Annotated in this window: 55 protein-coding genes, 4 tRNA genes and 1 pseudogene (1 of these 60 running past the window's edge); 15 read left to right on the forward strand and 45 right to left on the reverse strand. The window is 62.7% G+C overall.

Annotation, left to right across the window (positions count from 1 at the left end; all coding sequences use genetic code 11):
* Window positions 1-155 precede the first annotated feature (155 nt).
* From KUO17_RS02020 to KUO17_RS02075, 12 genes are all read right to left on the reverse strand, one after another.
* Window positions 156-944 (reverse strand): TatD family hydrolase, encoded by a 789-nt coding sequence (locus KUO17_RS02020; protein WP_217973377.1) that lies wholly within the window; start codon window positions 942-944, stop codon window positions 156-158.
* Between the two features lie 42 nt (window positions 945-986).
* Window positions 987-1,973: a DNA polymerase III subunit delta' gene (locus tag KUO17_RS02025; protein WP_217973378.1), complete on the reverse strand. Its 987-nt coding sequence runs from the start codon at window positions 1,971-1,973 to the stop codon at window positions 987-989.
* On the reverse strand, window positions 1,966-2,598 hold the full coding sequence (tmk, locus tag KUO17_RS02030) for a dTMP kinase (protein WP_217973379.1): 633 nt from the start codon (window positions 2,596-2,598) through the stop codon (window positions 1,966-1,968). The genes KUO17_RS02025 and tmk overlap by 8 nt, the downstream gene beginning before the upstream one ends.
* A 19-nt stretch (window positions 2,599-2,617) precedes the next feature.
* Entirely contained in the window at window positions 2,618-3,757 is a 1,140-nt protein-coding gene (gene mltG, locus KUO17_RS02035; RefSeq protein WP_217973380.1) for an endolytic transglycosylase MltG, read from the reverse strand.
* A gap of 3 nt (window positions 3,758-3,760) precedes the next feature.
* Window positions 3,761-4,576 carry an aminodeoxychorismate lyase gene (gene pabC / locus KUO17_RS02040; protein ID WP_217973381.1) on the reverse strand — a complete coding sequence of 272 codons (816 nt, stop codon included), beginning with the start codon at window positions 4,574-4,576 and terminating at the stop codon, window positions 3,761-3,763.
* Window positions 4,576-5,820: a beta-ketoacyl-ACP synthase II gene (gene fabF / locus KUO17_RS02045; RefSeq protein WP_217973382.1), complete on the reverse strand. Its 1,245-nt coding sequence runs from the start codon at window positions 5,818-5,820 to the stop codon at window positions 4,576-4,578. The genes pabC and fabF overlap by 1 nt, the downstream gene beginning before the upstream one ends.
* Window positions 5,821-5,924: 104 nt before the next feature.
* Entirely contained in the window at window positions 5,925-6,161 is a 237-nt protein-coding gene (gene acpP / locus KUO17_RS02050) for an acyl carrier protein (protein ID WP_217973383.1), read from the reverse strand.
* Window positions 6,162-6,356: 195 nt separating this feature from the next.
* On the reverse strand, window positions 6,357-7,097 hold the full coding sequence (gene fabG / locus KUO17_RS02055; protein WP_217973384.1) for a 3-oxoacyl-ACP reductase FabG: 741 nt from the start codon (window positions 7,095-7,097) through the stop codon (window positions 6,357-6,359).
* Window positions 7,098-7,112: 15 nt separating this feature from the next.
* Window positions 7,113-8,051: an ACP S-malonyltransferase gene (fabD, locus tag KUO17_RS02060; RefSeq protein ID WP_217973385.1), complete on the reverse strand. Its 939-nt coding sequence runs from the start codon at window positions 8,049-8,051 to the stop codon at window positions 7,113-7,115.
* A gap of 126 nt (window positions 8,052-8,177) precedes the next feature.
* A complete protein-coding gene (gene plsX, locus KUO17_RS02065) occupies window positions 8,178-9,188 on the reverse strand; it encodes a phosphate acyltransferase PlsX (protein ID WP_255263356.1) in 1,011 nt (336 codons plus the stop codon).
* 3 nt (window positions 9,189-9,191) lie between these two features.
* Complete coding sequence (gene rpmF / locus KUO17_RS02070) at window positions 9,192-9,374, reverse strand: 50S ribosomal protein L32 (protein WP_010223221.1); 183 nt, start codon at window positions 9,372-9,374, stop codon at window positions 9,192-9,194.
* A 13-nt stretch (window positions 9,375-9,387) separates the two neighbouring features.
* Window positions 9,388-9,915, reverse strand: coding sequence for a YceD family protein (locus KUO17_RS02075; protein ID WP_217973386.1), 528 nt, complete (start codon window positions 9,913-9,915; stop codon window positions 9,388-9,390).
* Window positions 9,916-10,010: 95 nt separating this feature from the next.
* Between KUO17_RS02075 and KUO17_RS02080 the strand changes: the two genes are divergently transcribed.
* The gene (locus KUO17_RS02080) at window positions 10,011-10,589 is read left to right on the forward strand and encodes a Maf family protein (protein WP_217973387.1); all 579 of its coding nucleotides are present in this window, start codon (window positions 10,011-10,013) and stop codon (window positions 10,587-10,589) included.
* Between the two features lie 66 nt (window positions 10,590-10,655).
* Here the strand turns inward: KUO17_RS02080 and sppA are convergent, their stop codons facing one another.
* Genes sppA through rluC form a run of 3 tightly spaced genes read right to left on the reverse strand, consistent with a single transcriptional unit; the run spans window position 10,656 to window position 13,269 of the window.
* Window positions 10,656-11,639, reverse strand: coding sequence for a signal peptide peptidase SppA (gene sppA / locus KUO17_RS02085; RefSeq protein ID WP_217973388.1), 984 nt, complete (start codon window positions 11,637-11,639; stop codon window positions 10,656-10,658).
* Window positions 11,640-11,645: 6 nt separating this feature from the next.
* The gene (locus KUO17_RS02090; protein ID WP_217973389.1) at window positions 11,646-12,323 is read right to left on the reverse strand and encodes an HAD-IA family hydrolase; all 678 of its coding nucleotides are present in this window, start codon (window positions 12,321-12,323) and stop codon (window positions 11,646-11,648) included.
* Window positions 12,313-13,269 (reverse strand): 23S rRNA pseudouridine(955/2504/2580) synthase RluC, encoded by a 957-nt coding sequence (gene rluC / locus KUO17_RS02095; RefSeq protein ID WP_217973390.1) that lies wholly within the window; start codon window positions 13,267-13,269, stop codon window positions 12,313-12,315. The genes KUO17_RS02090 and rluC overlap by 11 nt, the downstream gene beginning before the upstream one ends.
* Window positions 13,270-14,014: 745 nt before the next feature.
* Between rluC and rne the strand changes: the two genes are divergently transcribed.
* Window positions 14,015-17,191: a ribonuclease E gene (rne, locus tag KUO17_RS02100; protein ID WP_217973391.1), complete on the forward strand. Its 3,177-nt coding sequence runs from the start codon at window positions 14,015-14,017 to the stop codon at window positions 17,189-17,191.
* 72 nt (window positions 17,192-17,263) lie between these two features.
* Here the strand turns inward: rne and murB are convergent, their stop codons facing one another.
* The 8 genes from murB to KUO17_RS02140 all read right to left on the reverse strand — a co-directional run bounded on the left by murB (window position 17,264) and on the right by KUO17_RS02140 (window position 24,086).
* The gene (gene murB, locus KUO17_RS02105; protein WP_217973392.1) at window positions 17,264-18,283 is read right to left on the reverse strand and encodes a UDP-N-acetylmuramate dehydrogenase; all 1,020 of its coding nucleotides are present in this window, start codon (window positions 18,281-18,283) and stop codon (window positions 17,264-17,266) included.
* Window positions 18,280-18,744 (reverse strand): low molecular weight protein-tyrosine-phosphatase, encoded by a 465-nt coding sequence (locus tag KUO17_RS02110; protein ID WP_217973393.1) that lies wholly within the window; start codon window positions 18,742-18,744, stop codon window positions 18,280-18,282. Before KUO17_RS02110 ends, murB begins: the two co-directional genes overlap by 4 nt.
* A complete protein-coding gene (gene kdsB / locus KUO17_RS02115) occupies window positions 18,744-19,508 on the reverse strand; it encodes a 3-deoxy-manno-octulosonate cytidylyltransferase (protein WP_217973394.1) in 765 nt (254 codons plus the stop codon). Before kdsB ends, KUO17_RS02110 begins: the two co-directional genes overlap by 1 nt.
* Window positions 19,505-19,690, reverse strand: a complete 186-nt coding sequence (locus KUO17_RS02120) for a Trm112 family protein (protein WP_049861532.1) — start codon at window positions 19,688-19,690, stop codon at window positions 19,505-19,507. The genes kdsB and KUO17_RS02120 overlap by 4 nt, the downstream gene beginning before the upstream one ends.
* Window positions 19,691-19,728: 38 nt before the next feature.
* The gene (gene lpxK / locus KUO17_RS02125) at window positions 19,729-20,739 is read right to left on the reverse strand and encodes a tetraacyldisaccharide 4'-kinase (RefSeq protein WP_217973395.1); all 1,011 of its coding nucleotides are present in this window, start codon (window positions 20,737-20,739) and stop codon (window positions 19,729-19,731) included.
* Complete coding sequence (locus KUO17_RS02130) at window positions 20,739-21,170, reverse strand: ExbD/TolR family protein (protein ID WP_217973396.1); 432 nt, start codon at window positions 21,168-21,170, stop codon at window positions 20,739-20,741. The genes lpxK and KUO17_RS02130 overlap by 1 nt, the downstream gene beginning before the upstream one ends.
* On the reverse strand, window positions 21,167-21,802 hold the full coding sequence (locus tag KUO17_RS02135; protein WP_217973397.1) for a MotA/TolQ/ExbB proton channel family protein: 636 nt from the start codon (window positions 21,800-21,802) through the stop codon (window positions 21,167-21,169). The genes KUO17_RS02130 and KUO17_RS02135 overlap by 4 nt, the downstream gene beginning before the upstream one ends.
* A 61-nt stretch (window positions 21,803-21,863) precedes the next feature.
* Window positions 21,864-24,086: a DNA internalization-related competence protein ComEC/Rec2 gene (locus KUO17_RS02140; protein ID WP_217973398.1), complete on the reverse strand. Its 2,223-nt coding sequence runs from the start codon at window positions 24,084-24,086 to the stop codon at window positions 21,864-21,866.
* A gap of 143 nt (window positions 24,087-24,229) precedes the next feature.
* Between KUO17_RS02140 and KUO17_RS02145 the strand changes: the two genes are divergently transcribed.
* Window positions 24,230-24,769 (forward strand): DUF2062 domain-containing protein, encoded by a 540-nt coding sequence (locus tag KUO17_RS02145; protein ID WP_217973399.1) that lies wholly within the window; start codon window positions 24,230-24,232, stop codon window positions 24,767-24,769.
* Here KUO17_RS02145 and KUO17_RS02150 read toward each other — a convergent pair.
* The 3 genes from KUO17_RS02150 to KUO17_RS02160 all read right to left on the reverse strand — a co-directional run bounded on the left by KUO17_RS02150 (window position 24,737) and on the right by KUO17_RS02160 (window position 27,213).
* Entirely contained in the window at window positions 24,737-25,516 is a 780-nt protein-coding gene (locus KUO17_RS02150; RefSeq protein WP_217973400.1) for an ABC transporter permease, read from the reverse strand. The genes KUO17_RS02145 and KUO17_RS02150 overlap by 33 nt on opposite strands.
* Window positions 25,513-26,445, reverse strand: a complete 933-nt coding sequence (locus KUO17_RS02155; protein ID WP_163945620.1) for an ABC transporter ATP-binding protein — start codon at window positions 26,443-26,445, stop codon at window positions 25,513-25,515. Before KUO17_RS02155 ends, KUO17_RS02150 begins: the two co-directional genes overlap by 4 nt.
* Window positions 26,446-26,589: 144 nt before the next feature.
* Window positions 26,590-27,213, reverse strand: a complete 624-nt coding sequence (locus KUO17_RS02160) for a glutathione S-transferase family protein (protein ID WP_217973401.1) — start codon at window positions 27,211-27,213, stop codon at window positions 26,590-26,592.
* 190 nt (window positions 27,214-27,403) lie between these two features.
* Between KUO17_RS02160 and KUO17_RS02165 the strand changes: the two genes are divergently transcribed.
* Together KUO17_RS02165 and KUO17_RS02170 are read left to right on the forward strand one after the other, a co-directional pair.
* Window positions 27,404-29,851, forward strand: coding sequence for an acyl-CoA dehydrogenase (locus tag KUO17_RS02165; protein ID WP_217973402.1), 2,448 nt, complete (start codon window positions 27,404-27,406; stop codon window positions 29,849-29,851).
* Between the two features lie 77 nt (window positions 29,852-29,928).
* Entirely contained in the window at window positions 29,929-30,336 is a 408-nt protein-coding gene (locus KUO17_RS02170) for a PA2817 family protein (RefSeq protein ID WP_217973403.1), read from the forward strand.
* 113 nt (window positions 30,337-30,449) lie between these two features.
* Here the strand turns inward: KUO17_RS02170 and KUO17_RS02175 are convergent, their stop codons facing one another.
* The 9 genes from KUO17_RS02175 to KUO17_RS02215 form a co-directional block, all read right to left on the reverse strand.
* On the reverse strand, window positions 30,450-31,697 hold the full coding sequence (locus KUO17_RS02175) for a glycosyltransferase family protein (RefSeq protein ID WP_217973404.1): 1,248 nt from the start codon (window positions 31,695-31,697) through the stop codon (window positions 30,450-30,452).
* A gap of 99 nt (window positions 31,698-31,796) precedes the next feature.
* On the reverse strand, window positions 31,797-33,551 hold the full coding sequence (gene asnB / locus KUO17_RS02180; protein ID WP_217973405.1) for an asparagine synthase (glutamine-hydrolyzing): 1,755 nt from the start codon (window positions 33,549-33,551) through the stop codon (window positions 31,797-31,799).
* 1 nt (window position 33,552) lies between these two features.
* Window positions 33,553-34,107 (reverse strand): sugar transferase, encoded by a 555-nt coding sequence (locus tag KUO17_RS02185; protein ID WP_217973406.1) that lies wholly within the window; start codon window positions 34,105-34,107, stop codon window positions 33,553-33,555.
* A gap of 1 nt (window position 34,108) precedes the next feature.
* Window positions 34,109-35,572, reverse strand: a complete 1,464-nt coding sequence (murJ, locus tag KUO17_RS02190; RefSeq protein ID WP_255263369.1) for a murein biosynthesis integral membrane protein MurJ — start codon at window positions 35,570-35,572, stop codon at window positions 34,109-34,111.
* Window positions 35,573-35,632: 60 nt separating this feature from the next.
* The gene (locus tag KUO17_RS02195) at window positions 35,633-36,466 is read right to left on the reverse strand and encodes an aldolase/citrate lyase family protein (protein WP_217973408.1); all 834 of its coding nucleotides are present in this window, start codon (window positions 36,464-36,466) and stop codon (window positions 35,633-35,635) included.
* 345 nt (window positions 36,467-36,811) lie between these two features.
* Window positions 36,812-36,887 (reverse strand) — tRNA-Gly (locus KUO17_RS02200).
* A gap of 3 nt (window positions 36,888-36,890) precedes the next feature.
* Window positions 36,891-36,966 (reverse strand) — tRNA-Glu (locus KUO17_RS02205).
* A 102-nt stretch (window positions 36,967-37,068) separates the two neighbouring features.
* Window positions 37,069-37,144 (reverse strand) — tRNA-Gly (locus tag KUO17_RS02210).
* A 2-nt stretch (window positions 37,145-37,146) separates the two neighbouring features.
* A tRNA-Glu gene (locus KUO17_RS02215) sits at window positions 37,147-37,222 on the reverse strand.
* 336 nt (window positions 37,223-37,558) lie between these two features.
* Between KUO17_RS02215 and KUO17_RS02220 the strand changes: the two genes are divergently transcribed.
* A complete protein-coding gene (locus tag KUO17_RS02220) occupies window positions 37,559-38,326 on the forward strand; it encodes a hypothetical protein (protein WP_217973409.1) in 768 nt (255 codons plus the stop codon).
* Between the two features lie 62 nt (window positions 38,327-38,388).
* Here KUO17_RS02220 and KUO17_RS02225 read toward each other — a convergent pair whose 3' ends face one another.
* A complete protein-coding gene (locus KUO17_RS02225) occupies window positions 38,389-38,871 on the reverse strand; it encodes a GAF domain-containing protein (protein ID WP_217973410.1) in 483 nt (160 codons plus the stop codon).
* Window positions 38,868-39,758, reverse strand: coding sequence for an ATP-binding protein (locus tag KUO17_RS02230; RefSeq protein WP_217973411.1), 891 nt, complete (start codon window positions 39,756-39,758; stop codon window positions 38,868-38,870). The genes KUO17_RS02225 and KUO17_RS02230 overlap by 4 nt, the downstream gene beginning before the upstream one ends.
* Before the next feature lie 77 nt (window positions 39,759-39,835).
* Here KUO17_RS02230 and KUO17_RS02235 point away from each other — a divergent pair.
* A pseudogene (locus tag KUO17_RS02235) lies at window positions 39,836-42,188 on the forward strand (ATP-binding protein).
* Window positions 42,189-42,191: 3 nt separating this feature from the next.
* Here KUO17_RS02235 and KUO17_RS02240 read toward each other — a convergent pair.
* Entirely contained in the window at window positions 42,192-42,680 is a 489-nt protein-coding gene (locus KUO17_RS02240; RefSeq protein ID WP_217973412.1) for a glutathione peroxidase, read from the reverse strand.
* Window positions 42,681-42,707: 27 nt separating this feature from the next.
* On the reverse strand, window positions 42,708-43,103 hold the full coding sequence (gene msrB / locus KUO17_RS02245) for a peptide-methionine (R)-S-oxide reductase MsrB (protein ID WP_217973413.1): 396 nt from the start codon (window positions 43,101-43,103) through the stop codon (window positions 42,708-42,710).
* A gap of 165 nt (window positions 43,104-43,268) precedes the next feature.
* Between msrB and KUO17_RS02250 the strand changes: the two genes are divergently transcribed.
* Complete coding sequence (locus KUO17_RS02250) at window positions 43,269-44,480, forward strand: pyridoxal phosphate-dependent aminotransferase (RefSeq protein WP_217973414.1); 1,212 nt, start codon at window positions 43,269-43,271, stop codon at window positions 44,478-44,480.
* 213 nt (window positions 44,481-44,693) lie between these two features.
* Window positions 44,694-45,581, forward strand: a complete 888-nt coding sequence (htpX, locus tag KUO17_RS02255; RefSeq protein WP_217973415.1) for a protease HtpX — start codon at window positions 44,694-44,696, stop codon at window positions 45,579-45,581.
* 45 nt (window positions 45,582-45,626) lie between these two features.
* Here htpX and KUO17_RS02260 read toward each other — a convergent pair whose 3' ends face one another.
* Complete coding sequence (locus tag KUO17_RS02260) at window positions 45,627-46,280, reverse strand: thiopurine S-methyltransferase (protein WP_217973416.1); 654 nt, start codon at window positions 46,278-46,280, stop codon at window positions 45,627-45,629.
* 104 nt (window positions 46,281-46,384) lie between these two features.
* On the opposite strand from KUO17_RS02260, the gene KUO17_RS02265 reads away from it, so the two are divergent.
* Window positions 46,385-47,152, forward strand: a complete 768-nt coding sequence (locus tag KUO17_RS02265; protein WP_217973417.1) for a DODA-type extradiol aromatic ring-opening family dioxygenase — start codon at window positions 46,385-46,387, stop codon at window positions 47,150-47,152.
* 65 nt (window positions 47,153-47,217) lie between these two features.
* Here the strand turns inward: KUO17_RS02265 and KUO17_RS02270 are convergent, their stop codons facing one another.
* Both KUO17_RS02270 and KUO17_RS02275 read right to left on the reverse strand, forming a co-directional pair.
* Window positions 47,218-48,885: a DEAD/DEAH box helicase gene (locus KUO17_RS02270; protein WP_217973418.1), complete on the reverse strand. Its 1,668-nt coding sequence runs from the start codon at window positions 48,883-48,885 to the stop codon at window positions 47,218-47,220.
* A 356-nt stretch (window positions 48,886-49,241) separates the two neighbouring features.
* Window positions 49,242-49,997: a spermidine synthase gene (locus tag KUO17_RS02275; RefSeq protein WP_217973419.1), complete on the reverse strand. Its 756-nt coding sequence runs from the start codon at window positions 49,995-49,997 to the stop codon at window positions 49,242-49,244.
* A gap of 128 nt (window positions 49,998-50,125) precedes the next feature.
* Here KUO17_RS02275 and KUO17_RS02280 point away from each other — a divergent pair, with 128 nt between their 5' ends.
* Together KUO17_RS02280 and KUO17_RS02285 are read left to right on the forward strand one after the other, a co-directional pair.
* The gene (locus tag KUO17_RS02280) at window positions 50,126-51,472 is read left to right on the forward strand and encodes a class II 3-deoxy-7-phosphoheptulonate synthase (protein WP_217973420.1); all 1,347 of its coding nucleotides are present in this window, start codon (window positions 50,126-50,128) and stop codon (window positions 51,470-51,472) included.
* Between the two features lie 246 nt (window positions 51,473-51,718).
* Window positions 51,719-52,054, forward strand: a complete 336-nt coding sequence (locus KUO17_RS02285; protein WP_217973421.1) for a cupin domain-containing protein — start codon at window positions 51,719-51,721, stop codon at window positions 52,052-52,054.
* A gap of 9 nt (window positions 52,055-52,063) precedes the next feature.
* Here the strand turns inward: KUO17_RS02285 and KUO17_RS02290 are convergent, their stop codons facing one another.
* On the reverse strand, window positions 52,064-52,813 hold the full coding sequence (locus tag KUO17_RS02290; protein WP_217973422.1) for a sulfite exporter TauE/SafE family protein: 750 nt from the start codon (window positions 52,811-52,813) through the stop codon (window positions 52,064-52,066).
* Between the two features lie 109 nt (window positions 52,814-52,922).
* Here KUO17_RS02290 and KUO17_RS02295 point away from each other — a divergent pair, with 109 nt between their 5' ends.
* The 3 genes from KUO17_RS02295 to KUO17_RS02305 all read left to right on the forward strand — a co-directional run bounded on the left by KUO17_RS02295 (window position 52,923) and on the right by KUO17_RS02305 (window position 54,973).
* Complete coding sequence (locus tag KUO17_RS02295; protein WP_217973423.1) at window positions 52,923-53,879, forward strand: LysR family transcriptional regulator; 957 nt, start codon at window positions 52,923-52,925, stop codon at window positions 53,877-53,879.
* A 51-nt stretch (window positions 53,880-53,930) separates the two neighbouring features.
* Complete coding sequence (locus KUO17_RS02300; protein WP_217973424.1) at window positions 53,931-54,389, forward strand: MarR family winged helix-turn-helix transcriptional regulator; 459 nt, start codon at window positions 53,931-53,933, stop codon at window positions 54,387-54,389.
* 164 nt (window positions 54,390-54,553) lie between these two features.
* Window positions 54,554-54,973, forward strand: coding sequence for an organic hydroperoxide resistance protein (locus KUO17_RS02305; RefSeq protein WP_217973425.1), 420 nt, complete (start codon window positions 54,554-54,556; stop codon window positions 54,971-54,973).
* Window positions 54,974-55,035: 62 nt separating this feature from the next.
* Here KUO17_RS02305 and KUO17_RS02310 read toward each other — a convergent pair whose 3' ends face one another.
* Window positions 55,036-55,605, reverse strand: coding sequence for an elongation factor P (locus KUO17_RS02310; protein WP_217973426.1), 570 nt, complete (start codon window positions 55,603-55,605; stop codon window positions 55,036-55,038).
* 48 nt (window positions 55,606-55,653) lie between these two features.
* Window positions 55,654-56,246, reverse strand: partial view of an elongation factor P maturation arginine rhamnosyltransferase EarP gene (gene earP / locus KUO17_RS02315; RefSeq protein WP_217973427.1) — the 3' portion only. Its footprint extends 541 nt past the window's final position; the window shows 593 of its 1,134 coding nt (coding positions 542-1,134); the start codon falls outside the window, past its right edge; its stop codon occupies window positions 55,654-55,656.

Genomic DNA, 56,246 nt, shown 5'->3' on the forward strand with positions numbered 1-56,246 from the left:
CAGTCGCTTGCTTCGGCTACCGCCGAAGGGGCTAGCGCCCTGCCCCCTGCACGACACCTACGTTCGGCCTCCTGGGGGACGGAAGATCAAGATCAACAGCAGATCAAGAGCAGATCAAGAGCAGATCAACAGCTGGACGCGGGAGGGCGGCGCAATTAGCTGGCCCGCACCCGCGCCAACGGAAACAACCGCCTGAAATTCTCCGTCGTCTGCATCGCCACCTGCTCGAAACGCTCCCCACGCACCAACGCAATAAACTCCGCCACATCCCGCACATACTCCGGCAAGTTCGGCTTGCCCCGGTGCGGAATCGGCGCCAGGTACGGCGAATCCGTCTCCACCAGCAACCGATCAGCCGGCACCTGCCGCGCCACATCACGCAAGGCATCGGCATTACGGAACGTCACAATGCCCGACAACGAGATGTAATACCCCAGGTCCAACGCCGCCTTGGCCATGTCCCAGTCCTCGGTAAAGCAATGCAGCACCCCCGCCTGCGGCAAGGCCGCCTCGCGCAACAGGGTCAAGGTGTCGGCACGCGCCGCACGGGTGTGGATCACCACCGGCTTGCCAGTGACCTGCGCAGCCTCCAGGTGCAGCCGAAACGAAGCCTGCTGCAACTCGGCCGCCTCAGGCTCATAGTGATAGTCCAGCCCGGTCTCGCCAATCGCCACCACCTGCGGGTGACTCAACTCGCCCAGCAACCAGTCCAGCGCCGGCGCCTCGCCCGGCGCCAGGTCCAGCGGATGGATACCCACTGAACAGTCGACGTCCGGATAACGCTCGGCCAGCGCCTTGACCTGCGCCGCGTTGTCGGCACTCACCCCGATACACAGGAAATGCCCCACGCCACGCGCCCGCGCAGCATCGAGCGCAGCATCCAGTGAACCGCCATGGGCAGCGAGGTCGAGACGATCAAGGTGACAATGGGAATCTACAAGCATGGCGTAATGACAACACTGAAAAGGAATGAACGGTAAGCCAGCTCAACGCTGGCCCGGCAACATGGCCCAGGAGGCCAGCAACGCTTCAAGCAGCAGTACACGGTTAAGGTTGGCCTTGCCCAACACCTTCTGGCGATGCGCGAGGATCCAATCCTGGATCTCCAATACCTTGCCTTGCGCGCTCTTCTGCGCCAGGTACTGCACGACCTTGCGCATATCCGCCAGACCCAGGCCCTCTTCGTCCTGGGTCAACTGGTAACGCAGGATCAGGTTCGACCAGTCGCAGAACCAGTCGAACAGCAACAGCAACGGAATACTGTTCCAACCCTCGGCCAACTGGGTCGGCGACTGCTGCTGCTTGAGCAGCTTCTTGACCCCCTCGACCACCTGCGCACGCTGTTCACGTACGCCCTGGGCCTGCAGCCGCACGGCCAGCAACGGTGAGCCCGCGGCCAGGCTCAGCAGTTCGAGACGCTCGGCCTCGTCGCTGCCCGGCAATGCCGCGGCCAACCAGGCTTCGCTTTGCGCGTGGCTGGGCAATGGACACGCCTGCTGCTGACAACGGCTCTTGATGGTCGGCAACAGGCGGCTGGGCTGATGGCTGACCAACAGCAGCACGGTGTTGCCCGAAGGTTCTTCGAGGCTCTTGAGCAAGGCGTTGGCGGCGTTGACGTTCATCGCCTCCACCGGCTCGATGAGGATTACCTTGCGCCCGCCCAACTGCGCGGTCTGCACCACGAAACTGACCAGATCACGCACCTGGTCGACCTTGATCGGCTTGTCAGCCTCTTCAGGCTCGAGGATGTAATTGTCCGGGTGGCTGCCTGCATTGAGCAGCATGCACGACTTGCACTGGCCGCAGGCCTGCAACCCCTCGGGCCGCTGGCACAGCAGCAAGGCCATCAGGCGCTCGGCCAGGGCGCGCTTGCCGATGCCCTGCGGCCCGTGCAGCAGGTACGCATGGGCATGCTGGGTACGCCCGGCCAACTGCTGCCACAGCGATGCCTGCCACGGGTACGCTTCAGCCACGGCAACGCACCAGGATCCGCGGCAACAGCGCATCCAGAGCCAACTGCACCTGGGCCAGCGGCTGCGCCGCGTCTACCAGTTGATAACGCGCGGGATCAGCCGCCGCACGCGCCAGGTAAGCCTGACGTACGGCCTGGAAGAATGCCTGGCCTTCCTGCTCGAAACGGTCAAGCCGCCCACGCGCGGCGGCACGCGACAAACCGACTTCCACCGGCAGGTCGAACACCAGGGTCAGGTCCGGGCGCAGGTCGCCCTGAACGAAGCGTTCAAGGGTCGCGATACGCTCCACGGACAGGCCACGGCCACCGCCCTGATAGGCGTAGGTCGCATCGGTAAACCGGTCACACAGAATGATGGCGCCGCGCGCCAGTGCCGGGCGGATGACCTCAGCCAGGTGCTGCGCACGGGCGGCGAATACCAGCAACAGCTCGGTGTCGGCATCCATATTTTCGTCGCTGGGCGCCAGCAGCAGCTCGCGGATGCGTTCGGCCAGCGGCGTGCCACCCGGCTCGCGGGTCAGCACCACGTCCAGCCCCTGGGCACGCAGGTGCTCGGCCAGGTACTCGCGATTGGTGCTCTTGCCCGCGCCTTCCGGACCTTCCAGGGTAATAAACAAGCCGCTCACAGGCAGTCCTTAATCTTGGTCATTGCGGGGTAGGTTCGCTGGCCGGCGGTACATCCGGCTGCGGCTCGGGCACCGACTCGGCCGGCGGTACTGCATCGACCGGCGCCCCACTCTCAGGCCTCACGCGCGGTGCGGGGCTTGAGCGGTAATCGGCGCGGCGCTTGATCTGGTACTCGCGCACTGCCGAGTTGTGCGCATCCAGGTCGTCCGAGAACACATGGCTGCCATCGCCCCGAGCGACAAAGTACAGGCTGCTGCCGGCCACCGGGTTGAGCGCGGCGTGTATCGCCTCGCGCCCGACCATGGCAATCGGCGTCGGCGGCAGGCCGGCAATTACATAGGTGTTGTAAGGCGTAGGCTCGCGCAGGTCGGCCCGGGTGATCCGGCCGTTGTAACGCTCGCCCATCCCGTAGATCACGGTAGGGTCAGTCTGCAGCAGCATGCCGATCTGCATGCGCCGCACGAATACGCCAGCAATCTGCCCACGCTCCTGCGGCACACCGGTTTCCTTTTCTACCAGCGATGCCATGATCAGCGCCTGGTAAGGGTCACGATAGGGTAGCCCGGGCGCGCGCGCAGCCCACTCCTTGGCCAGCACCTCTTCAAGGCGCGCATAGGCCTGCTGAAGGAACTCCAGGTCACTCATGCCACGCACGAAACGGTAGGTATCCGGAAAAAAGCGCCCCTCGGGGAACACGCCCGGATGCCCGAGCTTGTCCATCACCTCGCTGTCGCTCAGGCCGTCGAGGGTTTGCCGGACTTTCTCATGTTTGGCCAGGGCCGCACGCACCTGGCGAAAGCTCCACCCCTCCACCAGGGTCATGCTGTACTGCACCACCTCACCCTGGCGCCAGTCCTCGAACAGGTCGCGAACGGTCATGCCGGGGGTCATGCGGTACTCGCCGGTGTGCAACGGGACGCCGGCCATGTTGAAGCGCCAGTACAGGCGCAACCAGAAGGCGTCACTGATAACGCCGTCGCTCTGCATGCGATAGAACATGCGGTTGGGCGTAGTTCCGGTGGGCACATCGAGCAATTGCTCACCCGTGAGGTGCAACGACTGTTCCAGCGACGAATGCACCTTCCAGGCCGAAAAACCCAATAGCAGGCCAGCCAGGATCAACCCGGCCTCCAGCAGCACCAACAGTTTACGTCTCACGAATCAGGCATCCAGTAGCGTACGGGCAATGGCCTGCAGTTTACGGGTGAGCGGGCCCGGCGACCAGTTCAGCTGTTCAAAACAGCACACCGGCCATACCCCGTAGACACTGTTGCACAGCAACACTTCGTCGGCACGCTCCAGATCGGCCAGCGACAGGTCGACAACGCAGGCCGTGATACCCAGCTGGCGCGCGGCGTCGAGCAAGGCGGCACGCATCACCCCGGCCACACCGCAACGGCTGAGGTCGGCGGTGTACAGCACCCCGTCACGCACCAGGAACAGGTTGCTGTAGACACCTTCGATGACGCGCCCGGAAACATCGCGCATCAACCCTTCGGCATGCTCGCCACCCTGCCATTCGGCACGGGCCAGTACCTGCTCCAGACGATTGAGGTGCTTGAGGCCGGCGAGCAATGGCTGCTCGGCCAGGCGCGTTTGGCAGGCAAACAGCGAAACCCCCTGCTCGGCATTTTGCGCCGGGTAGCGGGCCACGGGATTGCCTTGCAGAATACGTCGGGGCGCCACCCCGGCTGCCGGCGCGTAGCCGCGCTGGCTGTCACCACGCGCGAGAATCAGCTTGAGCACGCCGTCACCCAGCACGCTGGCATAACGGCACACTTCATCGCGGATCAGTTGGTGGTCGGCGCTGATTGCCAGGCGCTGGCAACCCAGCGCCAGGCGCTCGAGGTGATACTCGAGCAGCGAAGGCCGACCGGCGTGCACGGCGATGGTCTCGAACAGCCCATCGCCGTAGGCCAGCCCCCGGCTTTGCAACGCGATCGCGTCTGCCGGCAGGCCATCGATCCAGCTGTGCATCACTCGGCGAACCGGCGGAACACCAGCGAGCCGTTGGTACCGCCAAAACCGAAGGAGTTGGACAACACCACGTCGATCGGCATGCTGCGCGGCTGGTGCGGCACAAAGTCCAGGTCGCAGCCGACATCCGGCTCATCCAGGTTGATGGTCGGCGGCGCCACCTGGCCGTTGATGGCCAGCACGCTGAAGATGGCCTCCACCGCACCGGCGGCACCCAGCAGGTGACCGGTCATCGACTTGGTCGAACTGACTGCCAGCGCGTGGGCGTGCTCGCCGAACACCGACTTGATTGCCGCCACTTCGGCCAGATCGCCTGCCGGCGTCGAGGTGCCGTGGGCGTTGATGTACTGGACTTCGCTGGCATCGACGCCGGCATCGCGCAGGGCATTGGCCATGCAGCGCGCAGCACCGGCACCGGTGTCAGGCGGCGAGGTCATGTGGTAGGCATCGCCACTCATGCCAAAGCCCACGAGCTCGGCGTAAATGGTCGCGCCACGGGCCTTGGCGTGCTCGAGTTCTTCGAGCACCAGGGCACCGGCACCGTCGGACAGCACGAAACCGTCACGCCCCTTGTCCCATGGACGGCTGGCACGGGTTGGCTCGTCGTTACGAGTCGACAGCGCCCGCGAGGCGCCAAAGCCGCCCATGCCCAGGCCGCAGGCGGCCATCTCGGCGCCACCGGCTATCATCACGTCGGCTTCGCCGTAGGCGATGTTGCGCGCCGCCATGCCGATACAGTGCGTACCGGTGGTGCAGGCGGTGGCGATAGCGTAATTGGGGCCCTGTACACCCAGGTGGATCGACAGGAACCCGGAAATCATGTTGATGATCGAACCTGGCACGAAGAACGGCGAAATGCGCCGCGGGCCTTGCTCATGCAACGTCCGGCTGGTTTCTTCGATGTTGGTCAGGCCACCAATGCCCGAACCCATGGCCACGCCGATGCGCTCACGGTTGGCATCGGTGACTTCCAGGCCGGCATTGCGCACCGCCTGAAACCCGGCCGCCAGACCGTACTGAATGAACAGATCGAGCTTTCGAGCTTCCTTGACCGACAGGTACTGCTCGACCTCGAAGCCCTTTACCGAGCCGCCAAAACGGGTGGAGTAGGCAGACAGGTCAGTATGCTCGATCAGACCTATGCCACTGCGGCCAGCCAGAATGCCCTGCCAACTGCTTGGCACATCCGTGCCCAGTGGCGACAGCATACCCATACCGGTGACCACGACGCGTCTACGCGACACAGCACTCTCCTTATTCTATGGTCTTCATCTCTTGCAAAGAAAAAACCGCACGCCAGTAACGGCAGTGCGGTTTTTCCATGACAAGAAGCGACGACTACAAAGTCTTAAGCCTGGTGGCTGGTGACGTAGTCGATGGCTGCTTGAACAGTAGTGATCTTCTCGGCTTCTTCGTCAGGGATTTCGGTCTCGAATTCCTCTTCCAGAGCCATCACCAGCTCAACGGTGTCAAGGGAATCGGCACCCAGATCTTCTACGAAGGCAGCAGTGTTGACCACTTCTTCTTCTTTAACGCCCAGTTGCTCGGCGACGATTTTCTTGACGCGTTCTTCGATGGTGCTCATACCTAGTTTTCACTCCTAATGGATATATGTCAGGCAGCTGGCCGGTGTGTAAGTTTATAGAAAGACGCCTGCTTTTCAAGCGCAACGCGTCTCTCGAACTTCACACCCACCTGCTGCCTAGAATTTGGTTGCAGCTTTATAACGGATTTTAGACAGCTCGTATGACATTTTTTTGAAGCAATCCGTCACATTTAACTACATGTACATCCCGCCGTTGACCGGGACAGTAGCACCGGTCACGTAAGCTGCACCGTCCGAAGCCAGGAACGCAACCACTTTCGCGATCTCGTCGGCCTGGCCCAGACGCCCCAGCGGAATCTGGTTCTGCAGCGCTTCACGCTGCGCTTCTGGCAGCTCGCGCGTCATGTCGGTGTCGATAAAGCCTGGCGCTACCGAGTTGACGGTAATCGCACGGGAGCCGACTTCACGCGCCAGGGCACGGCTGAAACCTTCCAGACCAGCCTTGGCAGCAGCGTAGTTGACCTGACCGACGTTGCCCATGGCGCCGACGACCGAACCGATGCTGATGATACGACCCCAGCGCGCCTTGGTCATGCCGCGCAGCACGCCCTTGGACAAACGGTAGAGGCTGTTCAGGTTGGTGTCGATGACATCGAACCACTCGTCGTCTTTCATGCGCAGCATCAGGTTGTCACGGGTGATGCCGGCGTTGTTGACCAGGATGGTCGGCGCACCGAACTGCTCCTGGATGGCAGCCAGGGTCGCGCTGACCGACTCGTCGCTGGTGACGTTCAGCTCAAGGCCGGTACCGGCGATACCGTGCTCCTTGAGGGTCGCAGCGATGCGCTCGGCGCCCGAGGCGGACGTGGCGGTACCGATGACGGTGGCGCCCAGACGGCCCAGTTCCAGGGCGATCGCCTGGCCAATGCCACGGCTGGCGCCGGTGACCAGTGCAACTTTACCTTGCAGGCTCATGCCAGCTTCTCCTAATCAGGCCAGCGCCGCACGGGTGGCGGCGACAGCATCCGGGGTATTGAGGTTGTAGGTGGTGACGCCGTCGGCGCAACGCTTGTTCAGACCGGCCAGCACTTTGCCAGGGCCGCACTCGACCAGTTGGACCGCGCCCTTGGCAGCCAGGGCCTGCACGCACTCGACCCAGCGTACCGGCTTGTACAGTTGCTCGAGCAGGTCACGCTTGAGCGTCTCAAGGTCGGCTGGCACGCCAGCGCTGACGTTCTGCACCAGCGGAATCTGCGGGGCCTGCCAGTCGATGGCATTGACCGACTCGGCAAAGCGCTCGGCCGCCGGGCGCATCAGCTCGCAGTGCGACGGCACGCTGACCGGCAGCGGCAGCGCGCGCTTGGCGCCGGCAGCCTTGCAGGCCTCCATGGCGCGCTCGACGGCAGCCTTGGCGCCGGCGATGACGACCTGGCCCGGGGAATTGAAGTTGACCGCACTGACCACTTCACCTTGCGCCGCCTCTGCGCACAGGCCCACGACCACTGCGTCGTCCAGGCCCAGGATCGCCGCCATGGCGCCCTGCCCGGCCGGCACGGCCTCCTGCATGAGTTCGCCACGGCGCTTGACCAGCTTCACGGCGTCACCCAGGCTCAGGCTGCCAGCGGCGACCAGCGCGCTGTACTCACCCAGGCTGTGCCCGGCAACGAATGCTGGGCGCGCGCCGCCTTCAGCCAGCCACACGCGCCACAGCGCGATGGAGGCGGTGAGGATCGCGGGCTGGGTTTTATCGGTCTGGTCGAGTTGCTCTTGCGGGCCCTCCTGGGTCAAGGCCCAGAGATCGTAGCCCAGCGCCTCGGAGGCCTCACGGAAGGTTTCGATGACCAGCGGGTACTGGGCGCCCAGCTCGGCCAGCATGCCGAGCGACTGCGAACCTTGACCGGGAAAGACGAATGCGAGGGATGCAGACATTGAACAAGCCCCTAATGATCTTGTCGTCGAAAATAGCGCCCAGCCTGGGCTGAGCGCGGGAAAACTGACAATTGGATGGTAACGAGAACCAAGCGGTCACATTTAACCACTTCCTGGCCCGGATGCCTAAGGCAGCAGATCCTCGAGGCGCCCGTGAAGGCGCTGCGGCAGGTTCTCCTGAATTTCGATCAGGGCTCGCTCGATGGCGCTCTGAAAACCTTGCACACCGGCCGAGCCGTGGCTCTTGATCACGATCCCCTGCAACCCCAGAAAGCTTGCGCCATTATGTCGCGCCGGCGCCAGGTCGGCCTTCAGGCGCTGCAGCAGCGGCATCGCCAGCGCGCCGACCAGGCGCGCCGCCACACTGCCCTTGAACAGCGCCTCGATACGCGCCCCGATCATGGTCGCCAACCCTTCGCTGGACTTGAGCAGGATATTGCCGACAAAGCCGTCGCACACCACCACGTCTGCCTCGCCGCGGTACAGGCCATCGCCCTCGACAAAGCCGATGTAGTTCAGCCCGCGCGCATGCTGCAGCAAAGTGGCAGCCAGCTTGACCTGCTGGTTGCCCTTGATGTCTTCGGTACCGATATTGAGCAAGGCCACACGCGGGCGTGAAATACCCAGGGCCTGCGCCGCCACCGACCCCATCACGGCGAACTGAAAGAGGTGCTCGGCACTGCAGTCGACGTTCGCACCCAGGTCAAGCAACTGGCAATAGCCGGTCTGCGTCGGAATCGCTGCCACCATCGCCGGCCGGTCGATACCCGGCAGGGTCTTGAGCACATAGCGCGACAGCGCCATCAGCGCACCGGTGTTACCGGCACTCACGCAAGCCTGCACCTTGCCATCACGCAATAGTTCGAGGGCGATGCGCATTGACGAATCGGGCTTGCCACGCAGCGCCTGGGATGGCCGCTCGTCCATGCCGATCACTTCGCTGGCCGGCACAATCTGCAGGCGCGCGCGATCCGCTGCCGACTGGCCAGCGATCAGATCTTCAAGGAGGGAGGGTTGACCGACGAGGGCCAGGTGCAGCGAGGGTGTAGCCGACAGACAAGCGAGGCTCGCCTGGACAATGCTGCGGGGACCGAAGTCCCCGCCCATTGCGTCAATCGCGATGATCTGAGCGGACAAGGATTACTCGTCAGCGCCCTTGTCGATCACTTTGCGACCACGGTATACGCCTTCTGGCGACACGTGGTGACGCAGGTGCACTTCACCAGTGGTTTTCTCTACGGACAGAGCGTTTTCCGAGAGGGCGTCGTGCGAACGGCGCATGTCACGGGCAGAGCGGGATTTTTTGTTCTGCTGAACAGCCATAATTGATTAACTCCTAAACGTTTGGGTCACGCTTTAACTGCGCCAATACACTGAACGGGTTGGACCGCGTTACCTCGTCCTTGCTCGGTTCGGGCTCATCGGCGCCCGCCGGCTGCTGGCATTCTTCCGGATGATGAGCAGGCACGATAGGCAAGGCGAGCAAAAGCTCCTCCTCGACCAGTGCTTGCAGATCCAAAGGATCTTCGCCCAGTTCCAGCACGTCATAACCTTTCGGTAACGACTGGGTATTCGCACCCTCTTTCACCACAGCGTATGTAGATTCGCTGTGGATCGGCAGGGTGACCAGCTCAAGACAACGCTGGCAAACCATTTTGACCTCGACAGTCAGATCACTGTGGATAACCACGGTTTTCTGCTCGTCTCGCTCAAAATCGAATTTAGCCTGCACCGTACCGACAGAGTCGGAAAGCGGGTCGCAGAGTCTCTCCAAATCGGCGAGCTGCAGTGTTCCTTCAAGGGAAACACCACGATCGGCCAATTTGCGCGGGTCAACGTGAGGTGGAATCGGGTCATTCAACATAGGCGCAGCATTCTAGGGATGCCCCCCGCCCCTGTCAAAGGAAATTCGGCCTTGTTCAACATGTTAGAATCGGCGAACCCGTTCAGGAGTTCATCATGCTGCCTCTGCTGCTGGCTTCCAGCTCCCCTTACCGGCGCGAATTACTCGCGCGCCTGCAACTGCCCTTTGCCTGGGCCGCCCCCGATATCGACGAGCAGCGCCAGGGCGAAGAGCCCGCGCTAGAGCTGGTCAAGCGCCTGGCCCGACAGAAAGCCGAAGCGCTGGCAGGCAGCCACCCCCAGCACCTGATCATCGGCTCCGACCAGGTGGCGGTGCTCGGCGAGCAGATCCTCGGCAAGCCGCACACCTTCGACAAGGCGTGCGAGCAATTGCTGGCGGCCAGCGGCAATCATGTCACGTTCCTGACCGGGCTGGCCTTGCTCAACACGCAGACCGGGCACTGCCAGGTGGATTGCGTGCCATTTACCGTGCACATGCGCGAACTTGAGCTGGCACGCATCGAACGCTATCTGCGCGCCGAGCAGCCATATGACTGCGCTGGCAGCTTCAAGTGCGAGGGACTGGGGGTGAGCCTGTTCCAGAGCACCCACGGCTGTGACGCCACCAGCCTGGTGGGACTGCCGCTGATCCGACTGGTGGATATGCTGCTCAAAGAAGGCGCGAGCATTCCCTGAGGGCCCTGAGGGCCGCCCAGTCGACAAAAACCGGCCATAAGGCCGGTTTTTTCACCCCTGCAACACTCAGCGCAAGGTCGGCCCCTGGAAGCCCATCCACATCGCCAAATGCTCGGCAACGCTGGCACCCAGGCGCTTGGAGAAGCGATCGAACGGCGACTCCTCGACGGTGAAGTCGACCAGGGTCTTCTCCCCCACCACTTCACGCGCCACATAGTCAGCGCTGCCCAAGGCATCCACCAGCCCCAGCCGCACCGCCTGCTCACCCGACCAGATCAGGCCGCTGAACAACTCAGGATGGTCTTTATCCTTGAGCCGCTCACCACGACCCTGCTTCACGCTGGCGATGAACTGCTTGTGGGTGGTCTCCAGCACACCTTGCCAGAACGCCGTCTCTTCCGGCTTCTGCGGCTGGAACGGGTCGAGGAAGGCCTTGTGCTCGCCCGCGGTGTAGGTACGCCGCTCGACGCCCAGCTTCTCCATGGTGCCGACAAAACCATAGCCGGCTGCCGTGACACCAATCGAACCGACCAGGCTGGCCTTGTCCGCGTAGATCTGGTCCGCCGCACTGGCGATGTAGTAAGCGCCCGAAGCCCCCAGATCACTGATGACCGCATACACTTTCACCTGCGGCTTGGCAGCCTGCAGGCGACGAATCTCGTCATAGATATAGCCCGACTGCACCGGGCTCCCACCCGGACTGTTGATGCGCAACACCACCGCCTTGGTTTTCGTATCGTCGAACGCCGCGCGCAGGCTGGCGATGACGTTATCGGCACTGGCCGGCTCCTTGTCGGCAATGATCCCGCGCACCTCGATCAGCGCGGTATGGCTGGCACTGCGCGCGGCGCTCTTGTCCATGTCCATCAGTGGCGAGAACAACGCCAGGATGCCGAACAGGTACACAAACGTCAGCAGCTTGAAGAAGATCCCCCAACGCCGCGACCGACGCTGCTCCTGCACGCCCGCCAGCAGGGTCTTCTCGAGCAGCTTCCAGCTCTTCTGTTCTTCATTGCGCTCGGCTTCGGGCGCCTTCCACTCGTCAGTCATGCTCACCTACCCTGGAATTTCGATTGCACAAGCCCGGCCCAACCACGGCTGCAATTGTGAAAAGTGCTGTATGGACAACTGCGGCTCGTAAACGCTCAATGCGTCGAGCGACATCGCACCATGCCCGACCGCCACCGAATGCATGCCCGCATTGCGCGCCATCAGCAGGTCGAACGACGAATCCCCCACCATCAACGCACGACTCGCAGGCACCTGGCAATGCGCCAGGATCTCCTCGAGCATCAACGGATGCGGCTTGCCCCGGGTCTCATCGGCAGCACGGGTGATATCGAAGAATTGCTCCCAGCCATTGGCCACCAGCACCCGGTCCAGACCGCGACGCGCCTTGCCGGTCGCCACAGCCAGATGATAACCCTCGGCCTTGAACGCCTCGAGCGCCTCCGCCACGCCGGGATACAACGGCGACGGCTGGCTATCGAGCGCCATATAGATGTCGGCATAGTGCTGGCGGAACGCGACGATTTCAGCGTCACCCAACTGCGGATACAAGGTACCGATGGCTTCGGGCAATGCCAGGCCAATGATGCCCTTGACCGCCTCGTCCGAGCACAGCGCATACCCTGCACGCTCGGCGGAGCGATGCATGGCCTCCACGATGCGCCCGATCGAGTCGGCAAGGGTGCCGTCCCAATCGAAGATCAGCAGGTCGTAATCACGGCGCACTCAAACGCTCCACGGTCTTGGCCCACATCTCGTCCACCGGCGCCTCGACCTTGAGTTCACCGCCGTCAGGCAATGGCACGGTCAGCGCATAGGCGTGCAGGAACAGCCGCTTGCCGCCCAGCTCGCGAATCTCACGGGTGAAGTCTTCATCGCCATACTTGCTGTCGCCGGCAATGCAGTGGCCCGCGTGCAGGGTGTGCACGCGGATCTGATGGGTACGACCGGTGATCGGGCGAGCCTCCACCATGGTCGCGAAGTCACCGAAGCGGCGCAGCACGCGGAACAGGGTCAAGGCTTCCTTGCCCTCTTCGTTGACCTCGACCATCCGCTCGCCGGAACGCAGGTTGCTCTTGAGCAGCGGCGCATTCACCTGCTTCTTGGCGGTCGCCCAATGGCCGCGCACCAGCGCCATGTAGCGCTTGTCGATGCCATCACCGCGCAGCGCCGCGTGCAAGTGGCGCAGCATGCTGCGCTTCTTGGCGATCATCAGCAGCCCGGAGGTGTCGCGATCGAGGCGATGCACCAGCTCCAGCTCCTTGGTGTCGGGACGCAACTGACGAAAGGCTTCGATCACGCCATAGTTCAGGCCACTGCCACCGTGCACGGCAATACCGGCTGGTTTGTTGAGCACGATCAGCGCCTTGTCTTCATACACGATCGCCGCTTCAAGGCGCTGAAGCAGGCCCTGTGCCAACGGCACCGGCTCGTCGCGTTCAGGCAGACGAACGGGCGGTACACGCACGATGTCGCCGGCCTGCAGTTTGTACTCAGGTTTGATCCGACCCTTGTTCACCCGCACTTCGCCTTTACGCAAAATGCGATAAATCAAGGTCTTGGGAACGCCCTTGAGTGCGGTGATGAGGAAGTTGTCGATGCGCTGGCCGGCAAGTTCCGGCGCGACCTCGATCAGCTGTACGCCGGAGGTCGGAGGGGTAGTAGTCGTCATTTGCGAATCATAACAATTTTTTATGGATTTGAAGCACTTAATGATTGCTGCTATAGTCGCGAACGCCGCCAAAAGCGGTTGGCCAGCGGACCAATGGCTTCGAGCCGGCCCTGACCTACGCAATTCTCGAGGACGCGAGGCCGTCCGACGGGGCTTTCGCCAGTTTACAGAAGTGCCTGGAATCGCTACCAGCACCGATGAGAGAAGACCGATAAAAAACAACAAGAGCGGTGTTTGGCCCTCCTGCACGTTTTTTTTCGATGCCCACTCCTTCAGTGCAATCGCTTTCACGCAATCATGGCGAATACTTCGGAAATACCAGCCTTAGCCATAGAAAGCGCGGGCTCCCGTATGGAGCTGGCGATAACTGCAACCCGTTGCGGATTCAGCGCGCGGCAGCACCCGAATTATCAGGGATACGTGTAGGGTGGAGATGCACAACCGTCGGACCGTGTAGTACTGCGTCCAGTCCACAGGCCCTCTGGCCCGCGACCGGACCCGGTCTTGATCAAGATACCCAGTGGGTGTCCACGGCCGAAGGCTGATTCCTCCTCCTGACTGAGTGCATTTGACACCACAGCTAGCAGGACGCGTCGTCGCGACTTCGGCAGCACTGGGTGACCAGTCCGACCGCAAGCCGCTGGACACGGGATGGCCCGCCACCCCTGACGCACCCTGACACCGACCGTGAGAAGTCGTGTGTGCCGAACGCCGTTTCCGGCAGCCCGGAAACCGACGGTACTACATGAAAAGAATGTTGATTAACGCAACTCAACCCGAAGAGTTGCGTGTTGCTCTGGTAGACGGCCAGCGCCTCTACGACCTGGACATCGAGTCCGGCGCACGCGAGCAGAAAAAGGCCAACATCTACAAAGGCAAGATCACCCGCATCGAGCCCAGCCTTGAAGCCGCCTTCGTCGACTTCGGCTCCGAGCGTCACGGCTTCCTGCCTCTCAAGGAAATCTCCCGCGAATACTTCAAGAAGTCGCCCGAAGGTCGGGTGAACATCAAGGAAGTGCTCAGCGAAGGCCAGGAAGTCATCGTCCAGGTCGAGAAAGAAGAGCGCGGCAACAAGGGCGCTGCCCTGACCACCTTCATCAGCCTGGCCGGTCGTTACCTGGTGCTGATGCCGAACAACCCGCGTGCCGGCGGCATCTCGCGTCGCATCGAAGGCGAAGAGCGCAACGAACTGCGTGAAGCGCTCAACGGCCTGGTCGCCCCTGCCGACATGGGCCTGATCGTGCGCACTGCCGGCCTTGGCCGCAGCAGCGAAGAGATGCAATGGGACCTGGACTACCTGCTGCAGCTGTGGACCGCCATCAAGGAAGCCTCGCTTGATCGCGCCGCACCGTTCCTGATCTATCAGGAAAGCAACGTCATCATCCGCGCCATTCGCGACTACCTGCGCCAGGACATCGGCGAAGTGCTGATCGACAGCGTCGATGCCCAGGAAGAAGCCCTGACCTTCATCCGCCAGGTGATGCCGCAGTACGCCAGCAAGATCAAGCTGTACGAAGACAGCGTGCCGCTGTTCAACCGCTTCCAGATCGAAAGCCAGATCGAAACCGCCTTCCAGCGCGTGGTCGACCTGCCGTCGGGCGGCTCGATCGTGATCGACCCCACCGAAGCCCTGGTCTCCATCGACATCAACTCGGCGCGCGCCACCAAAGGCAGCGACATCGAGGAAACCGCCCTGCAGACCAACCTGGAAGCGGCTGAGGAAATCGCCCGCCAACTGCGTCTGCGCGACATCGGCGGCCTGATCGTCATCGACTTCATCGACATGACCCCGGCCAAGAACCAGCGCGCCGTCGAAGAAAAGGTGCGCGAGTGCCTCGAAGCCGACCGTGCCCGCGTTCAGGTCGGCCGCATTTCGCGCTTCGGCCTGCTGGAAATGTCGCGTCAGCGCCTGCGCCCTTCGCTGGGTGAAAGCAGCGGCATCGTCTGCCCACGCTGCAGCGGCACCGGCATCATCCGTGACGTCGAATCGCTGTCGCTGGCAATCCTGCGCCTGATCGAGGAAGAAGCCCTCAAGGACCGCACTGCCGAAGTGCGCGCCCAGGTGCCGATCCCGGTCGCCGCGTTCCTGCTCAACGAAAAACGCAATTCGATCACCAAGATCGAACTGCGTACCCGGGCACGTATCGTCATCCTGCCGAACGACCACCTGGAAACCCCGCACTTCGAAGTCCAGCGCCTGCGCGACGACAGCCCGGAAGCGCTGAACAGCCAGTCCAGCTACGAAATCGCTGCAACCGAAACCGAAGAAGTGCAACCCGCCGCCGCCACCCGCACCCTGGTGCGCCAGGAAGCAGCGGTCAAGACTGCACCGGCCCGTGCCAATGCCCCTGTCCCGGCCCCGGAAGCGCCAGCTGCCCCGGCCGCACCCGTGCACAACCTGCCTGAGCCAAGCCTGTTCAAAGGCCTGGTGAAGTCGCTGGTAAGCCTGTTCGCCGGCAAGGACGAACCGGTTGCCGCGGCCCCGGTAGTCACCGAGAAGCCAGCCACCGAGCGCCCGCAGCGTAACGAAGAGCGCCGTAACGGTCGCCAGCAGAGCCGCAACCGCAACGGCCGTCGCGACGAAGACCGCAAGCCACGCGAAGAGCGTGCTCCGCGTGAAGAGCGCCAGCCGCGCGAAGCCCGCGAAGAGACCTCGCCTCGCGAGGAGCGTGCACCCCGTGCCCCGCGTGAAGAGCGTCAACCGCGCGCCCCGCGTGAAGAGCGTCGCCCACGCGAAGAGCGTGCAGAGCGCCCGGTACGTGAACTGCGCGAACCGCTCGATGCCGCTACCCCAGCCGTGCGTGAAGAGCGTCCGGAACGTGCCCCGCGCGAAGAGCGTCAGCCTCGCGAAGAGCGCGCACCACGTGAAGAGCGCGCACCGCGCGAAGAACGGGCACCACGCGAAGAGCGCGCACCGCGCCCGCCACGTGAAGAGCGTCAGCCACGCCCGGCCGAAGCGGTCGAGGAAGTGACTGAAGAGCAACTGCCGAACGAAGAGCTGCTGCAGGATGACAACCAGGAAGGCGCCGAAGGCGAACGTCCTCGTCGTCGCTCGCGCGGTCAGCGTCGTCGCAGCAACCGTCGCGAGCGTCAGCGTGATGCCAACGGCAATGTGGTAGAAGGCAGCGAAGACGGCGCCGAAGAAGGCACCGAGCAAGCCACCGAAGCCCGCAGCGAAAACACCGCTCAGCCATCGGGTGCCGAACTGGCTGCCGGCCTGGCCGTTACTGCTGCCGTTGCTACCAGCAACATCAGCGCCAACGCCGAGGCCCAGGCCAATGCCCAGGCCGAGCGCGCTACTGCCTCGGTGGACGACACCCCAGCCGTGGTAGCCGAAACGCCATTCGAGGCGGGTACTGTCGAACCGGTGGTTGTCGAAGCCAGCGTCGAGCCCGTTGAAGCGGTGCAACAGCCTGCTGTCGACACTGCGGTCGAGGAGGCTGTCGCAGCCCCTGCGGTCGAGCAACCGTTTGAGGCGCCTGTGCAGGCCGCCGAGCCGAGCTTCGAACCTGCAGTCGAAGTGGCACCGCAGCCTGTCGAAGCAGCGGTAGAAGCGCCTGTTGAGGCCCCGGTTGAACTGCCTGTCGAAGCGCCTGTCGCCCAGGCACCGGTTCAAGCCGAGGTTCAAGCCGAAGCGCAAGCACCGGTCGCTGCCGAGCCTGTGATTGCCCTGCCGAGCGAGCCTGAAGCGCCGGTTGAAGTGCAAGCCGAGCCAGTCGTGGCAGCAGAGCCTGCGCCGGCTGTCGAGGCTGAAGCACCGGCTGCCGAACCTGTAGAGGTTGAAGCACCGGCCGTCACCCTGGCCAATGGTCGCGCGCCCAACGACCCACGTGAAGTGCGTCGTCGCAAGCGCGAAGCTGAAGCGGCTGCCGCTGCAGCACGTGCCGAGCAAACCGAAGAAGAGCATAAACCGCTCGTCTGACGGTCATTAAAAAGCCCCGCCAGTGCAAACTGGCGGGGCTTTTTATTGCCTGTAGATCTTGTATTGGGCAGGTCAGTACAGGTTAGGCTCCATCTCGAGCTCGACGCCGAAGCGCGCCAGCACATCGGCCTGGATCCGCTGTGCCAGTGCATACAACTGACCACCACTGGCCTGTCCATAGTTCACCAGCACCAGCGACTGCAAGCGGTGCACTCCGGCATCCCCTTCCCGAAAGCCCTTCCAGCCGGCCTGCTCGATCAACCACCCCGCCGCCAGCTTCACCTGACCATCAGGCTGTGGGTAACCCACTACGCCGGGGTGCGCATCACGCACCTGCGCAGCCAACTGCGCACTCACTACCGGGTTCTTGAAGAAACTCCCGGCATTGCCCAGCTCGGCCGGGTCGGGCAGCTTCTCGCGACGGATGCTGCAGATGGCATCACTGACGTTCTGCGCCGTCGGCTGCTCGATGCCCTGGTCGCTCAGGCGCTGACGCACCGGACCGTAATCCAGGTGCAACTGCTGTGCACGACTGAGCGCAAAGCGCACACGCAGAATCAACCAGCGCCCCGGGTAGCGCTTGAACAGGCTGTCCCGGTACGCAAAATCACACTGTTCAAGATCGAACGTATGCAACTGCCCGGTCTGGCGGTCCAGTGCGGTCAGGCCGGCGAACACGTCCTTGATCTCCACGCCGTAGGCGCCGATGTTCTGCATCGGCGCAGCCCCTACCGTGCCCGGAATCAGGCTGAGATTCTCGAGCCCCGCCAGGCCCTGGGCCAGCGTCCATTGCACGAATGGATGCCAGGGCTCGCCCGCCTCGGCCTCGACCACCACGCGCTGGCCGTCATCGGACAGTACGCGCACGCCAACGCTGGCCATGCGCAGCACCAGCGCGTGAACGTCAGCGGTCAGCAACAGGTTGCTGCCACCACCAATCACCAGCACCGGCAACTCTCGGTCGGCCGCGTGCGCCAGCAGTTGACGCACCTCGTCGTCACTGTGGGCCTGGGCAAAGTACTGCGCCTTCACCTCGATACCGAACGTGTTGTAGGGCTTGAGCGATACCTGCGACTGCACCTGCACGCTCATATGCGCCCCTTCAGTTCGACGACCAGGCCGCGGCAGGCCACTTCGATCAGGTCCAGCACCCGATCAAAACCCGCTTCGCCGCCGTAGTACGGGTCGGGAACCTCATCCACTTCAGCGTCGAAGCGTCGCAGGAACAGGTCCAGCTCGGCCTTGCCGTTGGACGGTTGCAGCGCCTTGAGGTGCCCCAGGTTGCTGTGGTCCATGGCCAGGATCAGGTCGTAGCGGCCAAAGTCCTGTGTGCTCACCTGCTGCGCACGCTGCGCCGACAGGTCATAACCACGCTGCAACGCGGCACGCTGGGTACGACTGTCGGGCGGCTTGCCCACATGCCAGTCACCGGTGCCCGCCGAGGCCACTTCAACCTGATCAGCCAGGCCCGCCAGGTTCAACTGATGGCGCAACACGCCCTCGGCCGTCGGCGAACGGCAGATATTGCCCAGGCACACGAACAGAACGCGCATCAGGCCTCCAGCAAGCGCCGTACGCGCTCCAGGTCTTCAGGGGTGTCTACGCCTACCGGCGGCGCCTGCAGCGCGTCGGCCACATGAATGCGCACGCCATTCCACAGCGCACGCAGCTGCTCCAGCGCTTCGGTCTGCTCCAGCCAGCAAGGCCCCCAGCCGACGAAGTCCTGCAGGAAGCCGGCGCGGTACGCATACATGCCGATATGCCGACGGTACGGCACACCGGCGGGCAACTGCTCACGCCCGCGAGCGAACGCATCACGCGCCCACGGCAGCGGTGCCCGACTGAAGGTCAGGGCCAGGCCATTGCAATCGGCGGTCACCTTGACCGCATTGGGATTGAACAGCACCTCGACATCGTCGATCGGCTCGGCCAAGGTGGCGATCCCGGCTTCGGGGTGCGCCGCCAGGTTGGCCGCCACCTGGTCGATGATCACAGGCGGAATCAGCGGTTCGTCGCCCTGCACATTGACCACGATGGCGTCATGCGCCAGCCCCAGCTGGGTGGCGACTTCGGCCAGGCGGTCAGTGCCCGACTCGTGGTCTTCACGGGTCAGCAACACCTCGGCGCCAAACGCCTGGCAGGCGCTGACGATGCTCGGGTCATCGGTGGCGATCACAACCCGTGTGGCGCTGCTTTTGCGCGCCTGTTCCCACACATGCTGCACCATCGGCTTGCCGGCAATCTCCAGCAGCGGCTTGCCGGGCAGGCGGGTGGAGCGCAGGCGTGCCGGAATCACGACGGTGAAATCCAGGCTCATTTGTCCAGACGCTCGTCGTCAGTCAAGGTGCGCGCTTCGGTTTCCAGCATGACCGGGATGCCATCGCGGATCGGGTAAGCCAGGCCGGCACCCTTGCTGATCAGCTCGGTCTTGTCGGCGCTGAGCTTGAGCGGGCCTTTGGTGATCGGGCAAGCAAGGATGTCGAGCAATTTGGTGTCCATGAAAATTCCTCAGGCCTGTGGCCGGAAAAAGAAAAATGTCAGGGCAGGCGTTGCCCCGGCAACAGACGCGTCAATTGCGCGTCGAGCCAGGCCACGAAGGCCGGCGAAGGTACTGCATCGACCGCAAGATACCACCAGTCTTCAGCGGCGAAAGCACGGCATTTCACCGCATCCTTTTCGGTCATCACCAGCGGCAGTTGCGGGGCGAAACTCAAGGCCTGTGCACTGTATGCCGCATGGTCCGCAAACGCATGCGACACCGGCTGCCAGCCCAGATCCCGAAGGGTATTGAAGAAGCGCTGCGGGTTGCCGATGCCGGCCACCGCGTGCAGCGCCTGGCCCGGTGCAAAGCAGGCAAGGTTGCGCCGCTCGCCGCTGCGCAGGTTGACCAGTGCGGTAGGCGCCAGGGTAAAGGCGAAGCCATCGTCGCGGTCGGCCTGCGCGCCGTTGTAGAGTACCGCGTCAACTTCTTCCAGGCGCTCGACCGGCTCGCGCAGCGGCCCGGCCGGCAGGCAGCGACGATTGCCCAGGCCGCGGGCGGCATCGATCAGCACCAGCTCCAGGTCACGTGCCAGGCCGTAGTGCTGCATGCCGTCGTCGCACAGGATAAGGTCCAACGGCTCGGCCTCGAGCAGTGCGCGCACCGCCTGCCCGCGGTCAGGGTCGATCACCAGCGCCACGCCGGTACGCTGCACGATCAGCAAGGGTTCATCGCCCGCCTGCTCGGCCGATTGATCGGCACGCACGCGCCAGGGCAACTGTGGCGGCGTGGCGCCATAGCCACGGCTGACCACCCCGACGCGCAGGCCGCGCTGGCGGCAATGCTCGATCAGAAACAGAATCAGCGGGGTCTTGCCGGTGCCGCCCACTGTGATGTTGCCCACCACCAGCACCGGCACAGGCGCGCGGTAGATATCGCCCTGCCCGGCCAGAAAACGCTCGCGCTTGCCACGGACCACCCGGCGATAAAGCGCTTCGAGCGGACGCAGCAGCACCAGCGCCGGGTGGCCGGTGTACCAGGCTTGCAGCAGACGGTCGGCAAACGCCATCAGGGTGCCTCCGGCGCGGCCTCGACCGTGGTCATGCGCAACTGGCTGAAGCCCAGCTTGCCCGCCGCGTCCATGGCCGTGACCACCGCCTGGTGCGGGGTCTTGCCGTCGGCGCTGATCGACAACGGCATCTTGGTATCGCCCTGGGATTCTTTCTGCATGGCCTCGGTCAAGGTCCCCAGGTCGCTCTTGGGCAACAGGTGATTATTGACCGAGTAGACGCCTTCGGCGCTGATGGTGACTTCCAGCTGCTTGAGCTCGCTGTCCGGTGCCGGCGAACCGCTGACGGCCTCGGGCAACTCGACGCGCAGCTGGGTTTCACGCGTGAACGTCGTGGTCACCACGAAAAACAGCAGCAGAATGAAGACCACGTCGATCAGCGATGCCAGGTTGATGTCCACGGTCTCACGTGGCTTGCGGCGGAATTTCACGCCTTGCCCTCGCTCAGGTCGACATCGCGGTCCCCCTGGACCACCTCCACCAGCTTGATCGCTTCCTGCTCCATGCCGACCACCAGTTCATCGATGCGCCGCTGCAGGAAGCGATGGAAGAACACCGCCGGGATACCCACCATCAAACCCGCCGCCGTGGTAATCAGCGCCTTGGAGATACCGCCCGCCAGCACCGACGCATTGGTGGTCATGCCGGAACCGGTGAAGGCACTGAAAATGTCGATCATGCCCAGCACCGTCCCCAGCAAGCCAAGCAATGGGGCCATCGCAGCGATGGTCCCCAACGCGTTGATGTAGCGTTCCAGCTCATGGATGACGCGGGCAGCAGCCTCCTCGATGCACTCCTTCATGATCTCGCGACCATGACGCGAATTGGCCAGACCTGCGGCCAGGATCTCGCCCAGGGGTGAATCGGCACGCAGGGCCTTGAGCTTTTCACTATTGAGCTGCTTGTCCTTGATCCAGCGCCAAACCTGTCCAAGCAGGTGCGGCGGGGTCACGCGGCTGGCGCGCAGGGTCCACAGGCGCTCGGCAACGATAGCCATGGCAGCGATGGAACTCAGAATGATCGGCAGCATCATCCAACCACCGGACTTGACCAATTCCCACACAGTAAGGACCCCCTCGAAAAAGTCCGCCACTTTACCATAGGGGTCACAACGCCGAACAACGTCATGTCGGCTCACGCCAGAAGCGCCGCTGGCTGCGCTGGCCGAGCGCCTCGCCGAAACGCCCCAGCAACAGCCGCACGGCGCCCTGCACGGCGCTGTCATGCACGCTGATACCCTGTGCCTGATAGCGCCCCACAACCTGTGGATGCGGATGCCCAAAGGCATTGTGGCGCCCCCGCGAAATCAGCACGCCACGCGCCTGGGTGTGCTCCAGAAAAACCTGGCTGGAAGAGGTCCGGCTGCCATGGTGCGGGGCCTGCAACCAGTCCACCCGGCCGGCCATGGGCCCGCGCAGCCAGGCACGTTCGGCACGCGCATCGATGTCGCCGGTCAGCAGCAGGGTTTCGCCACCAGCCTGCACGCGCAGCACGCAGGAGCGCTGGTTGCTGTCCCCGGCAGCGTCCCACTGCCACAGGCTGAACTGCACGTCATCCCACTGCCAGCGCTCGCCACTGGTGCAGGCTTGCGCGCGCAGCGGTCGCGGCGCCTCCACGACCTCACCGGCCACTACCCGCGCCACCGGCACCCCACGCTGAACCGCCAGGGCACCACCGGCGTGGTCGGCGTGTGCGTGACTGATCAGCATCAGGTCCAGGCGGTGCACGCCCAGCCTGTGCAAGGTGGGCACCACCACCCGCTCGCCCAGGTCACTGCCGCCTGTTGCGGGGCCGGTGTCGTAGAGCATCGCGTGGTGACGGGTACGCAGGAGAAAGGCCTGGCCCTGCCCCACGTCCAGTTGCCAGACCTCCAACTGGCCAACGGGCAGCTCGGCGCGCGGTGCATACACCGCCATCAGTAACAATGGCCAGCCCAGCAGACGCATCGGCAGCCCCTTGGGCAGCAGTACCAGGACGGCGCCGAGGCACACCAGCAGCCACGCCCACGGCGGCAACGCTGCAGGGATCCAGGCAGACTGCCACTGCGCGAGCAACGCCAGCAGCCAGAACAGTGCCGCCAATGCCGCCCCCGCCAGCCACAGCAACCCCTCTCCCAGCAGCGGCACCGGCAACAGCAGCGTACCGCTCAGCGCCAGCGGCAGGACGGCGATGCTGACCCAGGGCACCGCCAGCAGATTGGCCACTGGCGCCGACAGGCTGATCGGCAAACCCAGCACCAGCAGTACCGGCAGCAGGCCGATGGCGATCAACCCCTGCGCCCGCCCCCAGGCTCGCCACGGATTCCAGGCACCCAACCGACCACTGAAAATGAACACCAGCACCGCCACCGCCGTGAAGGACAACCAGAACCCAGGCTGCAGGCTGGCCAGCGGCTCGACCAGCAGCACGCCGTTGAGCGCCAGCAGCAGCGGCACCCCCACGCCCAGATGGCGAAAGCGCAGGCGCCACAGCAGCACCACCGCCAACATGATGCAGGCGCGCCGTACCGGCACCTGGAAGCCCGCCATCAGGCCATAGGCCAAGGCTGCCGCGAACGCCAGGCCGCAGGCCCATGGCAGCCACGGCAATGCGCGCGGCCATAGCCCCCAGCGCGCAAGCCCGGCCACCAGCGCATACACCAGGCCCGCGAGCAGGCCGATATGCTGGCCGGAGATCACCAGCAAATGCACTGTGCCGGTCGCCTGCAATACCTGCCAGTCCTCGCGCGCAAGCGACGCGCCGTCCCCCAGCACCAGTGCCGCCAGGGCAGGTTCGCGCCCGTGTGCGCCCACCTTGAGCAGGCGCTGGCGCACCCCATCGCGCCAGGCATGCGCAGCCGGTGCCAACCGCTCGCCCGCCTTTACGCTGCCCGTGGCACCAATGCGTCGAGCCAGCAAGGCGGCTTCCTGGTCAGGGCCATGCGGGTTGAGCAGGCCGGCCGGGCGCTGCAGTTGCACGGCCAGGCGCCAGCGCTCACCGCTGTTTACCTGCGGGCCGCCAAACCAGCTCATGCTGATACGCTGCGGCAGGTGGGCGCGGCGCGAAGCAGCCTCGACCAGTTCGAAACGCACCGAGCGCTCCCCCTGCTGTGGCAAGCCCACTACCTGGCCCTCCAACCACAGGATACGACCGTCCAGGCCTGGGCTCAGGCGATCGTCCAGCGCCCACTGCGCTGAAACGCACGCCCAGGCGAACCCCAGCAGAAACAGGCCGGGGACCGGGCGCCGGCGCAGCAGGCAAAGTGCGCCAACCCCGACAATGGCCCACAGCACGCCGACCGATGGCAAGACGGGTAATACCCTCAGGCACAGCAACCCGAGGGCAAGCGCCAACATCCCTGTGCGCATGCGTTGCAACTCCTGAGCAAAACCTTCCCCCAGAGGCTTAGATCACACAGCCCAGCTGCTCGCTTATTAATTGTCACAAAGTCTGAATTGGCGCTGTTTAGAATCCGTGCATACTGGCCACCTTCAGAGCGCCGAGACCCCACATGCCGCGTCGACTGTTCAAACGCTACATGCCCGATCCGACGAGCATTCGGGAACACAAATCCTTACGCTTTCTCGGCCGGCTGCTGCACGACCCCAACCTCTGGCACCTGAACCGCCACTCGGTGGCGCGGGCGATGGCGGTCGGGCTGTTTGCCGCGTTCATCCCCATCCCCATGCAGATGCTGCTGGCCGCCAGCCTGGCGATCCTGGTACGCGGCAACATGCCGATTGCCGTCAGCCTGGTCTGGCTGACCAACCCCTTCACCATGCCACCGGTGTTCTATTGCACTTACCAGATGGGCGCCTGGTTGATGCAGGTGCCGCCACGCACGCTGCCGGAAGAACTGACCTTCGAATGGATCACCGACCAGCTGTCAACACTGTGGCAGCCTTTCCTGCTGGGTTCGGTGGTGTGCGGGATACTGCTGGGGGCGCTGGCCTACTGCCTGACCATGCTGTATTGGCGCTGGTGGGTAGGCCGGCAGTGGCGCAGACGCAAGCACAAGTCAGCTGCGCATTCCTCGCCCACTGACCAGTAGGCGGATGCAGCCCAAGTACAACACTGCGGTGGCGACCAGCATGAAGGTAATGGCCACCCCGATGCGGATGTCCGACACCCCGAGGATGCCGTAGCGGAACGAGTTGACCATGTGCAGCACCGGGTTGGCCATCGAGACGGTCTGCCAGAACGGCGGCAACAGGGTGATCGAGTAGAACACCCCACCCAGGTAGGTCAACGGTGTCAGCACGAAGGTCGGGATGATCGAAATGTCATCGAAGTTGCGCGCAAATACCGCATTGATGAAGCCCAGCAGCGAAAAGATCGTCGCGGTCAGCAGCACCACCAGCACCGTCACGCCCAGGTGATGCACCTGCAGATGGGTGAAAAACAGCGACAGCAAGGTCACGATCACCCCCACCGCCAACCCGCGCAGCACGCCGCCCAGGGCATAGCCGATGAGGATGGTGTGCGGCGACACCGGCGACACCATCAGCTCTTCGATCGAGCGCTGGAACTTGCTGCCGAAGAAGCTCGACACCACGTTGCCGTAGGAGTTGGTGATCACCGACATCATGATCAGCCCGGGCACGATGTACTCCATGTAGGTGAACCCGCCCATGTCGCCGATCTGGCGACCGATCAGGTTCCCGAAGATCACGAAGTACAGCACCATGGTGATCGCCGGGGGCAGCAGGGTCTGCGGCCAGATCCGGGTAAAACGACGCACTTCACGGTAGACGATGGTATTGAGGGCGACCAGATTGGCGCGCAGCTCCGAACTCATACCGCCACCTTTGCCAGGTTTTTTTCCACCAGGGACACGAACAGCTCCTCGAGACGATTGGTCTTGTTGCGCAGGCTCTGCACCTCGATGTTCTGCAGCGCCAGCTGGCCGAACAGCGCGGTGATGCCTACTTCCTTGTCCACCTGCACTTCCAGGGTGTGCGGGGTGATCAGCCGGCACGGATAACCGCTCAGCTGCGGCGCTTGCGCCAGGTCATGCTTGAGGTCCAGCAGGAAGGTCTCGACGTGCAGGGTACCGAGCAGCTTGCGCATGCTGGTGTTCTCGACGATGGTGCCATGGTCGATGATGCCGATGTGCCTACACAGCTGCTCGGCCTCTTCCAGGTAGTGGGTGGTCAGGATGATGGTGATGCCTTTCTGGTTCAGCTCGGTGAGAAAGCTCCACATCGAGCGACGCAGCTCGATGTCGACCCCGGCAGTGGGCTCATCGAGGATCAACAGGCGCGGCTCGTGTATCAGTGCACGGGCAATCATCAGCCGGCGCTTCATGCCACCGGACAGCGACCGCGACGGTACATCGCGCTTGTCCCACAGGCCCAGCTGGGTCAAGTACTGCTCGGCGCGCTCTTTGGCCACCTTCATCGGGATGCCGTAGTAACCGGCCTGGGTCACCACGATATCGAAGGTTTTCTCGAACTGGTTGAAGTTGAACTCCTGGGGCACCACGCCAATGCTGCGCTTGAGCGCGGCCGGTTCGCGGTCCAGGTCATGGCCAAAGATGTTCACCGTGCCGCTGGTCTTGTTCACCAGGGTCGAGAGAATGCCGATGGTGGTGGATTTGCCGGCGCCATTGGGGCCGAGCAAGGCGAAAAAGTCACCTTCGGCGACGTCCAGGTCGATGCCCTTGAGGGCCTGGAAGCCGTTGCCGTAGGTCTTGGTTAGCTGCCGAATGGACAGAGCAGAACTCATAGCGGGTCTACGCACCAGTGTGGAAGGTTCACGAATCAGGCGGTCAATCACGGTCGACCGCGGCGAATGTGGCCATGGTGCTTGCCCAGGCCACGCAAGTACAGTGAAGTGTATCGATAGTAACTATCAGCTCTGACGCTAGATTCACGTCAGCGCGGTCATCACCGCCGCCTGATAGGCCGGGCGCTGCTGCAGGCGCTCGTACCACGCGCGCAGGTGACGCATCTCGGGGCGCTCGATCGGCATCTCGAACCAGGCATAGACGAAACAGCCCAGCGGGATGTCGCCCATGCCGACCTCTTGCCCGGACAGGAAGGGTTGCCGTGCCAGGGCCTGATCGGCGATCGACAGCAGCTCGGCACATTGCTTGTGCGCGGCGTTGATCTGCACCCAGTCCTGCTGCTCGGCAGGCGTGCGCAACATGCCCCAGAACAAGGGGCGAAACGGCACTGCAAGCGAGGACGTGGTCCAGTCCATCCACTTGTCGGCACTGGCCCGAGCCACAGGGTCGGCGGGGTACCACGGGGTATCCGCGGCGTACCTGGCCGCCAGGTAGCGCACAATGCTGTTGGACTCCCACAGCACCAGGTCGCCGTCCTCGATCATCGGTACCCGGCCATTGGGGTTGAGTGCACGGTACTGCGGCTCGTCGACCAGACCAAATTCGCCGCCGGCGTCGATGGACTGGTAATCCAGGCCCAGTTCCTGGGCGCACCACAACACCTTTCTCACGTTGGACGAGTTCTTGCGTCCCCAGATCTTCAGCATGACGACTCCCTGATGAATGCGGTGGGCGCCCAGTCTACCCCAGCCGCGCGCGCACACAATCGCCGCACGCGGGCTCGACTGCACCGAACTTCCAGGTGTCACGTCCTGTCACTGTTCAGACGGGTTGTTTGGCACAAGCGGTCTAAGCTCTGTCGGATGGCTAATTCTGGAGTTTCACGGAGGAAAGCATATGTTGCTGTTGTGGTTAGTGGTGCTGGTGGTCGGTATTGCCTACCTGGCGCACCGGCGGGTTGCCGCCCTGCCCGCGATCGGAGTGGTTGCCGCCTACCTGCTGGCAATGGGCACGTTCAGCCATGCCCCCGGCTGGCTGCTGACAATCTTCTGGCTGCTGCTGGCGGCTACCGCCCTGCCCCTGGTACTGCCCGATCTGCGTCGAAAATGGCTGACCGCGCCCCTGTTCGGCTGGTTCCAGAAAACCTTGCCGCCGATGTCGCAGACCGAGCGCGAGGCCATCGATGCCGGCACGGTCTGGTGGGACGGCGAGCTGTTCAGCGGCCGCCCCGACTGGAATACCCTGCTGGCCTACCCCAAGGTGCAATTGAGCAGCGAGGAGCAGGCGTTCATCGATGGGCCGACCGAGCAACTCTGCGCCATGGTCAGCGACTGGCAGATCGGCCAGGACATGGACCTGCCCGCCGACGCCTGGGCGCACATCAAGGCGCATGGTTTCTTTGCCCTGATCATCCCCAAGGAGTACGGCGGCAAGGGTTTTTCTGCCTATGCCCACTCGCAGGTCGCCATGAAACTGGCCACCCGCAGCGGCGACCTGGCCTCCACCGTAATGGTGCCCAACTCCCTCGGCCCGGCCGAACTGCTGCTGCACTACGGCACCGACGAGCAGCGCAACCATTACCTGCCACGTCTGGCGCGTGGCGACGACATCCCGTGTTTTGCCCTGACCGGCCCGCTGGCCGGCTCTGATGCCGGCGCCATGCCGGACACGGGTGTCATCTGCAGGGGCCCGTGGCAGGGCAAGGAAGTGCTCGGCCTGCGCCTGAACTGGGAGAAGCGCTACATCACCCTCGGCCCGGTCGCCACCTTGCTGGGCCTGGCGTTCAAGGCCTACGACCCCGACCATTTGCTGGGCGAAGAAGAGGCCCTGGGCATCAGCCTGGCGCTGATCCCCACCGACACCCCCGGCGTAGAGATAGGCAAGCGCCACCTGCCACTGGGCGCAGCATTCATGAACGGGCCCAACAGCGGCAAGGACGTGTTCATCCCGCTGGACTTCCTCATCGGTGGCCAGGCCATGCTCGGCAAGGGCTGGATGATGCTGATGAACTGTTTGTCGGTGGGGCGCTCGATCTCGCTGCCAGCGGTGGGCACGGGTGCTGCCAAGTACACCAGCCTGGTAACGGGCCAGTACGCGAACATTCGCGAACAGTTCAACGTTCCCCTGGCGGCCTTCGAGGGCATCCAGGAGTCGCTGGCACGTATCGGCGGCAATGCCTGGCTGATGGACAGTGCGCGCCAGCTCACCGCCAACGCGGTCGACCTGGGCGAGAAGCCCTCGGTGCTCTCGGCCATCCTCAAGTACCACCTCACCGAACGCGGGCGCGAGTGCATCCAGCACGCCATGGACGTGCACGGCGGCAAGGGCATCATCATGGGCCCCAACAACTACCTGGGGCGCAGCTGGCAGGGTGCACCGATCTTCATCACCGTCGAGGGGGCCAATATCCTCTCGCGCAACCTGATGATCTTTGGCCAGGGGGCGATTCGCTGCCACCCCTTCGTACTCAAGGAAATGGCCCTGGCCGGCCGCGAGGACCACGACCAGGCGCTCAAGGAATTCGATGCGCTGCTGCTCAAGCATGTCGGCTTTGCCGTAGGCAATGCCGCCAGCACGCTGGTATTGGGCCTGGGCCTTGGGCACTTCGAGAAAGCCCCCGGCGATGCCCTGAGCCAGGGTTACTTTCGCGCCCTCAATCGCCAGGCAGCAGCCTTCGCCTTGCTGGCAGACCTGTGCATGATGCTGCTGGGCGGCGAGCTGAAGCGCCGCGAGCGGCTATCGGCGCGCCTGGGCGATGTGCTGAGCAACCTGTACCTGGGCTCGGCGGCGCTCAAGCGCTACCACGACCTGAACTCGCCGCAGTACCTGCAACCGCTGCTGCGCTGGGCCCTGGAAGAAAGCCTGGGCCAGGCCGAGAAAGCGCTGGACCGCCTGCTCGACAACTTCCCCAATCGCTTCCTGGGCGGCGCGCTGCGCCTGGTGGTCTTCCCGTTCGGGCGTCGCCATACCGGCCCGTCAGACGCGCTGGATGCCGAAGTCGCTGCCCTGCTGGGGCGCGCCAAAGGCGACCCGGCCCTGGAAGAGCTACTTGCCGGCTGCTATCGCCCGACCGATGCCGATGATCCGGTGGGTGCACTGCAGCAGGCCAGCGACCTGCTCACTGCCGGCGCACCGCTGCACAAGAAACTCCATCAGGCCCACAAGGCCGGGCAACTGGCGCCCGCTCCGGGCCAATCGCTGATCGACGCTGCGCTGCAGGCCAATGTGCTGCAGCCAGGCGAAGCGCAAACCCTGCACGAGGCCGAAGCCGCACGGCGCCGGGTGATCGACGTGGATGCCTTCACCAAGGAGGCACTGTTGCCGACGGAGGGCAAGGTGCGCTAACCGCCAATCGGCCGGGACAGCAGGCGCGCTGAGCCGTATACTCCCGCGCCTGTTTTTTGCTCTGGAGAATTGCCAGCATGGCCACCGCTCACCTGGAATACCATCTCGCCCTGCTCACCCACCTGCGCACCATCCTGGCCGCGTTGGGTGAGGCCGAGCAGGTACCGGAAGAAAGCCACGCGCTGTTCCTGGATCGTTTCGACGAGCTGATGCAGCAATTGCCCGTCGACCCGGAAAGCAAATACCTGGGCCAGGACCTGGTCTGCCAGGTGATCCAGCGTTACCCACAGATCGCCCACCTGATCCCGCGCGACCTGCTGTGGTTCTTTGGTGGTGATTGCCTGCACTACATGCCCGACGAGGAACTGGACCTGTACCAGGAACTGGAGGAGCGCCGCTTTGAAGCCGAAGAGAACGACGAACCCTTCGACTGGAACCAGGAGAAGCAGTTGCTGAGCATGTCGGGCGACGACAGCAAGCACTAAACCCCACTTCAGACAAAGGCCCGCTCCAGGGCCTTTGTTCATTACGTTGGTTATCAGCTTGACGTCGATGCGCTGAACGCGAGGTGAGCGCATTTGCAGAGCACTGGCAGCACCTAGCTGGGCAACTGACCGCCCACGCTTGCCCCCAGCAGCGATTCAACCACTTCAACCAGCTTTTGCGTCGGGCTGAGCTGCCCGGTACGCTCAGGTAACTCGTCAATACCTGGGGTGGCTTGCAGATTGATCGACGACAGTGCCTGCCCCAGCAACTCGGGGGAGGCTACATCTGTCGCAATGCCCATCTGGCCGTAGGGCGCATCTGGGCTAAACATAGACCCCTGCACCGCAAGCACAGCACGCCCAGCCAAATGAGCTTCGAGCCCCACGGTAGAGGTGGCCACGACGACAATATCGACAGCGTGCAACAAGGTCGCCAGATCTTCACTGGAAGGGCTCAACTCGACGCGCGCCTGACCGGGCTGGAATTCGACACGCTCGCTGGGGTGGTAACGCAGCACCAGCCGGTACTGCGGATGATCGCAGACAAACTCGCGCAGGCGTGCCTCGACTCGACGCGGAAAACTCGGATCCCCCTGCCGCGCTGCAAACGGATGGCGCTCGGGCTCAACCTGCGAAGCCCAGAGAATGACAACCTCGTCCGCCCCCCAGCCTCGCGCAGTACGCAAGGCATGGCCGGCTTCACGCACCTCAGGGTGCTGCAAGCGCTCGAATGCCGGATTGCCAGTGACCACCACGCCAGCAGCATCACAGCCTTGAGCCACGAACATGTCCCTGACCTGTTCGTTCAACACACAGATTCGACTGGCATAGCCAGGCTTCTTTATCCACTGGATCTCCTGCAACGCGAAAACATCCACGGCACAGATTGAGGCGACTCCCAGCTCAGCCGCCGCCTGCAACGCAGCCTGCTCGCTGCGCGGCGAGTTGGTCGCCATAACCAATGAAGGGCGCAGCATTGCAAACCAGCGCTTGAACATCCCGACCGGGCAAAAGGCCTGACGCCCTTTCTGCGCGAACAGCTGTGCTGCGCCCTCATTGCCGTGCTCTGCAACCAGCTCCCGGTAATTGAGCCCCATGTAGGCAATCGACTCTTGCAGCGGCACCGCGCCCCCCGGGGCCAGCTCGCTGGTCAGTCGCCGCCCCCACTCAACGACGTCGGCTGTGTCGGCCTCAGGCAAATGCCGGTATCCGATACAGGGTACGCCAGCACGCTCCAGATACGCGCCAGCAGTGGTCAACCCGAGAAATACCACAGCATGCCCGCGTGCCAGCAGGCTGCGCGCCACTGGGGCCAACATGGCAACATGTCCACCGCCATAGGCAACCAGCACCACAGGCATGCGTGCCGTTGCCGATGGGCCGCACGCCAAAGACTCATTACCAGTCATTGAGCAATGCTCACTTTGCCTGTTCCTTCACTCATGTGCATGGCAAATCCACTAGCAGTGCTTTTGCCAGTGACTCAGGGCAATCAGAGCACGAAGCTCACGCGTCCGGTTTTCTTCGCCTGAAATATGGGCTTCATTCATACGGGCCATCGCCGCCTGATCGAACACATCGACCGGCATGTTCTCCCGACAGTAATCAGCCTTGGTGGTCTTGAACCACTCACCGACCGGAACCGTAAACATCTGTTTTTTCCGATAGGCCAGGTTCTCTCCGATCAGAGGCGCCACGGCTTTCTTGTAGAGGTACTTGGTGATGCCATCCTTGAGCTTGAGCGAGCCGGGCATGCGGAAGGCGAACTCCATCATCCGATAGTCCAGAAACGGTGTACGTGCCTCAAGCGATACCGCCATGCCCATGCGATCTGGCTTGACCAGATTGTTGCCAGACAACAGCAGTTGCATATCCAGATACAAGGCCTGGTTGATACGGTCTTGATGCGCAACCGCCTTGAAGTAAGGGGCAGCGACATCAAATGAGTCCACCCCCTCCAGGCGGCGAGCACGCTCAGGCGTATACAGCGCCTGCTTGCCCTGGTGCGTGAACAACGAAATGCTGTCGAAATACCTGCGCTGAAACTCTTCATCGGTCCACGTTGCCACTTCAGGACGAGCGAAGAAGTCGCGGTGTTTGTCATAGCCTGCAAACAGCTCGTCGCCGCCATCACCTGTCAGCACGACTTTGACGTGTTCTGCCGCCAGTGCCGAAACCCGATACGTCGGCAGGAACGACACATCGCCGTGGGGCTGATCGCAGTGGTAGGTAGCCATCGGCCACAAATCCAGCATGTCGGGCTCAACGCGCTCCATCACGTGTTGGGCGCCGAACCGTTGGGCGGCCTGCTGGGCATAGGCGGACTCGTCGTAGCGCGGATCATCGAAACCGATACAGAAGGTTTTTACGGGTTCGTCCATGTGCCGAGCCATCAACCCCACGATGGTACTTGAATCGACTCCGCCAGAAAGGAACGCACCGAACGGTACATCACAACGCAAACGCAGACGCACAGCGTCATCGAGAATGGTGTTGAACTCTTCGATCCACTCGGCCTCACTTCGCCCGTGAATGGGCTCAATGGCAGCCAGGTCCCACCAGCAGGATACCTGCGCGCCCTGGCGCGTGACTTTCATCAGGTGACCCGGCATCAGGTGACGTACACCCTGATACAAGGTGAACGGTGCGGGCACATAGTTGAATGTCAGGTAGTGATGAAGCGCTTCTTCGTCCATCGGCGGATGGGGGATGCCGGCCTTGAGGATGGATTTTATTTCCGACGCAAACGTCAGCTGCTGGCCATCATCGTGTACATACAGCGGCTTGACGCCGATTCTGTCACGTACCAGATACATGGCCTGTTCGCGCGCATCATAGATAGAGATGGCAAACATCCCGTTGAGCTTGCTGACGAACGATATGCCTTCACGCTCGTAGAGACGCAGCAGCACCTCGGTATCGGAGTGCGTGCGGCAGGCATAGGCAGTACCTTCGAGCGCCTGTGCCAGCTCCAGATGATTGAATATTTCACCATTCTGCACGACGACGATGTTGCCATCATCTGAAACAAACGGTTGATGGCCGCCCGCCAGATCAATGATCGAAAGACGCTGATTGCCCAACGCCAATCCTGGCGCACTGAACACACCCTGATCGTCTGGCCCGCGATGACGGATCGTCTCGCCCATGTCGCGCACAGTATCTAAAGCCAGCGACTGCCCCTGGCGATGAAAATATCCAAAAATACCGCACATTTCAGTTGCCGCCTTTTCCAAAAACCTGTTTGAACGTCATCGCGATAATTTCAAGATCCTTCATCAACGACGCTTGCTGGGCATACTGCAGATCCAGTTGCTTGCGCTGCTGCTCGGTCGCGGCAGAACGCAGTGTTGCCTGCGCCAGCCCAGTGATTCCAGGGCGAACACTGTGTCGAATACGCCACTCCTGCTCGGTGTACAGCGTTCGCTGTGCCGGTACGTCCGGGCGCGGTCCGACCACACTCATGTGCCCCAGCAGCACATTGAACAACTGCGGCAACTCATCCAGGCTGGTACGTCGGATAAATCGGCCCACCCGGGTAATGCGAGGATCACCTTCGGCAGTGGAGTATCCACCCAGACGTTCGGCGTTGAGTACCATGCTGCGGAACTTGTAGATGAAGAACTCGCGCCCTGCTCGCCCTACTCGACGCTGCTTGAACAGCACAGGACCAAAGTCGGAAAAATAGATGACCGCTGCGACGCCGATCAGCACAGGAGAAAGCACCACAATCGCTCCGGCGGCGCAGAGCATGTCAAAAAGTCTTTTCACGTTATCCCTCACTCCGATTGACAGAGCGCAATACCAATAGGCCCGCCGCCACAGCGCCTGCAAAGACACCACCAGCAAACAGCACACGCCAGACATCAACAGGGCCGGGGAGAAGCGATGCGAGCGGTTTCAACACAAACATGTCGCCCCCCTTTCCGGCCAACGCAACACTGCCGATCACAAGCAGGAACAGCAAAATTCTGGACAACTGCGCGCGACCTAACCGCAAGCGGGCGCCTGCAACAGCACTCATCAGGCTCGCAGCCAGAATAAGATGGAACAGCGGCAATACCCACATGAGCAGTACAGGCTCGTTCAGCAGCAGGCCAGGAAGGCACAGGAAAGGAAAGGCCAGCATGACCAGCACCGTGCGCTGCAGCACTACCCCAGGCAGCCTGCGGGCGTTCAAGGCCGCACAGGCGAGGCTGCAGATGCCGACACACGGGACGCTGAGCAAGGCGATCTGGGTCAGGGTGCTGATGTGTGCCTGCCCGTCACTGCTGACGCCTCCCGAACCAAAGAGCACGGCCACCACTGCATCGACAAAAGGCCAGCCACACAGAACGACCGCGATCGAAAGCACGAACGAGCGCTGCAAGCTTGACCTCAGAAGAGCATCAAATGCTCTCGTATCGTTCTGCTGATGCGCTTGACTGAGGCGCGGAAAGGCAACCGTAGCGAGCGTAGTGATCAAGATACCGAGTGGCAGCTCAACCAGCTTGATTGCATAGTTGAAGGCCGCCAACTCACCCTTGCCCAAACAGGATGCACCTGCACGCAAGGCGACCGGCACCAGGATGAGCAGCGAAGCGGAGGCCAATCCGGCCACGAACCCCCGAACCAATCGACGATCCAGCAGCGCCCCCTGATGCGTGCCCCCCCCCCGCGGCGCGCTCGCGCGCAGGGCAACCCACTGGCTGAGCCATCGCAGCAAGGCTCCCGCCAATATGCCCATGCACAACAAGGCAAGGTAGCCCTGAGCCCACATCATCGCCACCAACAGCGCAACGATGACACACAGGTTGAAAAAAAGCGTGCCACACCCTGCCACGAAAAAACGCTCATGGGCATTGAGCGCAGCAGTGCTCACGCCTGATAACGCTGCAAGGGGAATGGCAGCGGCGATGGCATATATCATCCAGCCATCCAACCATCGAGCAGCACCCTCAAGGCCAGGCGCGAACAACCACAGCCACATCGAGGGCAGCAGCGCAAACCACAGACCAAGCACTGCGAAAATCGCCCCCAATGCCAGAGACGCCTGCCGGAAAAGGGCGGCGGCCTGAGCGGGAGTTGCCGCCCGCATCGCGGGTACTAGCGCTACACCAATGCCTCCAGACAGCAAAAGATTGACCAGCAAGTCTGGCACGGTCAGCAGAACGATCGCGATATCAGCCTGCTCGGACAACCCCAGCGACGACGCCAGCAACACCTCGCGCCCAAAGCCCGCCAAACGACCGGCCATCAGGGCCAAACTCAGCACCAAACCAGCACCGAGCAAACTACGCTGCCCCTGCCTCGTCATTCAGTCATTCACCGTTCGACCACGCAGGGAGTGCACGATGGCCTGCACGCTCGCGCGCACCTTGTTGTGAGCCGCCTGCAAGAGCGCAGGCGCAGCGTGCAGGTAATACTCATACACCTGACTCAATTTGCGCACTTCACCGGGAAAATCCATTTGCGCTTGAATCTGCGCAGGCGACGACGACCCACCGTGAAAGGTTCGAGAAAGAATGGCAGCGGTGGAGCCAAGTCGAGCGTGCTCGGCCATCAAAAGCTCAGCCGGCAACATGCCCTCCCCCACTCGCGCTACGCCACCGATGCCGAAGGGCATTCCCGCTTCACGCAAGATCGCTGCCATCTCATCCACCGTGCCATTGACCAGGAGCTCGAACATGAAGTCCAGGCCCTGCTCCAGATGAAAGTCGTTCAATCCGATATGAACTTCATCCACCCCTGGCACTTCCAAGCACTCGCGCAGCGAATTTGCCGCACCGACCGTCTCGACCAGCAAATTGCAGCGCGCCCGCCCTCCTACCGCCTGAGTGAATGTGCGGACTTCATCTGCACTGCGGAACATGGGCAGCATCAGAATATCGGCCCCTGCCTCGATGGCCTGATCGATTTCGGCCTGGCTACCCTCGTAGATCGGATTGATGCGCACCAGCAGCCGCCCTGCGGGCACCGCGGACCTGACATGACGGACGTCATCAAGCGTGTGCCTGCTGATCACCGTACTCAAATGCCCCTGCCGTGCCTCCTTACCGAGAATTTCCGTATCCACGAAAATACGGTCGACACCGCTCTGGATAGCGAAGCTTGCCATCTCCGGACAGTTGGTAATCATGAGAAGCTTCATCAACGCTTCCTTGTGCCTAACTATTAAAAGGCTCAGCCTGAACTTTGAAAAATGCTGGCCATGGGTATCCACGCAATCGCTGGATCCATCCAATATCGCGCGAACCTACACCAGCATGATGGGCAACGCCCATACGAACGATTGCCATTATGATCGGCATCACCTGCCACGAGAAACGCTCAAAATCGCGCCGGACTAGGTGGCGATCGACAACGAAGGGGCGCATTCTACCGCAAACAGAAGCCCCCAAGCAGCCCCAGACGCCAGTGATAGCCAGATACTAGTTTTCTGGATTTTTCGGATAAAAAAAAAACGCCGTTCAGTATGAACGGCGTTTTTCTGAATTGGAGCGGGAAACGAGACTCGAACTCGCGACCCCGACCTTGGCAAGGTCGTGCTCTACCAACTGAGCTATTCCCGCAAATGGCGTCCCCTAGGGGACTCGAACCCCTGTTACCGCCGTGAAAGGGCGGTGTCCTAGGCCACTAGACGAAGGGGACACAGCCTGAAACACCATGGTGTTGTGTTTCAGCTCCAGAAACACACCCTAAGATGCTTTCTGGTTTCACTCAACTTCGCCCTGAAGCAAAGTTGCTTAAAATTGGAGCGGGAAACGAGACTCGAACTCGCGACCCCGACCTTGGCAAGGTCGTGCTCTACCAACTGAGCTATTCCCGCAATGGCGTCCCCTAGGGGACTCGAACCCCTGTTACCGCCGTGAAAGGGCGGTGTCCTAGGCCACTAGACGAAGGGGACACGCTACAACATTCACTCCCTGCTGCGTTTCGCTGTGTGCTTTACGCTGCAAGTGGCGCGCATTCTAGGGGGGCTTTGAGAAGTCGTCAACCCCTAGATATAAATTTATTTAAATCAATGACTTCGCCCTGCTTTGAGACAGTGTGCACACACCTTGGCGCCAGCACCTTGACGATTATTTTCTGGCGGATGAAGCACGGTGCCCCCGCGCCCTCGTGGCACAATAAGGCAAATGGCCAGCAACCTGCCCGAAGCGAACTGCCAAACAGCTCTATCCGGGCAAAAGCGAAGCCACTACACTCAAATGGCAAACCTACCTGTATGAGGCGTTAAACGGTGACACCACTTCTGATCACCCTGCTTATAGTAGCGGGTATCGCACTCTTGATCGTGATCGGCTACCTGAACAACGTAGTCGAGAGCAACAAGCTGGAACGGGCCCGTCTCAAGATCGAGCTGGCCGACCGCTTGCGTCGTTGTGGCGAAATCACCGAAACCTTCCCCGGCCAGTTGATGACGCCTGCACTCAAGTTGCTGCTGACCCGCCTCGAACTGAACCTCAACAAGCGTCAACTGGCCCTGGACAAGCATAACCGCGCAGTTCTCACACGCATCAGCGAGCTTGAAGGCCTGATTGCCAAGGGCGATGGCATCCCGGTCAACAACCCGCCGGGGCCGATACAGACCGAAGCCCGCGCCAAGGATGTACGCTTCCTGCTCGAGGCGCTGCACAGCCAGGTGGTGCGTGCCTCCCAGGAAGGCTTCCTGCCGACCAACGAGGCCAAGTACTGGGTCAGGGAAATCCGTCATATCCTGGTGCTGCTGCACATCGAGTTCTTCAACAACCTCGGCCAGCATGCATTGCAGCAGAATCAGCCGGGCCAGGCCCGCCTGGCCTTCGAGCGCGGCGTGCAGTACCTGCGCAAGCAACCGGACCCGGTGATGTACCGCGAGCAGCTCGACTATATGGACAAGCTGCTGGCACGCGCCAATGCCATGGTACTCAGCCAGAACCAGCCGGCTGAAGACGAGGTCAACGAACTGACCGAAGGCTTGAAGTCCGACACCGAAGAAGACTGGAAGAAGAAGGTCATTTACGACTGATCATGCGTCAGCCCCTTGCGCTCGTTCGCCAGCCCTGCTGACGAACGAGCGCAAACGCTGCTTCAGCAGTCTGTAGACGCCAGGAAAATCTGCGTCATTCGCTCCAGCCCCACCTGATCCTGCTCACCAAAACGCGCAAGCTTCGGACTGTCCAGGTCCAGCACACCGATCAGCACCCCGTCTTTGACCAATGGAATCACCAGCTCGCTGCTGGACGCACTGTCACAGGCAATGTGGCCGGGGAACGCATGCACGTCTTCGACCCGCTGGGTCTGGCGCGTGGCAGCGGCAGCCCCGCACACGCCAAGCCCGAACGCGATGCGCACGCACGCCACCTGCCCCTGGAACGGCCCAAGTACCAGCTCCTCGTTACGGTTGAGGTAGAAGCCTGCCCAGTTCAGGTCCTCGACCTGGCTGTAGAGGAACGCGGAAAATTGCGCGGCGTTGGCGATGAAGTCTCGCTCCCCAGCCAGCAGGGCCTCAAGTTGCGCCGCCAGCAGCTCATAGCCGGACTGGCCAGCGCCCGCCGCATTCAAATCGATCATGTCTGTTGCTCCAGCAGTTTCAGGCCCACCCAGTAGCGGGCAAATTGATAGGCGCAGCGCCCGTTGCGATTGCCGCGGCCAGTGGCCCAGCGCACCGCGGACTTTTCCAGCTCTTCATCCCGCACCCACTCCAGCCCCGACTTCTGCGCCAGCTGGGTGATCCAGTGCTCGACCACGTCGAGAAAGTGCTCCTGGGTAAAGGGATAGAACGAAAGCCACAGGCCGAAGCGGTCCGACAGGGCGATCTTGTCCTCCACCGCCTCGCTGGGGTGAAGCTCACCGTCGACCCGCTTCCAGTTTTCGTTGTCGCTCTCTTTTTCCGGCACCAGGTGCCGACGGTTCGAGGTGGCGTACAGCAGCACGTTGTCGGGTGCCTGCTCCAGAGAGCCGTCGAGCACGCTCTTGAGCACGCGATAGTCACCCTCGCCCGCCTCGAACGAAAGGTCATCGCAGAACAGCACGAAACGCTGAGGCAGCGCCTGCAACTGCTCGACCACCCGCGGCAGGTCGGCCAGGTGATCACGCTCGATTTCGATAAGGCGCAGCCCCTGCCCGGCATGCTCAGCCAGCAACGCACGCACCAGCGACGACTTGCCGGTACCGCGCGAGCCCCACAGCAGGGCATGGTTGGCCGGCATGCCATCGATGAACTGACGGGTATTGCGGCCCAACTGATCGCGCTGTCGGTCTACGCCGATCAGGTCGCACAGGCGCATGTCCAGGCTGACCTCAAGCGGCAGCAGAAAGCCGCTGCGCCCTTCTCGCTGCCAACGGGCAGCCAGGCACTGGGTCCAGTCGATGCCTGGACGCAAGGCTGGCAACAGCGGGTCCAGGCGCGCCAACACGCTTTCGGCGCGCTCAAGAAAGGCATTCAAGCGAGAGTCCACGGTAAATCCTCTGCACAGGCTCATGGGAAAAGACTGAATGTGCGACAGTACCTGCCAGCGGCCACGGTTGATCGGCTATGCTTGCGCAGCGCACGGAACGTGGAACTGGCTCGGCATACATGGATATCAAGTTCACCAATCGCCTGTCTTACAAGCAAGCCCGGCTGACTGTCCTGGTCGGCTTCATTCTGGGAACATTGCTCAGCCTCATCCAGATCGGTATCGATTATGCCAGCGAAGACGCCTCCATCAACCGCGAGATGCAGGCGTTGCTGCAAATCAGCCACAACACCGCCTCGCGCATCGCCTACAACATCGACACGGAGCTGGCCACAGAGCTCACCCTGGGCCTGCTCAAGTCGCCTGCCATCACCCGCGCGCGCCTGATCGACAACAACGATACCGTACTGTCCGACGTGCAGCGTCCGCGCCAGGAAAGCGCCTACCGGGTATTGAGCGACTTCCTGTTCGGCCAGAGCCGCCAGTTCCAGGACCGCCTTGTCTTCGACCACATGCCCGAGGACTACCTTGGCACGTTGCTCCTGGAGGTCGATACCTTCGCGTTTGGCGGACGCTTTCTCAAGCGTGCCGAAGTGACCCTGCTCAATGGCTTCATTCGCAGCCTGATCCTCACCGGGATTCTGCTGGCACTGTTCTATTTCATGCTGACCAAGCCGCTGGTACGCGTCATCAGCGCCCTGAGCAACAGCAACTCGCGCGCCCCCAACGAGAACAAGCTGGCGTTCCCCCCCCGGGCACGAACAAGACGAAATCGGCGTGCTGGTCAAGGTCGCCAACCAGCAGTTCGTCAGCATGGCCACCGAGATCCAGCAGCGACGCAATGCCGAAAACCGCCTCACCGACTACCTCAACGAACTGGAAAACATCGTCTCGGCGCGCACCAATGAACTCAAATCCAGCAACATCCGCCTGAGCCAGTCCAACGAAGAGCTGGAACAGGCCAGGCGCCGTGCACTGGACATGGCCCAGGCGCGCGCAGCCTTCCTGGCCAACATGAGCCATGAGATACGCACGCCGCTGAACGGCCTGCTGGGCATGATCGCGCTGTCACTGGACGGCCCGATGAACGCCGAACAGCGTCAGCAGCTGTCCATCGCCCATGACTCGGGCAAGGTACTGGTGGAACTGCTCAATGACATCCTCGACCTGTCCAAGTTCGATGCGGGCCAGCTGGAACTGGAGCGCATTCCCTTCGACCTCGGCGCGCTGGTGGAAGATACCGCCAACCTGCTTTCGCAGAATGCGGCGCCCAATGTAGAGCTGACGTGCCTGATCGACCCGCAGTTTCCCAGCAGCGTGCTCGGCGACCCGACCCGGGTTCGCCAGATCGTCAGCAACCTGCTGTCCAATGCCCTGAAATTCACCCGCTTCGGGCGCGTGGATGTGCGCCTGAGCACCTGCCAGGGAGGCGTGCGGGTGGAGGTCTGCGATACCGGCATCGGCATCCCGCAGGAAGCCCAGGCCAGGATCTTCCAACCGTTCACCCAGGCCGGTGCCGGGATTACTCGCCAGTATGGCGGTACCGGTCTGGGCCTGGCCCTGACCCACAACCTGTGCGAGGCCATGCACGGGCGCCTGAGCATCAGTTCCGAAACCGGCTTCGGCAGCCAGTTCAGCGCCGAACTGCCCTTGCCCAGCCATACCCCTGCCATTGCGCCGCCGCCACTGCACGGTAAAGTCATCGCGATCAGCAACGCCAGCAGCGGCCTGGCCGAACTGCTGCAGACCCTGCTGCCACGCTGGGGCCTGGACTACGCCCGCCACGACAACCTTACCGACAGCCAGCCGGACCTGCTGATCACCGACGACCTGGACTGCCTGTTCGGCCTGCGCCCGGCGCTCAAGGCACCGATTCTGCTGGTGACCGCCTACGGCAACTTCCTGCCCGCCGAACAGTCCGCGCACCTCGCGCCCCTGCAACAACAAGCCCGCCCGCTGGCGCGCAACGCCCTCTACCAGACGCTGCGCCGCACCCTGTACGGCGCAGATGAGGCCAGCCCGGCCACCCAGGCTGGCGCCCTGACCAGCGAACGACGCGCACGCATCCTGCTGGTGGAAGACAACCCGGTGAACCAGTTGGTGGCCAAGGGCATGCTGGGCAAGCTGGGGTGCGAAGTGATTGTGGCAGGCCATGGCGGCGAAGCCCTCGATCAGCTCGAGCAAGTGCCCTTCGACCTGGTACTGATGGACTGCAACATGCCGGTGATGGACGGTTACGAAGCCAGCCGCCGCATTCGCCAGAGCGGGCGCTGGCCCGACCTGCCGATCATCGCGCTGACCGCCAACGCCATGCCCGAAGAACGCGAGCGCTGCCGCGCCGCGGGCATGAACGACTACCTGGCCAAACCCTTTCGACGCGAAGAGCTGCTGGCGCTGATCGACCACTGGGTGCCACACACGACGGCATGAGCCCTAGCGCAGCAGCTTCTCGATGGCACCACTCAGCGCTTCGGGCTTGGTGCTCGGCGCATAGCGACTGACCGCACCGGTGCGCGGGTCGATCAGGAACTTGGTGAAGTTCCACTTGATCGCCTGGGAGCCGAACACACCGGGGGCGCGCTGCTTGAGCGCGACAAACAGCGGATGAGCCCCGCTGCCATTGACCTCGATTTTCTTGAACAACGGAAAGCTCACGCCGAAGTTCAGCTCGCAGAACTGCGAGATAGCCAGTTCATCACCAGGCTCCTGCTTGCCAAACTGGTTGCAGGGAAAGCCCAGCACCACCAGCCCACGCTCGCCATAGCGCTCCCACAATGACTCCAGGCCCTTGTACTGCGGGGTGAACCCGCACTGGCTGGCGGTATTGACCACCAGCACCGCCTTGGCCGGGTAATCGGCCAGGGTCTTCTGCTCACCGCGCAAGGTGGTGCAGGGAATGTTCAGAAAACGGGTATCGGCCATGATCGCTATGCTCCGTTGAAGAGGACGTTACGCACGGGGTACCAGATCCAGGCACACCGAGTTGATGCAATAGCGCAGGCCAGTGGGCGGCGGACCGTCGGGAAACACATGCCCCAGGTGTGCATCGCACCTGGCACAGGTGACTTCGGTACGGATCATGCCGTGGGAGGTATCGCGAATCTCGATCATCGCGTTGCTGGCGATCGGCTCATAGAAGCTGGGCCAACCACAGCCGGAGTCGAACTTGGTACTCGAATCGAACAGCGGCTCGTTGCAGCAGATGCAATGATAGACGCCGTCGATGCGCGTGCTGTTGTACTTGCCGCTGAACGGGCGCTCGGTCCCTTTGAGGCGGCACACGCCGTACTGCTCGGGGTCGAGCATCGCACGCCATTCTTCAAGGGTTTTCTCGATCTTTTCCATCACCAGGCCTCGTTGGATTAAAAACCCCGCACTGCGTCTTTTACACAAGGCGGGTCGCACGTATTATTGCGCCTCATCAGACGTCAGTCTGGCACCCGCGTTACACGCATTTCAAACGTTTTCACAGCGCAATGCGCGGCGATCTTTTCTAATCGGGATCACATCATGCAGGTCAGCAAATCGAACAAGCTCGCCAATGTCTGCTACGACATTCGCGGCCCGGTGCTCAAGCACGCCAAACGCCTGGAGGAGGAAGGCCACCGCATCCTCAAGCTGAACATCGGCAACCCGGCGCCCTTTGGTTTCGAGGCCCCGGACGAGATCCTCCAGGATGTGATCCGCAACTTGCCGACCGCCCAGGGCTACAGCGACTCCAAAGGGCTGTTCAGCGCGCGCAAGGCGGTGATGCAGTATTACCAGCAAAAGCAGGTCGAAGGTGTCGGTATCGAAGACATCTACCTGGGCAACGGCGTTTCCGAGTTGATCGTGATGTCGATGCAGGCACTGCTCAACAACGGCGACGAAGTGCTGATCCCGGCCCCGGACTATCCGCTGTGGACCGCAGCGGTGAGCCTGGCCGGCGGCAACCCGGTGCACTACCTGTGCGATGAACAGGCCGACTGGTTCCCGGACCTGGCCGACATCAAGGCCAAGATCACCTCCAACACCAAGGCCATGGTGATCATCAACCCGAACAACCCGACCGGCGCGGTGTACTCGCGCGAGCTGCTGCTGGGCATGCTGGAAATCGCCCGCCAGCACAACCTGGTGGTGTTCTCCGACGAGATCTACGACAAGATCCTGTACGACGACGCCGTGCACATCTGCACCGCCTCGCTGGCTCCGGACCTGCTCTGCCTGACCTTCAACGGCCTGTCCAAGTCCTACCGGGTAGCAGGCTTCCGTTCCGGCTGGCTGGCGCTGTCGGGGCCCAAGCAACATGCCCAGAGCTATATCGAGGGCATCGACATGCTGGCCAACATGCGCCTGTGCGCCAACGTGCCGAGCCAGCACGCCATCCAGACCGCCCTTGGCGGCTACCAGAGCATCAACGACCTGGTGCTGCCGCAAGGCCGCCTGCTCGAGCAGCGCAACCGCACCTGGGAACTGCTCAACGACATTCCAGGGGTCAGTTGCGTCAAGCCGATGGGCGCGCTGTACGCGTTCCCGCGCATCGACCCGAAGGTCTGCCCGATTTTCAACGACGAGAAATTCGCCCTCGACCTGCTGCTTTCGGAAAAACTCCTTATCGTGCAAGGCACGGCGTTCAACTGGCCGTGGCCAGACCACTTCCGCGTGGTGACGCTGCCACGGGTGGACGACCTGGAGCAGGCGATCGGCCGTATCGGCAACTTCCTCAAGACCTACCAGCAGTAAGCGCTGTACCTGCCTGCGCCAGCCCTGGCGCAGGTTTCACGCTCAGTCGTATCGCCCTGAAACCCCCACCCCACGGGCCGTCGCCCCCTGCCGCCAGCCTGTCCCGCCAGCAAGTACACAGTTTGAAATAGTCGCTCGGTTGAATAGACAGGGCGCGCACCTTATATACCCCGCATACGCATGATTTCTATCCGTCAGGAGAACGTAACAACCATGATGCGCATTTTGCTGTTTGTAGCCACCAACCTTGCGGTCGTGCTGATTGCCAGCATCACCCTGAGCCTGTTCGGCTTTAACGGGTTCATGGCGGCAAACGGGGTTGACCTCAAGCTCGACCAGCTGCTGATTTTCTGCGCCGTGTTCGGCTTTGCCGGTTCGCTGATCTCGCTGTTCATCTCCAAGTGGATGGCGAAGATGAGTACGGGTACCCAGATCATCAGCCAGCCGCGCACCCGCCATGAGCAATGGCTGCTGCAGACCGTCGAGGAGCTGTCCCGCGAGGCGGGCATCAAGATGCCCGAAGTGGGTATCTTCCCGGCCTACGAGGCCAATGCCTTTGCCACCGGCTGGAACCGCAACGATGCACTGGTCGCCGTCAGCCAGGGCCTGCTCGAGCGCTTCTCGCCCGACGAGGTACGCGCCGTACTGGCCCACGAGATCGGCCACGTCGCCAACGGCGACATGGTCACCTTGGCGCTGGTACAGGGCGTGGTCAACACCTTCGTGATGTTCTTTGCCCGCATCATCGGCAACTTCGTCGACAAGGTGATCTTCAAGAACGAAGGCGGCCAGGGTATTGCCTACTACATTGCAACCATCGTGGCCGAACTGGTACTGGGCATTCTGGCCAGCATCATCGTCATGTGGTTCTCGCGCAAACGCGAGTTCCGCGCCGACGAAGCCGGTGCCCGCCTGGCCGGCACCAACGCGATGATTGGCGCCCTGCAGCGCCTGCGCTCGGAGCAAGGCGTGCCGGTGCACATGCCCGATACCCTGAACGCGTTCGGCATCAATGGCGGCCTGAAGCAGGGCCTGGCAGGCCTGCTGATGAGCCACCCGCCACTGGAGGAGCGTATCGAAGCACTGCGCCGTCGCGGCTAAGCCAGCAATACCGGAAAGGGCGGCCCTCGGGTCGCCCTTCTGCATTCAACGCTGCACGCGGTACACCCGCTCCAACAGACGCGCGGCACCGGCCTGGAGGAACTTGGGGCTTTGCGCCAGCACGTCGTCAGCCGCCTCCATGTGCACTCGCCATGACTCGCCCCACAACCGCTGCACCTCAACATCCAGCACCGCGAACGGTGGCCCGGGAATCACGTCCTGATCGTAATCCAGCGTGATCAACAGGCCGGCGCACGATGACGCAAGCAATCCCTGCAGATGCACCACATAACGCTCACGCATGGCCGATGGCAAGGCAATACTCGCTGCACGGTCGTAGAAACCGACGCAATCAGCCGTGTCAGCCGGAGTCAGCTCGAAAAAGTCCCCGCACCACAGCTCGACGCCTTCACTGCGGTAGACCTTGAACGCCCCGCGCTGCGAAACCTGCGGCACCTGCCCATGCTCACTGAAGAAATCCTCCACGGCGCGCTCGGACAACTCGACCCCCAGCACGCGGTAGCCCTGCCCGGCCAGCCAGGCCAGATCCCGACTCTTGCCACACAGGGGCACCAACACCCGCGTGCCAGCGGCAAGGCCCAGCACAGGCCAGTACTGCTGCAGATAAGGGTTGACGTGCTGCTGGTGAAAACCGATCAGGTTCTGCTCCCAACGCTTGTGCCAGAAATCGGGCTGCATGCTTTACCTCGATAAATTCGATCAAATACCGCAAGAACTTATATTAGATTTAGATCAATGATGTACCTGAAGATAACAGCATCTTAACCCTCAGGACCCTTGCCATGCTGCCCAGCCTGTTTATATCCCACGGTTCGCCAATGCTCGCCCTCGAGCCGGGCGCCAGCGGCCCGGCCCTGGCCAGGCTGGCGGAGCAATTGCCGCGCCCCAAGGCCATCGTGGTGGTGTCGGCGCACTGGGAGAGCCAGGACTTGCGCATCGCCAGCCACCCGCAACCGCAAACCTGGCATGACTTCGGCGGCTTCCCGCCCGCCCTGTTTGCCGTGCAGTACCCTGCCCCCGGCGAGCCCACCCTGGCTGCGCACCTGGCCGATCGGCTCAACGAAGCAGGGTTGCCAGCGCAGCTCGACGCGCGGCGCCCATTCGATCATGGCGCCTGGGTTCCCCTGTCATTGATGTACCCGGCCGCCGACATCCCGGTGGTGCAGGTGTCGCTACCCAGCCAGCGCGGCCCTGCGTTTCAGGAACAGGTGGGCAAGGCGCTGGCGGCATTGCGCGAAGAGGATGTGCTGTTGATCGGCTCGGGCAGCATCACCCATAACCTGCGCGAACTTGACTGGCAGGCCGGGCCTGAAAGCGTGGAGCCTTGGGCACTGGCGTTTCGCGACTGGATGACCGAGAAATTGAGTGCCGACGACACCGCTGCCTTGCACGGCTATCGCCACCAGGCGCCGTTTGCAGTGCGCAACCATCCGAGTGATGAGCATTTGCTGCCACTGTATTTTGCGCGCGGGGCGGGCGGGCAATTCGCAATTGCACACCAGGGGTTCACTCTGGGGGCGCTGGGGATGGATATCTACCGCTTCGATTGAGCGCCCCTTCGCCCAGGCAAAAAAAATCCCCGAACCAGTCGGGGATTTTTCATTTCACTCGAAGATCAATCTTCGCGATAACGACGCAACTTCAACTGCTTGCCGGCAACGCGAGTGTCCTTGAGCTTGGTCAGCAGCTTCTCGAGGCCATCTTCCGGCAGCTCGACCAGGCTGAAGCTGTCGCGCACCTGGATGCGGCCGATCGCTTCGCGGGCCAGGCCGCCTTCGTTGAGGATCGCACCCAGCAGGTTCTTGGCTGCGATACCATCACGCGCGCCCAGCGCGGTACGGCAACGTGCACGACCTTCGCCCAGCGGCATCGGCGCACGACGCTCACGCTCGCCACGCTCGGTACGCTCACCGGTAGGACGATCGCCACGTGGGGCCGAAGTCGGCACCAGCGGTTGCTCTTTCTCGACAGCTTCCAGGGTCAGCGCCTGGCCATTGGTGGCCTTGCGCAGCAGGGCCGCGGCCAGGGCGCGCGGGCTGCAACCGATGTCGGCAGTCAGGCGATCAAGCAGCTCACCATGGGTCGACTCGGCATCGGCAACCAGCGGCGCCAGGCTGTTGGTCAACTTCTTGATGCGAGCGTCCAGTACGGCCTGGGCGTTCGGCAGGCGAACTTCAGCGACTTTCTGACCCGTCACACGCTCGATCACCTGCAGCATGCGGCGCTCACGCGGGGTGACCAGCAGCAGTGCACGGCCTTCGCGACCAGCACGGCCGGTACGGCCGATACGGTGAACGTAGGACTCTGGGTCGTACGGCATGTCGACGTTGAACACGTGAGTGATACGCGGCACGTCCAGACCACGGGCAGCAACGTCGGTAGCGACGACGATGTCCAGGCGACCATCCTTGAGCGAGTCGATGACGCGCTCACGCTGGTTCTGGGCGATGTCGCCGTTCAGCGCGGCAGCCTTGTAGCCTTTGGCTTCCAGGGCGCTCGCCAGGTCCAGGGTGGCTTGCTTGGTGCGCACGAAAGCGATCAGCGCATCAAACTCTTCCACTTCCAGCAGACGCAGTACGGCAGAAACCTTCTGGTCGGCATGGACCATCAGGTGAGCCTGCTCGATGGCAGTCACCGTCTGGGTCTTGGTCTGGATCTTGACGTGCTTCGGATCACGCAGGTGACGCTCGGCGATCGCACGGATCGACTGCGGCAGGGTGGCGGAGAACAGAACGGTCTGACGGGTTTCCGGCATGGCCTTGAAGATGACTTCCAGGTCGTCCATGAAGCCCAGCTTGAGCATTTCGTCAGCTTCGTCGAGCACCAGGTGGTTGACGGTAGCCAGCACCTTCTCGTCGCGACGCAGGTGGTCGCACAGACGGCCAGGGGTTGCCACGACGATTTGCGCGCCGTTGCGGATAGCTTTCAGTTGTGGGCCCATCGGGGCACCACCGTATACCGCTACCACGGTAACGCCCGGCATCTGCTTGGCGTAGGTTTCGAATGCGGTAGCGACTTGCAGCGCCAACTCACGGGTTGGCGCCAGGATCAGGGCTTGCGGCTCGCGCTTGCTCGGGTCGATGCGGTGCAGGATTGGCAGAGCGAAGGCAGCGGTTTTACCGGTACCTGTCTGCGCCTGACCGATCATGTCGTGACCAGCAAGAATAATCGGGATCGATTGCTGCTGAATAGCCGATGGCTCTTCGTAGCCAGTGGCAACAACGGCGGCAACAATACTTGGATGAAGTTCGAGAGCGGCGAAGCCGCCGGTTTCCTGGGTCATGGGTCTGCCTCTAAGTGCATCCGCAAAGACCCATGCTCCAAAGCTGCACATGCCTTGTAAGACCCGAAGGTCACCCTGGCAGCTTTGTCGGCGGGGATTTGCGAAAACGATTGAAGAAAAAAAGGAACGTCAAGGCAGAGTCCGCGGGGCGGACGCGCAGCCGAAGCTGGCTTCGGGGAATTGCACTACCTGAACGAGGTCCGGTAAAAGACCGGCGCGTACTATACCTGATTTCCTGCGCCGCGTGAGACTTTTTTACAGGAAAGAGAGGGCCAGAGGCCTCGACTCGACAGCCCTTGTCGAGGATCGAGGCCCACGCGTCTGTTGGCGGCGCGGCCGGAGCTGAAACGTTTTATTCAAGAGGCCGGGCGGATCACCTCAATCAGGCGCTGCAGGGAGTACCCCAGGCGCGGTTCAAGGGCCTGGGCACGGGCGACCAGCGCCTGCCCGTCCAGCTCCTGATCAAGCTCGGCCGGTACCAGCAGGATGACGTTGCCCTCCTTCACCGGCAGTTCCCAGTAATGATGATGGTAGAGCCCGCGCAGCAGCGCGGCGCCCAACGGCTTGCCATCGTCGGTGGCCCACTGGTTGATCACCAGCCAGCCGCCGGGGTTGAGGCGCTTCTGGCAGTCCTCCAGAAAGGTCCAGGCCAGGTGACCGACACCCGGGCCATGGTCGGTGTACAAGTCGACGAAGATCAGGTCGGCAGGCTCGGCGGTATTGAGCAGCTCGACGGCATCGCCCACCCGGATGTACAGGCGCGGGTCGTCGTCCAGCCCCAGGTACTCGATCGCCAGGCGCGGCACGTCCGGGCGCAGCTCGATGGCCTCGACGTCTTCAAGCGGCAGGAACTTGAGGCACGCCTGGGTCAGGGTGCCGGCGCCCAGGCCCAGGAACAGCGCGCTTTCCGGGGCCGGGTGACACAGCGCGCCAATCAGCATGGCACGGGTGTAGTCGTACTCCAGCCAGCTCGGGTCGGCGGTGAACACGCAGCTCTGCTCGATCGCGTCGCCGAACTCGAGAAAGCGGTAGTCCTCGACTTCCAGCACGCTGATGGTGCCGAACTCGTCGTGCACCTGCGCCAGCAGCCGCTCTACCCGTTCCTCTGTCATGCTGTCTCCCGGCAACTGCCTGTGCCCACGCAAAAGTCGGCATTGTCCGCCAATACGGCCGGTGCAACAAGGCAGGGCCCAGGTGTTAGCATGGTCACAGCCCTTTTCCGACAAAAACCGAGCCTGTGATGAGCCAACCCTGGAGTCCCGATAGCTGGCGTGCCCTGCCGATCCAGCAACAACCGAGCTACCCCGATGCGGCGCACCTGCTCAAGGTCGAACAGACCCTGGCCAGCTACCCGCCGCTGGTGTTTGCCGGTGAAGCGCGCGAGCTGCGCCGCCAGTTCGCCGAAGTGACCGAAGGCCGCGCCTTCCTGCTGCAGGGCGGCGATTGCGCTGAAAGCTTTGCCGAATTTTCGGCGGCCAAGATCCGCGACACCTTCAAGGTGCTGCTGCAAATGGCCATTGTGATGACCTTTGCTGCGGGCTGCCCCGTGGTGAAAGTCGGGCGCATGGCCGGCCAGTTCGCCAAACCGCGCTCGGCCAACGACGAGACCATCGCCGGCATGACCTTGCCCGCCTACCGCGGCGACATCGTCAACGGCATCGGCTTCGACCCGCTCAGCCGCGTGCCCGACCCGGACCGCCTGCTGCAGGCCTACCACCAGTCCACCGCCAGCCTCAACCTGCTGCGCGCCTTTGCCCAGGGCGGCTTTGCCGACCTGCACCAGGTGCACAAGTGGAACCTGGACTTCATCGCCAACTCGGCGCTGGCGCAAAAGTACAGCCAGTTGGCCGACCGCATCGACGAGACCCTCGCCTTCATGCGTGCCTGCGGCATGGACAGCTCGCCACAGTTGCGCGAAACCAGTTTCTTCACCGCCCATGAAGCCTTGCTGCTCAACTACGAGGAAGCCTTCGTACGCCGCGACAGCCTGACCGGCGATTATTTCGACTGCTCGGCGCACATGCTGTGGATCGGCGACCGCACCCGCCAGCTCGACGGTGCCCACGTGGAGTTCCTGCGCGGGGTGAACAACCCGATCGGGGTCAAGGTCGGCCCGAGCATGAACACCGAAGACCTGCTGCGCCTGATCGACATCCTCAACCCGACCAATGACCCCGGCCGCCTCAACCTCATCGTGCGCATGGGCGCCGACAAGGTCGGCGACCACCTGCCGGGGCTGATCCGCAGTGTCGAGCGCGAAGGGCGCAAGGTGCTGTGGAGCTGCGACCCGATGCACGGCAACACCATCAAGGCCAGCAGTGGCTACAAGACCCGTGATTTCGCGCAGATACTGGGCGAGGTCAAGCAGTTCTTCCAGGTGCACCAGGCCGAAGGCAGCCATGCCGGTGGCATCCATATCGAGATGACCGGGCAGAACGTCACCGAATGCATCGGCGGCGCCCGCCCGATCACCGAGGATGCCCTGTCGGACCGCTATCACACCCACTGCGACCCACGCATGAACGCCGACCAGTCGCTGGAGCTGGCGTTCCTGATTGCCGAGACGCTCAAGCAGGTACGGCGCTAGCCGCACCGCAAGTAACGCCGGATCTCTCCGGCGTTGCCCTGTCCAGATGTGGGCAGACGCCGATGACTTGTACTAGCCTTGAATCTGAATGACTGGACCACACTCTTTTGCACCCGGTAGTTTGCCTGTAGGGACGCTCAAGGATCGACACACGCCCTGAAAGGACTCACTACCATGCCGACCTCTCGCCCCACTGCTCCCCTTGCGCCGCCCCGGAACTGCTGTGGCGTATACCCCGAAATACTCTTGCGCACCGATGCTTCCTGGGAGGGCACGCCCTACCAGTGCTACCCGCCGGGTGCCCTGGAACTGACCTTGCAACGGGTCACGCTGGCGCCGCACACCGCCGTGCACTGGCACATGCACCCCTGCCCGATCATCGGTTATGTCGTCGCCGGGGAGATCTGGGTACAAATGAAGGACAGCGACCAGCAGCGCTGTTTCGTCCAGGGGACAGCCATCGCCGAAACGGTCGACCTGGTACACCGAGGCGTCACTGGCGAGCTGCCCGCCGAACTGCTGATGTTCTGCGCCGGCACCCGGGGCATGGCAGTGACTGTCGAGGCGGAACAAGCGCTGTAGTCGACGGCTTCAAACCTTGAAGCCCAGCATCAGCGCGCACACCACCAGAAAGCCGCAGAACAGCGAACGCAGTACCTTTTCCGGCAAGGCATGCGCCAGCTTCACGCCCCAACTGATGCTGAGCAGGCCGCCCAGGGCCAGTGGAATGCCCATATGCCAGTCAACGTGCTGGTGCAGGCCGTAGGTCAGCAGGGTAATCGAGGTGCTGGGCGCTGCCAGTGCCAGCGACAGCCCCTGGGCAACCACCTGGGTGGTGCCGAACACGCTGGTCAGCACCGGCGTTGCCACCACCGCCCCGCCCACCCCGAACAGACCGCCGACCACGCCTGCACCGCTCCCCAGCACGCCCAGCCATGGCCAGGGCTGGCGCAGTTCGGGGGTAGGCGGCGCGTTGCGGGTGAACATGCGCACCAGGTTCCACACCGTGAGGGCCACCAGGAACACCACGAATCCGATGCGCATCGCCTGTGCATCCAGGCCAACGGCCCAGATCGACCCAAGCCAGGCGAACACCAGCCCTGCCAGCGACAACGTCAGGGCTGGGCGCAACTCGATACGGTTGCGCTGGTGGTAGCGCCACAGGGCCAGCAGCACATTCGGCACGACCATCACCAGCGCGGTGCCCTGCGCCAGCTGCTGGTCGAGGCCGAACAGCACCCCCAGCGCCGGAATCGCGATCAGGCCACCGCCGATGCCGAACAGCCCGCCCATCGTGCCCAGTGCCGCGCCCAATGCGATGTACATCAACCACTCGATCATGCTTGCCTCTCTATTGTGCGATAGCACCATGCTACCGAGCCCGGGCTAGCAGGGAAACGCACAGCAACGCACAATGGCTGTGCCAATCCCGCACAAGCACCGAACTGCCATGAACCCCGATACCCTCACCCAGCAACTGAGCCTGTTTCTCGATGTCCTCGAAAGCGGGAGCTTCTCGGCCGCCTCGCGCCGCCATCCGCTGACGCCCTCGGCAGTGGCGCGGCGTATCGACGCCCTGGAAAGCGCCGTGGGCAGCCGCCTGTTCGTGCGCAGCACGCATGCCGTACGTGCCACTCCGGCCGGCAATGCGTTCGCCGAAAGGGCCCGGCGCATCGTCGAGGAGCTGCGCCTGGCGCGCGCCGAAGCAGTGTCGCTGAGCAATGCGCCAGAGGGCCTGATTCGTATCGATGCACCCTCGGCGTTTGGCCGCCGCCACCTGGCACCGGCTATTGCCGACTTTCTGGTGGCCTACCCTGGGCTGGACGTGCAACTTCGCCTGATCGACAGCTTCGTCGACCTGCACGGCGCGCACCTGGGCGAGGTCGACCTGGTGTTGCGCGCCGGCCCGCTGGCCGATACGCGCCTGGTAGCAACACCGCTGGCCTACATGGTGCGCATTGCCTGCGCCAGCCCTGCCTACCTGCAGCAGCGCGGCGTGCCGGCCAGCCCCCTTGAGTTGCCCGAGCATGACGGGCTGGACTGGGACGGCCTGGCCCCACCCTTCGCCTGGCGCTTCGCGGTCGAGGGGCAAATGCGCCTGCTGCGTCCGGCGCGCATGCGCATGAGCGCCAACAATGCCGAAACCTTGCTGTTCGGCGCCCTCGCCGGCCTGGGTATCGCGCACCTGCCCACCTGGCTGATCAGCGACTACCTGTTGCGCGGTGAACTGCTGCCCCTGTTTTGCGACAACGGCCTGCCCGCCGCCGAGACCAGCGGCGTGTACGCATTGCGCCTGGAGCATGAAACGAACTCTCGCAGCCGTTTGCTGCTCGAATTCCTCAAGAGCCGCTTCAGCCCGACCCCACCCTGGGACCTGGCGCTGCAAAGCGAGCTGCGCTGGCAATAGCACCAATTACCTGCGTGCTAGTATTTCATGGACCAGATAGAAAGGATCCGCATGAACGCCACCCCCAAAGCGCCAGGCTGTGAAGAATTGCTGCTCGACAATCAGGTGTGCTTCGCCCTGCACTCCACCTCGCTGCTGATGACCAAGGTGTACAAGCCGCTGCTGCAGGCGCTCGGCCTGACCTACCCGCAGTACCTGGCGATGCTCGTGCTATGGGAACGGGACGGGCTGACCGTAGGCGAGATCAGCCACCGCCTGCTGACCGATCCGGGTTCCCTCACACCACTGCTCAAACGCCTGGAAGCCGAAGGGTTGCTCAAGCGCACGCGCAGCCGCGAGGATGAGCGCGTGGTGATTGTGCAACTGACCGAGCAAGGCCGAGCCCTGCAGGAGCAGGCGCGCAGCATTCCACCGTGCATCCTGGGCGCCAGCGGACAATCGCTGGAGCAACTGCAACGCTTGCAGGCCGAACTGCTGGACCTGCGCGCACAGTTGCAAAAGAGCCTGTAGACCCTTTGCTACGAGCCTTGTAGCCCCCAGTCAAGGCCCGCGAGAAGACCGCTGGAGACGTTCACTGCAATTTATCTTGCGCACTAAATATTAGCGCACTATATTAATATCGTATTCACTCAGCGCCACCGGCGCCTCCATCACTGCAACGTACGAGGGTCACCATGAAAACGCTCTATACCGCAACCGTAACCTCCACTGGCGGCCGTGATGGTCGTGCCGTTTCCAGCGACAGCATCCTCGATGTGAAGCTGGCCACGCCCAAGGAGTTGGGCGGTGCCGGCGGCGCGGCTACCAACCCTGAGCAACTTTTTGCCGCCGGCTACTCGGCCTGCTTCATCGGCGCACTGAAGTTCGTGGCCGGCCAGAGCAAACGCCAGTTGCCTGCCGATACCGCGATCACCGCCGAGGTCGGCATCGGCCAGATCGAAGGCGGCTTCGGCCTGGACATCGACCTGCGCATCAGCCTGCCAGGCCTGCAACAGGCAGACGCCAAGGCGCTGGTCGATGCTGCGCACCTGGTGTGCCCGTACTCCAACGCCACCCGTGGCAACGTCGACGTACGCCTGCACACCAGCGTCTGAGCCACCGCCCAGGCATAAAAAAACCCGGCCTAGGCCGGGCTTTTCATGTGAAGCTCGCCCAATTACTTGGCGCGGCCCTTGTAGGAACCACCTTCACGGGTGTCGATCTCGATCTTGTCACCGATCTCGATGAAGTCGGCAACCGACAGCTCGGTACCGTTCTTCAGTTTGGCAGGCTTCATCACCTTGCCCGAGGTATCGCCACGCGCCGAACCTTCGGTGTAGTCGACTTCACGCACGATGGTGGTCGGCAGTTCCACGGACACCAGGCGGTCTTCGAAGAAAACGGCTTCGCACACGTCGGTCATGCCTTCTTCAACGAAAGGCAGAACGCTTTCGATGTCTTCGGCATTGAGCTCGTACATGGTGTAGTCGGTGGTGTCCATGAACGTGTAGGTGTCGCCGCTGATGAAGGACAGGGTCGCTTCTTTACGGTCGAGGATCACGTCGTCCAGCTTGTCGTCGGCGCTGTAGACGGTTTCGGTCTTGTAGCCGGTCAGCAGGTTTTTCAGCTTGGTCTTCATGATCGCGCTGTTACGGCCCGATTTGGTGAATTCAGCTTTCTGAACCAGCCAAGGGTCGTTGTCGATACGGATCACGGTACCGGGTTTCAGCTCTTTACCAGTTTTCATTGCGAGATATCCGAATTTGGATGGATTTACAAAAATCGAGGCCGCATATCATAGCGAATTTCGACAAAACTGTACCAGCGCCGTGGCAAGGTCCGGCTGAGCGGCCTGCGCGGCGCACCAGCGCTCGGCGTGAATGCTCAGTTCCGACCAGTGCACCAGCAGTTGTTGCCACGCCTGCCCCATGTCGCGGTCCATGTTCCAGGCGCGCCACAGATCAACCAGCGCGGCGGCGGCAGGTGACGACAGGCCCCGGGTGTAGTGATCGAGAAAGGCTTCGAGCTTTTCCCAGTGGGCGTACTCTTCCTGCACGTAGATGTGCCATAGCAGCGGGCGCCCGGCCCACTGTGCACGCACGAACGAGTCCTCACCGCGTACTGCATTGAACGCACAGCACCACAGCAGGCGGTCGTAGTCATCCTGGCTGACGAAGGGCAGGATCTGCACCGTCAACGCACCGCGCTGCGTCACACTGCCCACGGCCAGTTGCGGCGTACCCAGCCAGGCCTGCACATCCCCCAGGATACGGCCCTCGGGTACCAGCAGATGGCTGGGCTGCGTGTCGCTCGCCAGGGCGTCGAGCCAACTGCCCAGCCCGGGGTTTTCGTAGGCAAACAACGACATCAGCCGTGCCTGCCCCTGCA

Origin of the sequence: Pseudomonas aegrilactucae (assembly GCF_019168305.1) — a bacterium.
Lineage (GTDB): Bacteria > Pseudomonadota > Gammaproteobacteria > Pseudomonadales > Pseudomonadaceae > Aquipseudomonas > Aquipseudomonas aegrilactucae.

Bases quoted from the DNA above. Each gene is read 5' to 3' on its own strand.
- KUO17_RS02020 (WP_217973377.1), bottom strand. From the start codon at position 944: ATGCTTGTAGATTCCCATTGTCACCTTGATCGTCTCGACCTCGCTGCC.
- pabC (WP_217973381.1), bottom strand. From the start codon at position 4,576: ATGCACAGCTGGATCGATGGCCTGCCGGCAGACGCGATCGCGTTGCAA.
- acpP (WP_217973383.1), bottom strand. From the start codon at position 6,161: ATGAGCACCATCGAAGAACGCGTCAAGAAAATCGTCGCCGAGCAACTG.
- fabG (WP_217973384.1), bottom strand. From the start codon at position 7,097: ATGAGCCTGCAAGGTAAAGTTGCACTGGTCACCGGCGCCAGCCGTGGC.
- fabD (WP_217973385.1), bottom strand. From the start codon at position 8,051: ATGTCTGCATCCCTCGCATTCGTCTTTCCCGGTCAAGGTTCGCAGTCG.
- rpmF (WP_010223221.1), bottom strand. From the start codon at position 9,374: ATGGCTGTTCAGCAGAACAAAAAATCCCGCTCTGCCCGTGACATGCGC.
- KUO17_RS02075 (WP_217973386.1), bottom strand. From the start codon at position 9,915: ATGTTGAATGACCCGATTCCACCTCACGTTGACCCGCGCAAATTGGCC.
- KUO17_RS02080 (WP_217973387.1), top strand. From the start codon at position 10,011: ATGCTGCCTCTGCTGCTGGCTTCCAGCTCCCCTTACCGGCGCGAATTA.
- sppA (WP_217973388.1), bottom strand. From the start codon at position 11,639: ATGACTGACGAGTGGAAGGCGCCCGAAGCCGAGCGCAATGAAGAACAG.
- rluC (WP_217973390.1), bottom strand. From the start codon at position 13,269: ATGACGACTACTACCCCTCCGACCTCCGGCGTACAGCTGATCGAGGTC.
- rne (WP_217973391.1), top strand. From the start codon at position 14,015: ATGAAAAGAATGTTGATTAACGCAACTCAACCCGAAGAGTTGCGTGTT.
- murB (WP_217973392.1), bottom strand. From the start codon at position 18,283: ATGAGCGTGCAGGTGCAGTCGCAGGTATCGCTCAAGCCCTACAACACG.
- KUO17_RS02110 (WP_217973393.1), bottom strand. From the start codon at position 18,744: ATGCGCGTTCTGTTCGTGTGCCTGGGCAATATCTGCCGTTCGCCGACG.
- kdsB (WP_217973394.1), bottom strand. From the start codon at position 19,508: ATGAGCCTGGATTTCACCGTCGTGATTCCGGCACGCCTGCGCTCCACC.
- KUO17_RS02120 (WP_049861532.1), bottom strand. From the start codon at position 19,690: ATGGACACCAAATTGCTCGACATCCTTGCTTGCCCGATCACCAAAGGC.
- lpxK (WP_217973395.1), bottom strand. From the start codon at position 20,739: ATGGCGTTTGCCGACCGTCTGCTGCAAGCCTGGTACACCGGCCACCCG.
- KUO17_RS02140 (WP_217973398.1), bottom strand. From the start codon at position 24,086: ATGCGCACAGGGATGTTGGCGCTTGCCCTCGGGTTGCTGTGCCTGAGG.
- KUO17_RS02145 (WP_217973399.1), top strand. From the start codon at position 24,230: ATGCCGCGTCGACTGTTCAAACGCTACATGCCCGATCCGACGAGCATT.
- KUO17_RS02150 (WP_217973400.1), bottom strand. From the start codon at position 25,516: ATGAGTTCGGAGCTGCGCGCCAATCTGGTCGCCCTCAATACCATCGTC.
- KUO17_RS02155 (WP_163945620.1), bottom strand. From the start codon at position 26,445: ATGAGTTCTGCTCTGTCCATTCGGCAGCTAACCAAGACCTACGGCAAC.
- KUO17_RS02160 (WP_217973401.1), bottom strand. From the start codon at position 27,213: ATGCTGAAGATCTGGGGACGCAAGAACTCGTCCAACGTGAGAAAGGTG.
- KUO17_RS02165 (WP_217973402.1), top strand. From the start codon at position 27,404: ATGTTGCTGTTGTGGTTAGTGGTGCTGGTGGTCGGTATTGCCTACCTG.
- KUO17_RS02170 (WP_217973403.1), top strand. From the start codon at position 29,929: ATGGCCACCGCTCACCTGGAATACCATCTCGCCCTGCTCACCCACCTG.
- KUO17_RS02175 (WP_217973404.1), bottom strand. From the start codon at position 31,697: ATGCCTGTGGTGCTGGTTGCCTATGGCGGTGGACATGTTGCCATGTTG.
- asnB (WP_217973405.1), bottom strand. From the start codon at position 33,551: ATGTGCGGTATTTTTGGATATTTTCATCGCCAGGGGCAGTCGCTGGCT.
- murJ (WP_255263369.1), bottom strand. From the start codon at position 35,572: ATGGCCGGTCGTTTGGCGGGCTTTGGGCGCGAGGTGTTGCTGGCGTCG.
- KUO17_RS02195 (WP_217973408.1), bottom strand. From the start codon at position 36,466: ATGAAGCTTCTCATGATTACCAACTGTCCGGAGATGGCAAGCTTCGCT.
- KUO17_RS02225 (WP_217973410.1), bottom strand. From the start codon at position 38,871: ATGATCGATTTGAATGCGGCGGGCGCTGGCCAGTCCGGCTATGAGCTG.
- KUO17_RS02240 (WP_217973412.1), bottom strand. From the start codon at position 42,680: ATGGCCGATACCCGTTTTCTGAACATTCCCTGCACCACCTTGCGCGGT.
- msrB (WP_217973413.1), bottom strand. From the start codon at position 43,103: ATGGAAAAGATCGAGAAAACCCTTGAAGAATGGCGTGCGATGCTCGAC.
- KUO17_RS02250 (WP_217973414.1), top strand. From the start codon at position 43,269: ATGCAGGTCAGCAAATCGAACAAGCTCGCCAATGTCTGCTACGACATT.
- htpX (WP_217973415.1), top strand. From the start codon at position 44,694: ATGATGCGCATTTTGCTGTTTGTAGCCACCAACCTTGCGGTCGTGCTG.
- KUO17_RS02260 (WP_217973416.1), bottom strand. From the start codon at position 46,280: ATGCAGCCCGATTTCTGGCACAAGCGTTGGGAGCAGAACCTGATCGGT.
- KUO17_RS02265 (WP_217973417.1), top strand. From the start codon at position 46,385: ATGCTGCCCAGCCTGTTTATATCCCACGGTTCGCCAATGCTCGCCCTC.
- KUO17_RS02270 (WP_217973418.1), bottom strand. From the start codon at position 48,885: ATGACCCAGGAAACCGGCGGCTTCGCCGCTCTCGAACTTCATCCAAGT.
- KUO17_RS02275 (WP_217973419.1), bottom strand. From the start codon at position 49,997: ATGACAGAGGAACGGGTAGAGCGGCTGCTGGCGCAGGTGCACGACGAG.
- KUO17_RS02280 (WP_217973420.1), top strand. From the start codon at position 50,126: ATGAGCCAACCCTGGAGTCCCGATAGCTGGCGTGCCCTGCCGATCCAG.
- KUO17_RS02290 (WP_217973422.1), bottom strand. From the start codon at position 52,813: ATGATCGAGTGGTTGATGTACATCGCATTGGGCGCGGCACTGGGCACG.
- KUO17_RS02295 (WP_217973423.1), top strand. From the start codon at position 52,923: ATGAACCCCGATACCCTCACCCAGCAACTGAGCCTGTTTCTCGATGTC.
- KUO17_RS02300 (WP_217973424.1), top strand. From the start codon at position 53,931: ATGAACGCCACCCCCAAAGCGCCAGGCTGTGAAGAATTGCTGCTCGAC.
- KUO17_RS02305 (WP_217973425.1), top strand. From the start codon at position 54,554: ATGAAAACGCTCTATACCGCAACCGTAACCTCCACTGGCGGCCGTGAT.
- KUO17_RS02310 (WP_217973426.1), bottom strand. From the start codon at position 55,605: ATGAAAACTGGTAAAGAGCTGAAACCCGGTACCGTGATCCGTATCGAC.